At 61.7% G+C, this 57,671-nt stretch carries 46 protein-coding genes, 2 tRNA genes and 1 pseudogene (1 of these 49 running past the window's edge); 23 read left to right on the forward strand and 26 right to left on the reverse strand.

Annotation, left to right across the window (positions count from 1 at the left end):
* Window positions 1-10: 10 nt before the first annotated feature.
* Window positions 11-271 (reverse strand): annotated as a pseudogene (locus tag BR24_RS10750) (transposase); the annotation flags it as partial.
* 732 nt (window positions 272-1,003) lie between these two features.
* Between BR24_RS10750 and BR24_RS10755 the strand changes: the two are divergent.
* Together BR24_RS10755 and BR24_RS10760 are read left to right on the forward strand one after the other, a co-directional pair.
* Window positions 1,004-1,366 carry a hypothetical protein gene (locus tag BR24_RS10755; RefSeq protein ID WP_496541488.1) on the forward strand — a complete coding sequence of 121 codons (363 nt, stop codon included), beginning with the start codon at window positions 1,004-1,006 and terminating at the stop codon, window positions 1,364-1,366.
* Window positions 1,367-1,414: 48 nt separating this feature from the next.
* Window positions 1,415-2,380 carry an integrase domain-containing protein gene (locus BR24_RS10760; protein ID WP_496541489.1) on the forward strand — a complete coding sequence of 322 codons (966 nt, stop codon included), beginning with the start codon at window positions 1,415-1,417 and terminating at the stop codon, window positions 2,378-2,380.
* Between the two features lie 195 nt (window positions 2,381-2,575).
* On the opposite strand, the gene BR24_RS10765 is transcribed toward BR24_RS10760, so the two are convergent.
* On the reverse strand, window positions 2,576-2,737 hold the full coding sequence (locus BR24_RS10765; protein ID WP_496541733.1) for a hypothetical protein: 162 nt from the start codon (window positions 2,735-2,737) through the stop codon (window positions 2,576-2,578).
* Here BR24_RS10765 and BR24_RS10770 point away from each other — a divergent pair.
* From BR24_RS10770 to BR24_RS10780, 3 genes are read left to right on the forward strand one after another with little or no spacing between them, the layout of a single operon-like run.
* Window positions 2,663-2,857, forward strand: coding sequence for a hypothetical protein (locus tag BR24_RS10770; RefSeq protein ID WP_496541729.1), 195 nt, complete (start codon window positions 2,663-2,665; stop codon window positions 2,855-2,857). The genes BR24_RS10765 and BR24_RS10770 overlap by 75 nt on opposite strands.
* Window positions 2,858-2,901: 44 nt before the next feature.
* On the forward strand, window positions 2,902-3,483 hold the full coding sequence (locus BR24_RS10775; protein WP_496541490.1) for a hypothetical protein: 582 nt from the start codon (window positions 2,902-2,904) through the stop codon (window positions 3,481-3,483).
* Window positions 3,474-3,989 (forward strand): site-specific integrase, encoded by a 516-nt coding sequence (locus BR24_RS10780; RefSeq protein WP_496541491.1) that lies wholly within the window; start codon window positions 3,474-3,476, stop codon window positions 3,987-3,989. Before BR24_RS10775 ends, BR24_RS10780 begins: the two co-directional genes overlap by 10 nt.
* Window positions 3,990-4,117: 128 nt before the next feature.
* On the opposite strand, the gene BR24_RS10785 is transcribed toward BR24_RS10780, so the two are convergent.
* Both BR24_RS10785 and BR24_RS10790 read right to left on the reverse strand, forming a co-directional pair.
* Window positions 4,118-4,194 (reverse strand) — tRNA-Asp (locus tag BR24_RS10785).
* 41 nt (window positions 4,195-4,235) lie between these two features.
* Window positions 4,236-4,311 (reverse strand) — tRNA-Val (locus tag BR24_RS10790).
* A gap of 206 nt (window positions 4,312-4,517) precedes the next feature.
* Between BR24_RS10790 and BR24_RS10795 the strand changes: the two genes are divergently transcribed.
* The 11 genes from BR24_RS10795 to BR24_RS10845 all read left to right on the forward strand — a co-directional run bounded on the left by BR24_RS10795 (window position 4,518) and on the right by BR24_RS10845 (window position 16,753).
* Window positions 4,518-5,612 carry a BMP family ABC transporter substrate-binding protein gene (locus BR24_RS10795; RefSeq protein WP_496541492.1) on the forward strand — a complete coding sequence of 365 codons (1,095 nt, stop codon included), beginning with the start codon at window positions 4,518-4,520 and terminating at the stop codon, window positions 5,610-5,612.
* Window positions 5,613-5,670: 58 nt separating this feature from the next.
* Window positions 5,671-6,312 (forward strand): phosphoribosyltransferase family protein, encoded by a 642-nt coding sequence (locus BR24_RS10800; RefSeq protein ID WP_496541493.1) that lies wholly within the window; start codon window positions 5,671-5,673, stop codon window positions 6,310-6,312.
* Window positions 6,313-6,314: 2 nt separating this feature from the next.
* Complete coding sequence (locus BR24_RS10805) at window positions 6,315-7,847, forward strand: ABC transporter ATP-binding protein (protein ID WP_496541494.1); 1,533 nt, start codon at window positions 6,315-6,317, stop codon at window positions 7,845-7,847.
* Window positions 7,838-8,905 carry an ABC transporter permease gene (locus tag BR24_RS10810; protein ID WP_496541495.1) on the forward strand — a complete coding sequence of 356 codons (1,068 nt, stop codon included), beginning with the start codon at window positions 7,838-7,840 and terminating at the stop codon, window positions 8,903-8,905. The genes BR24_RS10805 and BR24_RS10810 overlap by 10 nt, the downstream gene beginning before the upstream one ends.
* Window positions 8,898-9,821, forward strand: a complete 924-nt coding sequence (locus tag BR24_RS10815) for an ABC transporter permease (RefSeq protein WP_496541496.1) — start codon at window positions 8,898-8,900, stop codon at window positions 9,819-9,821. Before BR24_RS10810 ends, BR24_RS10815 begins: the two co-directional genes overlap by 8 nt.
* 127 nt (window positions 9,822-9,948) lie before the next feature.
* Entirely contained in the window at window positions 9,949-10,269 is a 321-nt protein-coding gene (locus BR24_RS10820; RefSeq protein WP_496541497.1) for a hypothetical protein, read from the forward strand.
* Window positions 10,270-10,439: 170 nt separating this feature from the next.
* Window positions 10,440-11,168, forward strand: a complete 729-nt coding sequence (gene hutC / locus BR24_RS10825; RefSeq protein WP_496541498.1) for a histidine utilization transcriptional repressor HutC — start codon at window positions 10,440-10,442, stop codon at window positions 11,166-11,168.
* A 23-nt stretch (window positions 11,169-11,191) separates the two neighbouring features.
* Window positions 11,192-12,865, forward strand: a complete 1,674-nt coding sequence (hutU, locus tag BR24_RS10830) for a urocanate hydratase (RefSeq protein ID WP_496541499.1) — start codon at window positions 11,192-11,194, stop codon at window positions 12,863-12,865.
* Window positions 12,866-12,877: 12 nt separating this feature from the next.
* Window positions 12,878-14,095 (forward strand): imidazolonepropionase, encoded by a 1,218-nt coding sequence (hutI, locus tag BR24_RS10835; protein WP_496541500.1) that lies wholly within the window; start codon window positions 12,878-12,880, stop codon window positions 14,093-14,095.
* Window positions 14,082-15,011: a formimidoylglutamase gene (locus tag BR24_RS10840; protein ID WP_496541501.1), complete on the forward strand. Its 930-nt coding sequence runs from the start codon at window positions 14,082-14,084 to the stop codon at window positions 15,009-15,011. Before hutI ends, BR24_RS10840 begins: the two co-directional genes overlap by 14 nt.
* Before the next feature lie 11 nt (window positions 15,012-15,022).
* Window positions 15,023-16,753: an HAL/PAL/TAL family ammonia-lyase gene (locus BR24_RS10845; protein ID WP_496541502.1), complete on the forward strand. Its 1,731-nt coding sequence runs from the start codon at window positions 15,023-15,025 to the stop codon at window positions 16,751-16,753.
* Here the strand turns inward: BR24_RS10845 and BR24_RS10850 are convergent.
* Window positions 16,747-17,520 carry a substrate-binding periplasmic protein gene (locus tag BR24_RS10850; RefSeq protein ID WP_496541503.1) on the reverse strand — a complete coding sequence of 258 codons (774 nt, stop codon included), beginning with the start codon at window positions 17,518-17,520 and terminating at the stop codon, window positions 16,747-16,749. The genes BR24_RS10845 and BR24_RS10850 overlap by 7 nt on opposite strands.
* A 158-nt stretch (window positions 17,521-17,678) precedes the next feature.
* Here BR24_RS10850 and BR24_RS10855 point away from each other — a divergent pair, with 158 nt between their 5' ends.
* The gene (locus BR24_RS10855) at window positions 17,679-19,025 is read left to right on the forward strand and encodes a cyclic 2,3-diphosphoglycerate synthase (RefSeq protein WP_496541504.1); all 1,347 of its coding nucleotides are present in this window, start codon (window positions 17,679-17,681) and stop codon (window positions 19,023-19,025) included.
* Between the two features lie 25 nt (window positions 19,026-19,050).
* Here the strand turns inward: BR24_RS10855 and BR24_RS10860 are convergent, their stop codons facing one another.
* From BR24_RS10860 to BR24_RS10935, 16 genes are all read right to left on the reverse strand, one after another.
* A complete protein-coding gene (locus BR24_RS10860) occupies window positions 19,051-20,631 on the reverse strand; it encodes an HD domain-containing phosphohydrolase (RefSeq protein WP_496541505.1) in 1,581 nt (526 codons plus the stop codon).
* A complete protein-coding gene (locus BR24_RS10865; protein WP_496541506.1) occupies window positions 20,628-21,800 on the reverse strand; it encodes an ATP-binding protein in 1,173 nt (390 codons plus the stop codon). Before BR24_RS10865 ends, BR24_RS10860 begins: the two co-directional genes overlap by 4 nt.
* A 328-nt stretch (window positions 21,801-22,128) precedes the next feature.
* A complete protein-coding gene (locus tag BR24_RS10870; protein ID WP_496541507.1) occupies window positions 22,129-22,494 on the reverse strand; it encodes a hypothetical protein in 366 nt (121 codons plus the stop codon).
* Between the two features lie 81 nt (window positions 22,495-22,575).
* Window positions 22,576-22,878 (reverse strand): Dabb family protein, encoded by a 303-nt coding sequence (locus BR24_RS10875; protein WP_496541508.1) that lies wholly within the window; start codon window positions 22,876-22,878, stop codon window positions 22,576-22,578.
* Window positions 22,879-23,115: 237 nt separating this feature from the next.
* A complete protein-coding gene (locus BR24_RS10880) occupies window positions 23,116-23,298 on the reverse strand; it encodes a hypothetical protein (RefSeq protein WP_496541509.1) in 183 nt (60 codons plus the stop codon).
* 20 nt (window positions 23,299-23,318) lie between these two features.
* On the reverse strand, window positions 23,319-24,881 hold the full coding sequence (locus BR24_RS10885; protein WP_496541510.1) for a methyl-accepting chemotaxis protein: 1,563 nt from the start codon (window positions 24,879-24,881) through the stop codon (window positions 23,319-23,321).
* 209 nt (window positions 24,882-25,090) lie between these two features.
* A complete protein-coding gene (gene ldhH / locus BR24_RS10890) occupies window positions 25,091-27,247 on the reverse strand; it encodes an L-lactate dehydrogenase (quinone) large subunit LdhH (protein ID WP_496541511.1) in 2,157 nt (718 codons plus the stop codon).
* 4 nt (window positions 27,248-27,251) lie between these two features.
* Window positions 27,252-27,887 carry a LutC/YkgG family protein gene (locus tag BR24_RS10895; RefSeq protein WP_496541512.1) on the reverse strand — a complete coding sequence of 212 codons (636 nt, stop codon included), beginning with the start codon at window positions 27,885-27,887 and terminating at the stop codon, window positions 27,252-27,254.
* Between the two features lie 21 nt (window positions 27,888-27,908).
* A complete protein-coding gene (locus BR24_RS10900; RefSeq protein WP_496541513.1) occupies window positions 27,909-29,114 on the reverse strand; it encodes an acetate kinase in 1,206 nt (401 codons plus the stop codon).
* A gap of 5 nt (window positions 29,115-29,119) precedes the next feature.
* Complete coding sequence (pta, locus tag BR24_RS10905; RefSeq protein WP_496541514.1) at window positions 29,120-31,237, reverse strand: phosphate acetyltransferase; 2,118 nt, start codon at window positions 31,235-31,237, stop codon at window positions 29,120-29,122.
* A 26-nt stretch (window positions 31,238-31,263) separates the two neighbouring features.
* Complete coding sequence (locus BR24_RS10910; protein WP_496541515.1) at window positions 31,264-32,550, reverse strand: (Fe-S)-binding protein; 1,287 nt, start codon at window positions 32,548-32,550, stop codon at window positions 31,264-31,266.
* Window positions 32,551-32,559: 9 nt separating this feature from the next.
* A complete protein-coding gene (locus BR24_RS10915) occupies window positions 32,560-33,939 on the reverse strand; it encodes an FAD-binding oxidoreductase (protein ID WP_496541516.1) in 1,380 nt (459 codons plus the stop codon).
* A gap of 121 nt (window positions 33,940-34,060) precedes the next feature.
* Window positions 34,061-35,770: an L-lactate permease gene (locus BR24_RS10920; protein WP_496541517.1), complete on the reverse strand. Its 1,710-nt coding sequence runs from the start codon at window positions 35,768-35,770 to the stop codon at window positions 34,061-34,063.
* A 127-nt stretch (window positions 35,771-35,897) separates the two neighbouring features.
* Window positions 35,898-39,533: a pyruvate:ferredoxin (flavodoxin) oxidoreductase gene (gene nifJ / locus BR24_RS10925; RefSeq protein WP_496541518.1), complete on the reverse strand. Its 3,636-nt coding sequence runs from the start codon at window positions 39,531-39,533 to the stop codon at window positions 35,898-35,900.
* 328 nt (window positions 39,534-39,861) lie between these two features.
* Complete coding sequence (locus BR24_RS10930; protein WP_496541519.1) at window positions 39,862-41,286, reverse strand: sigma-54-dependent transcriptional regulator; 1,425 nt, start codon at window positions 41,284-41,286, stop codon at window positions 39,862-39,864.
* Complete coding sequence (locus tag BR24_RS10935; protein WP_496541520.1) at window positions 41,271-43,922, reverse strand: ABC transporter substrate binding protein; 2,652 nt, start codon at window positions 43,920-43,922, stop codon at window positions 41,271-41,273. The genes BR24_RS10930 and BR24_RS10935 overlap by 16 nt, the downstream gene beginning before the upstream one ends.
* A gap of 165 nt (window positions 43,923-44,087) precedes the next feature.
* Between BR24_RS10935 and BR24_RS10940 the strand changes: the two genes are divergently transcribed.
* Window positions 44,088-44,528 carry an RT0821/Lpp0805 family surface protein gene (locus tag BR24_RS10940; protein WP_496541521.1) on the forward strand — a complete coding sequence of 147 codons (441 nt, stop codon included), beginning with the start codon at window positions 44,088-44,090 and terminating at the stop codon, window positions 44,526-44,528.
* A gap of 92 nt (window positions 44,529-44,620) precedes the next feature.
* On the forward strand, window positions 44,621-45,403 hold the full coding sequence (locus BR24_RS10945; RefSeq protein ID WP_496541522.1) for a substrate-binding periplasmic protein: 783 nt from the start codon (window positions 44,621-44,623) through the stop codon (window positions 45,401-45,403).
* A gap of 68 nt (window positions 45,404-45,471) precedes the next feature.
* Here BR24_RS10945 and BR24_RS10950 read toward each other — a convergent pair whose 3' ends face one another.
* The 3 genes from BR24_RS10950 to BR24_RS10960 form a co-directional block, all read right to left on the reverse strand.
* On the reverse strand, window positions 45,472-46,242 hold the full coding sequence (locus tag BR24_RS10950; protein WP_496541523.1) for a septal ring lytic transglycosylase RlpA family protein: 771 nt from the start codon (window positions 46,240-46,242) through the stop codon (window positions 45,472-45,474).
* Between the two features lie 145 nt (window positions 46,243-46,387).
* A complete protein-coding gene (gene aspA / locus BR24_RS10955; RefSeq protein WP_496541524.1) occupies window positions 46,388-47,800 on the reverse strand; it encodes an aspartate ammonia-lyase in 1,413 nt (470 codons plus the stop codon).
* A gap of 25 nt (window positions 47,801-47,825) precedes the next feature.
* Window positions 47,826-49,055, reverse strand: coding sequence for an aromatic amino acid transport family protein (locus BR24_RS10960; protein ID WP_496541525.1), 1,230 nt, complete (start codon window positions 49,053-49,055; stop codon window positions 47,826-47,828).
* A 259-nt stretch (window positions 49,056-49,314) separates the two neighbouring features.
* On the opposite strand from BR24_RS10960, the gene typA reads away from it, so the two are divergent.
* The 3 genes from typA to BR24_RS10975 all read left to right on the forward strand — a co-directional run bounded on the left by typA (window position 49,315) and on the right by BR24_RS10975 (window position 53,314).
* On the forward strand, window positions 49,315-51,156 hold the full coding sequence (gene typA, locus BR24_RS10965; protein WP_496541526.1) for a translational GTPase TypA: 1,842 nt from the start codon (window positions 49,315-49,317) through the stop codon (window positions 51,154-51,156).
* 145 nt (window positions 51,157-51,301) lie between these two features.
* Window positions 51,302-51,652: a hypothetical protein gene (locus BR24_RS10970; RefSeq protein ID WP_496541527.1), complete on the forward strand. Its 351-nt coding sequence runs from the start codon at window positions 51,302-51,304 to the stop codon at window positions 51,650-51,652.
* 12 nt (window positions 51,653-51,664) lie between these two features.
* Window positions 51,665-53,314 (forward strand): FAD-dependent oxidoreductase, encoded by a 1,650-nt coding sequence (locus BR24_RS10975; RefSeq protein WP_496541528.1) that lies wholly within the window; start codon window positions 51,665-51,667, stop codon window positions 53,312-53,314.
* Window positions 53,315-53,374: 60 nt separating this feature from the next.
* Here BR24_RS10975 and BR24_RS10980 read toward each other — a convergent pair whose 3' ends face one another.
* Both BR24_RS10980 and BR24_RS10985 read right to left on the reverse strand, forming a co-directional pair.
* Window positions 53,375-55,771 carry a PAS domain S-box protein gene (locus tag BR24_RS10980; protein WP_496541529.1) on the reverse strand — a complete coding sequence of 799 codons (2,397 nt, stop codon included), beginning with the start codon at window positions 55,769-55,771 and terminating at the stop codon, window positions 53,375-53,377.
* 222 nt (window positions 55,772-55,993) lie between these two features.
* Window positions 55,994-56,812: a nitroreductase family protein gene (locus BR24_RS10985; protein ID WP_496541530.1), complete on the reverse strand. Its 819-nt coding sequence runs from the start codon at window positions 56,810-56,812 to the stop codon at window positions 55,994-55,996.
* A 176-nt stretch (window positions 56,813-56,988) separates the two neighbouring features.
* Between BR24_RS10985 and BR24_RS10990 the strand changes: the two genes are divergently transcribed.
* Window positions 56,989-57,671, forward strand: the beginning of a protein-coding gene (locus tag BR24_RS10990; RefSeq protein WP_496541531.1) for a glutamine--tRNA ligase/YqeY domain fusion protein. The gene runs 1,081 nt beyond the window's last position; only the first 683 of its 1,764 coding nucleotides appear in the window; it begins with the start codon at window positions 56,989-56,991; the stop codon falls past the right edge of the window.

Here is a 57,671-nt window from a genome sequence, read left to right on the forward strand (position 1 = left end):
GGCTTCAGAGCTTTTTTTCGATGATGTCCTTGAGCGCAGTGTTTTCCAGGCTGAGGTCAGCGAACATCTGCTTGAGTTTGCGATTTTCGGCTTCGAGATCCTTCATCCTCTGGATGTCGGATGCCTCCATGCCTCCGTATTTAGATTTCCACTTGTAGTAGGTGGCGTTGCTGATGCCGTTTTCACGGCATACGTCCTTGACGGTCCGTCCGCCTTCCACAGACTTGAGGATCCTGACGATCTGGTGCTCAGTGAATTTTGATTTGCGCATACGAAACTCCTGGGCGCAGTTTGAGCCAGAAGTCTCTACTTGGCAATGGCCCTACTTTACGGGGACTTTACAAGACGACGGGCGGCAATAAGAAATCTTCAGAAAGTCGGGCCTCCGAGTGGAAATCTGCAAAAGTGCCGTGGTATGGAAAACCATAAACCTAGACAGAAGGAGGCACTACCAACGACCTGGTCGTCATAAGTTCGTGATGAAATCCGAACTGATGACGACGTACGAAGCCTAGGGCTTCAACGCTTACCGCCGTTTTTCCGAAACAAACGGCACCCTTTCCGAAACCAACGCCGGTTAAACGCATCAAACTTTGCCAGATGAACGACAGGACTACGCACCTGCCGCTGTCAGCGTCCCCGAAGGTCACTTTCTGCTTGTTGCAGGCTTAAGACATATGCACTTATGCGTGACATCCACTATTAAATGGACAGTTGAAAAGAGATCTCTTTTCACTGGGAACAGGGCATTCTTCATCCCGTATTTTGTTTGTGTGCGACTTTCGCCATAGGTTGCCCTATTTGGGCGGCTTGGCCCTCCTTACTCTGAAGCGGTAGTGCCTTTCCAGAGTGAGGGATTGAAAGCAGATCTCCTTGTGTCCGTTCGGCGTTCCGGCCCTGTGCCGATTGTTTTATTTATCGTAATTTCAGGCGTCCCGGACAGGGACGACCGATTCTGAGTACACACCTTGCCCCGAGCATGGTCGCGTCCTGTCATTTATCCATGAAAAAAGAAGCCCCTTCAGGGGGCTTTTGTCGTTTCCGCGCCATGAGCCTGTCAGACAAAGGGGGCGTCTTGCCGCCCCCTTCAAGTTGGGCTTTCGGAATTTTTTCGGCGCCTTCGGCATCGAGAAAAATCTCGAAAGTCCAACTTTTCAGCCCCCACGTGCGCGGTTTTGGCCGCGCCCGCCAGCGTCATTTGTCCCGATGTGCGGCTGTTTGCTTCCGGCAAGCCGTTCAGCAAACAGCCGCACACGCACCAAATGACAAGGTGGTTATAAAAAGAAACCCGGAAAGAAGAAAAACACAGAATGATGCATTTTCCATGTCTGCGCCCTTGATTTTTCGACTTTGCACATGGTTATGATGATGGGTTGGCCCTATCCCGAGTCACCCAATAACCATGGGGACATCCATGAAGAAAAACACAAAGGGCCTTCATTTTGCGGTCAACCGAGCAAGCCTGTCTGGGCCAAAATCGAAGCAGTATCGAATTCGAAACAATGCAAAGGCGTTTGCAACTGAGCTTCAGAGAGTAGGACTGGGCGTGAGAAAATGGGAAAATCTGACCAATAAGCACTTTCAACGTGCGGCGGATTCGATGAAAGCCCGAGGGATTGGAGATGGGCGCATCGCTGAGGTCTTCTCTGCAGCACGTCACGTATGTAATGCATATGGAAACGACGGTATTGCACGCGAAAACAAAGAGTTCGGTGTTGAACGTGGGCGGATTGCCAACAACAATTCACGGGCCGCCGATCCTGAAAGAGTTGTCCAAATCATCAAGGAGTTGCGTAACGATGACAATTACAGGCATTCCGCCCGATGCGCTGCACAGATTGAGCTTCAATATGAATTAGGTCTTCGCCGAGAAGAGTCCGCAAAGGTCGATTTGGTGAATGACTGGGACCGGGAGCGACAGACCCTATTGGTTCACAATGGAACCAAGGGAGGACGGCCTCGTACCCTTCACTTGTCGGAGCAACAAGAAGCTGCGTTGGAACGTGCGGAAGAGTTCATTTCGCCATCAAACCGAAAAGGGGGTTTCAATTTGATGCCCCTGGGAATGGGTGACTCCTGGCTGAATCGCCTAGACTACGCGGCACGAAAAAGTGGTCTGACGAAGAAGGACTTGGGCTACACGCTCCATGGAAACCGGCACGAGCGTTTCAGGCAGGTTTACGTGGAACACACAGGCTTCCAGCCACCAAACCAGCACCGATCTCATGAAGACTTTGTACAAGAAGCGCAAAAAAGCGCTGGACCGAATTGGCCGTCACTGGACAGCGAGGCCCGGGACCAGATCGAGGGCATGGCTGGCCATTCCCCGGGCCGGCGAGACATCTCTGATGCCTACCTTGGGTCAAGCAAGACCAGATGACAGAAGCCCCCGCAAGGGGGCTTTTCAGTTTTTTCCCTAACGAGTCAGGAGAAGGTCCGGATGAGCATAAAAGCATCTTTCAAAACGATCTTTTTTGACGATTTTCATAACTCTATGATTTGAATGAATATAAATTTTCAAAAAACCTACCCCTGAACCTAGAGATTTTCGTTTCGTACGTTGTAAGCAGGCGGGTTAACCAACAATCAGGATGGTCGTTTGGTGCCCGAAGTGTTGAAAGTCAAAGACGTAGCGAAGATGCTGAATTGCTCCGAAAGCCTTGTGCGGCGTGCGGACATGAAGCAGCTTCTTGGTGCGTTCACGGTGGGAAAGCGAGGGATTCGCTTTCATCGTCAAGCTGTGGAGGCGTACATGCGTCAGGGGTGCGTAAATGTTTCCGAGCGTGAGGTTTCAAGGGGTTGTGACGCTCCTCGCCAGCGCAAGCGGAAATTGACGTCTTTACATGATCTTTGGTAATATCTTCAGGTAAATAAGCGGCTTTCCGAGAAGAGGATGCCTACATGCCTTACAAGGAAGGAAAAAAGTGGCGGGGCGCAGTGCGTTTTACCCCGTCGGCTGGAAAGCAACTTCGACGCACAAAGCTCTTTGACAGAAAGCGAGAAGCCGAAGCGTGGGAACGTGAAACCATCAAGGCGCTTGAACTGGCCGATCGTCAAAAGCGCAAGGACATGGACACTGTCGGCAGACTCCTTGTTGCCGGGGAATGGGCCGAGCGGTATTTGGATTACGCCAAGGCAACTTGGTCGGAAAAGACGTATGATTCAAAACGTCGGGCCTTCAAGCGGCTGTTTAGGGACAGCATCAGGCCGGAAATGCCGGTTGGCGAGATAAGCCCCGCCGTTGCGCTGGATCATCTGAGCAAGCTGAACCGGCGAAAGAACGGCAATACGGCAAACAAGGACCGCAAGAATCTCGTCGCCGCGTGGAACTGGGGAGCCAAATACCACAACATGAATCGGGTCAGCCCGTTTCAGCTTGTCGACAAGTTCCCTGAAAAGCGCACCCCCGCTATGTTCCGCCGTTTGCGGATTTCAAAACGGTGCTGGACACTGCTGACGAATATGAACGGTTCGTGCTCCTGACCACCTTCTTCACGGCTGGCCGGAAGTCGGAAATCTTCCGCATCAAGTGGAGCGAGGTGGATTTCGACAAAGGCACTGTCGGCTTGTGGACGCAAAAGCGCCGTGGCGGAAACTGGGAATTTGATGAGATTCCCATGGCTGACGCTCTCCGGGCAGAGCTTGCCAAGCGCAAGCTACGAGCCGGAAAAACGGAATTTGTGTTTGACCAGTCGCTTTGGGTGGTCCGGGACAGCCATAATCGGTGGCTGAGCAAGCTGTGTGACAAAGCCGGGGTCAGGCAATTCGGGTTTCACGGCATCCGCCACCTGTCGGCAAGCATCGGCATGGAGACCGGAGCAAATATTCTGGACATCCAGCAGTTGCTTCGCCACACCTCCACACGCACGACGGAACGGTACATCCACCGCACCACCAGAAACAACCGGGCTGTGAGCGCTTTGGACAAGGCTATGCGGACGCCGTCGAGCGAACACGGTTTGTGGGACAAGGCAGAGGGCGAAAGCTGATGAGGTACAGCCAAGTTGAGAAAAGTGCCGAAAAAGCTGTGTGCCACCTGAAGCCACGAAGACGAGCCACAAAACGCGAAAACGGCACAAAAAAAGGGTCACACTTTCGTGTAACCCTTTGATTTTAATGGCGGAGCCGAAGGGACTCGAACCCTCGGCCTCCGGCGTGACAGGCCGGCGTTATAACCAGCTTAACTACGGCTCCGCTTTATTGGGCAAGCGCGTTAAGCAGCGCTTTGCTCTCTGTGGTGGGCGGTGCAGGGCTCGAACCTGCGACCCTCGGCTTGTAAGGCCGATGCTCTCCCAACTGAGCTAACCGCCCATGGAGAAGGGAGCTTATATCTGCATGACTCCAGCTTGTCAATCTTCATTTCAATCTTTTCGGAAGATTCCTGAAATCCGGGCAGAACGCCAGTGGCACTTTCCTGCCAAGCCGCTTGACGGACCTGTGAAATTCGGGGCAAACTTTCCCGTCTTTCGGGAATGGAGGTTCCCGCCAACGCTTCACCATCAACGGGAGAATAGAGGATGAAACGCTTCGTGACCCTGTGCGTGTTCGCCATGCTCTGCATGTTGCTTGCCGCACCCGGCGCGGCCATGGCCAAGGAAAAGATCAAAGCCGGGTTCGCCCTGCTCTGGACCATCGACGACCGCGGCTGGACCACCGCACATTACAACGGCATCCAGCACATGAAAGAAAAGCTCGGCGACGACGTCGAGGTCATCTACAAGGAAAAGGTCCTCGGCCCGGATGCCGAGCGCGTTTTCCGCGAATTCGCAGAAGAGGGCTGCGACATCATCTTCGGCACCACCTTCGACCACATGGAGCCCATCCTCCGCGTGGCGCGCGACTATCCCGACATCAAATTCGAACACTGCTCCGGCTACAAGACGGCCTCCAACGTGCGCACCTACATGGTTCGCATCTATCAGGCCGACTATCTCTGCGGATACCTTGCGGGCCTCATGGGATTCAAGGACGTGGGCACCGTCGGCACCCACCCGATCCCGGAGCCGGTCCGCGGCGTGAACGCCTTCACCCTTGGCCTGCAGCGCGGCCTGATGGAAGCCGGCGTGGAGCACGGTGAAACCGTCAACACTGTGGCATGGCTGAATTCCTGGGCCGATCCGGTCAAGGAGACCACCCTCGCCGAGACCCTGATCGCCAAGAATCACGATCTGATCCGCCAGATGGCCGACACTCCCGACAGCTCACTCGCAGCCTGCGCAGCCGGCGTCCCGGCCATGGGTTACGGCACCGACGCCTCCAGCTGGGGCGCGGAATGCGTGCTCTCCAGCGCTCTGCTGAATTGGGGCCCCTACTACGTCAAGGCCATCCGCGACCTCCAAAACGGCACCTGGAAAACCGGCTCCTACTGGAAGGGCTTTGAAGCCAACGGCGTGAAGCTCGCCGAGTTCAACGAGTCCGTCCCTCAGGACGTGCGCGACAAGGTTCTGGCCGCCATGGAAAAGCTCAGAAACGGTCAGGATGACATCTTCACCGGCCCGATCTTCGACCAGAGCGGCAAGAAGGTTCTGGCCGAGGGCGAAAGGTTTGACGACGGGCAGCTCCTGTCCATGCAGATGCTCGTCAAGGGCGTGCAGGGCAAGCTCGCACGATAAGCACATCAACACGGCGCGGCGCCCCGAGCGGGCGCCGCGCTATTTACGGAGCAGCACCATGAACGTTCTCGGCGCTCCCGAGTCCGGAGAAAAATACCGCCTCTCGGTGGACGGACTGCCCTACGACGTGGAGATCCCTTACGTCACGCTCAAGTCGCAGGACGGCCCGGTTTCCATCGCCTCGTTCAACCTCGTTGGCCAGATCCGGCTCAACGAGGACCTCGGCAGGCTCATGGCCCGCCAGATCCGCGAAACCGTGGGCGACCTCGAAGGGCTCGCCATCCTGACCGTCGTGGAGAAAGCGCTGCAGCTCACGCAGGTCGCCGCCTACGATCTGGGGCTGGAAGCAGTGGCCGTGGCCTACAACCGCGTCAAGCCGCACATGGAGGCCGAGCGCAGGCCCTTCATCCAGGTGGGCAGCGACTCCATCACCAGCGGCAGCAAGTTTCTCGCCGTGTACGAGCGCGACCTGAACCTGCTGGCGCAGGCCAAAAAGGTCATCCTCATCGACGACGTTGTCTCCTCCGGCGGCACCATCCTCGGGCTTGCCGACCTGATGGACGAAATCGGCAGGCAGCGCGGCATCGAGCCACCCGAGATCGCGGGGATCTACTGCGTGGCGCAGGAAGGGGAAAAACACCCGCTGCTGCCCGCCCCGCTGCACTCCCTCGCCACCCTGCCCAAACCGATCCGCCGATAGCGATGTCCGAAAACGCACCGCTGCTCTCCTGCCGGGGGGTAACCAAACGCTTCGGCGAGGTCGTGGCCAACCGCGACATCACCTTTGATGTCCGTGCCGGTCAGGTGCAGGCCCTGCTCGGCGAGAACGGCGCGGGCAAGTCCACGCTCATGTCGGTCATTGCCGGCCGTTTCCGGCCGGACGCCGGAGAGATTCGCGTACGCGGCGAGCTCGTGCAGTTTTCGCGCCCGGCGGACGCCATGCGCATGGGCATCGGCATGGTCTACCAACGGTTCATGCTGGTGGAACGCCTCACCGTGGCCGAAAACATCCGGCTCTCCGCACATTCCTGCGGCATCGGCTCCCGCGATGCCGACAGACGCATGGCCGACCTTTCCGACCGCTATGGCCTCGGAGTCGACCCTTCGCGCACCGTAGGCTCGCTCTCAATGGGCGAACGTCAGCGAGCCGAGATTCTCAAGCTGCTGGTGCAAAACGCCAACATTCTCATTTTCGACGAGCCCACCGCCGTCCTGAGCCAGCCCGAGGCGGAAGGCCTCTTCAAGATTTTCGACAGGCTGCGCGAGAACGGCTGCGGCGTGGTCTTCATCACCCACAAGTTGGAAGAGGTCATGGCCGCCGCCGACCATATCTCCATCCTCAGGCGCGGCCGAATAATCGCCTCCGTGGCGCCGGGAGAAATCGAAAGCAAGCGGGAGCTGGCCCGGCTCATGGTGGGGCGCGAGTTCGTGCTCGCCGTGGACAAGCCCGAGATGGAGCCAGGTGAGACCGTGCTGGAGCTGCAGGGTTTTGCAGGCAGCGGCGCCTCCGGGCGCAGCGGCTTCGAGGATGTGACCCTCTCGGTGCGCCGGGGGGAGATTCTCGCGATCATCGGCGTGGCGGGCAACGGTCAGTCGGCGCTTGCCGCCGCCGTTACCGGAAACACGGACGCGGGCCGGGCCGAATCCGGCCATGTAACTTTCCGCGGCGAGACCGTGAACGCCGACGACTGGGAAGGGCACCGCGGCATCGCCCACGTTCCCGAGGACAGGCACACCACCGGCAGCGTGCACGACATGACGCTGGCCGAGAACTACGCCCTGACGCGCCTCGACGCGGCGGGGGACGGACCGTGGTTCGACCTCTCGCGCATAGCGAAGAAAACGCAAAAGGCCATTGAGAACTATTCCATCCGCGCCACGGGCCCGAATGACATGGCCGGCAGCCTGTCCGGAGGAAACCTGCAAAAGCTCATCCTCGCACGGGAACTGGCGCGCAAGCCGGCCCTGTTCGTTGCCGAGCAACCCACGCAGGGGCTGGACATCGCCTCCACCGAGGAAATATGGGACGCGCTCATTCGCCAGCGCAAGCATTCCGGCATCCTGCTTTTTTCCGGCGACCTCAAGGAAGTGCTGACACTGGCTGACCGCATCGCGGTCATGTTCCGGGGCCGTATCCTCGAAGTGCTGGACGCCCTCGACGCCGACGCCGTGGCCCGCATCGGGCTGCTCATGGCGGGCGGCGAAACCGCCGAGGGGGATTCGCAATGCGCATAGTCAGACGGACGCGCCCCATTCGCTACAAGGCGCTCGTCACCGCCCTTCTGGCAGTCGGCTTCGCGCTGGTCGCCGGTGCGCTGGTCTTTGCCGGGCAGGGCGTGAATCCCCTTGAAGCCTATGCCGTCATGGTTTCCGGTGCCCTCGGCAGCCTCAACGGGCTTGCGGAGGTCGCAGTAAAGGCCGTGCCGCTGACTCTGACCGGGCTTTCCGTGGCAGTGGCCGCCACCATGCTTCTGTGGAACATCGGCGCCGAAGGGCAGTTCGTCTGGGGCGCCATCGGCGCAGGCTGGGCCGCCCTTTACCTTTCACCCTTCCTCCCCACCGCGCTGGTCATTCCGGCCTGCCTGCTCTGCGGAGCGCTGGCAGGGGCGCTTTGGGCCATGATTCCCGCGGCGCTGCGGGTCCGATACGGGGTCAGCGAAATCCTGACCACGCTCCTGCTGAACTACGTGGCCATCATTTTCATGGAGCATCTCTATTTCGGCCCGTGGCGCGACCCCATGGCCTTCGGCTTTCCGGGAACGCCCACCTTTCCCGAGGCTTCGTGGCTGCCGAGACTCGGCAAGACCCGCCTGCACCTCGGTGCGCTGGTTGCCGTGCTTGCGGCGGCGGGCCTGCATCTGCTGCTGGCAAAGACCAAGTGGGGCTATCGCATCCGGGTCACCGGCCGCAGCGGTCAGGCCGCACGGTACGCGGGCATGAACACCTCGCGCCAGACCTATGCCGTCATGGCCACGGCTGGCGCGCTGGCCGGCCTCGCGGGCATGGGCGAAGTCTGCGGCATCCACTATCTTATCCGCGAAGGCATCAACCCCGGTTACGGCTATGACGGCATCATCGTGGCCTGCCTTGCCGGGCTTCGGCCCGCGCTGGTTCCGGTCTACGCCGTGGTCCTCGGCACCTTCCTGATCGGCGCGGACCGGCTGCAGTCGGCGATGCAGCTCCCCTCATCCATCGGACTGGTGCTCGAAGGCGCGCTTCTGCTGGGCCTTCTGGCGGCGGAGGCCGTGACGCGCTTCAGAATCGCCTCGGGCAAGGGGGACGACAATGTTTGAGGACATCATCTTCATCGCCACCATCGCAATCAAATCGTCCATAGCCGTGCTCTTTGCGGCGGTTGGAGAGGTCTTCGCCGAACGAAGCGGCGTCCTGAACCTCGGCGTGGAGGGCATGATGCTCACCGGCGCCATGGTGGGCGCGGCCGCGGGCATAGCATGGGGCGACCCGTGGATTGCCGCCGGATGCGGCATGCTGGCAGGGGCGGCCCTTGCGGCGGTGCACGCGTTTTTCGCTATCAATCTCAAGGCCGACCAGACGCTCTCCGGGCTGGCCATCGCCATCTTCGGCGGCGGGCTGGCGGGGTTCCTCGGGCGTGCCATCATCGGTGAACGGGGCGTGCGCTTCGGCATCGAGGCGCTGCCCGTGCTGTCCGACATCCCGGTTCTCGGGGGCATACTCTTCAAACAGAACGCGCTGGCCTACGTCGCCTACCTCCTCGTCCCCCTCACCGCGTGGGCGCTCTTCCGCACCCGCCTCGGCCTCAAGATACGCGCGGTGGGCGAAGACGCTCCGGCAGCAGACGCCATGGGCGTGAACGTGACGCTCGTCCGCTGGGGATGCGTGCTCTTCGGCGGCCTGCTGGCGGGCCTCGGCGGCTGCTATCTGTCCCTTGCCTACACGCCGGGCTGGAAAGACGGCATGACCATGGGGCAAGGCTGGATCGCCATCGCCATGGTCATCTTCTCGGGCTGGCGTCCGGGACGCGCCGCGCTTGGCGCCCTGCTCTTCGGCGCGCTCGCCGCGCTGCAGTGGAACTTCGAGGCAAACGGCTCGGAGCTGATTCCGGCCTGGATCCTCAAGATGCTGCCCTACGTGCTGACCATCGTGGTGCTGGTTCTGGTCAAGCGCTTCGGCACATCCGGCCGCGGGAACGCCCCGTCGGCGCTTGGAATCCCGTTCCAGCGCATGTAGCGCCTCTCAGAAAGGGATTTTCCGCTTTTTTCCGGGAGAATCCCCTATTTCACTTCAGGTCCTATTGACCGGATTTCATTTTCCCTTCTACACGGGCTGTAGTGTTTGTTTTAGAGGGGGAAAAATCATGCAAGAGCATTTTCTTGACGACAACGAACTGCACGAGGAACTGGAGAGTATCTCCAGAACCATAGACACCATCGCGGAAACCAAGGAGTTGCCGCTCAGTACGCTCTTTCCGGACCCGTTCGTCCGGAAATACACACAGTACGACACCATCCGCGAGCTGCTGGACGCCAGCGGACACGAAATCAGCTGTCAGAGCGACCTTGAAGCCTGCCGCCCCAAAGGGTTCGACGAGTTCATCTGCCTGAGGACTGAATTCCAGAACTGGGACACCATGCTCGAAATGGCTGTCTGCGAGTGGATCAAGGTCAAGCTCGGCTAACGGCGAACGAGACTCCGCCCACCCTTTTCGGCCCGGTGGCCGCCACAATCCTTTTCCGAAAAGCGAACAGGACGCAGTGACGTTGCGCCATTCTCCTCTCCTGCACCCTTGACCTGACCCACTTTAAATGTATATACATAGTCAAAATTTGTATATACAGGAGAGCCTCAATGGCACGCAAGGGACTCGGGTCACGCATTCGCGACCATATAGTTGAGAGAATCGAAAACGGGGCGTGGAAGCCCGGCGACCGCATCCCGGCGGAGTCCGAGCTGATGGAGACGTTCTCCGCGAGCCGCATGACCGTGCACCGGGCCATCAAGGAGCTTGCCACCGAAGGCATGGTCTTTCGCGAGCGGGGCCGCGGGACGTTCGTGGCCCGGCGCATTCCCAGAAGCGACCTTTTGGTGGTGGCCGACATCGCCGAGCAGATTCGCGAGCGCGGCGGCGACTACTTCAGCGACCTCAAATATCTGGCCGCCGAGCCCATGACCGCGCTCACGGCCCATGTCTTCGGCGAAGGCGCGGACGCAAGCCTCGCCCGCTCCAAGGTGGTTCACTGCGAGAACGGCCAGCCCATCCAGCTCGAAGACCGCTGGGTGGACCTGCGCATGGCCCCTGATTATCTCGGGCTGGATTTCTCGAAAACCACCGCACACCGCTATCTGATGCGGGCCGCGCCGCTCATGAAGGCCGAGCACGAGCTCACGGCCGTGCTCCCCGGCACGGAGCAGCAATACTTTCTGGACATCCCCGAAAACGAGCCCTGCCTGCTGCTGCGCCGCAAGACGTGGTCCGGCGACAGGCTCGTCTCCTACGCGGAACTGTACTACCCCGCCAGCCGCTTCACCTTCGGCGGCACGTTCACCCCGAACGGCACCGGCGGACAATCTTCATAACGACAGGCATTGGAGAAAGCGACATGACCACACGCCACGACACGCGAACCGTCAAGGCTCCCACCGGCACCGAGATCAGCGCCAAGAGCTGGCAGACCGAGGCACCGCTGCGCATGATCCAGAACAACCTCGACCCCATGGTGGCCGAGCGGCCCGAAGACCTCATCGTGTACGGCGGCATCGGCCGCGCCGCGCGCAACTGGGAGTGCTTCGACAAGATTTGCGAGACCCTGCGCACGCTCGAAGAGGACGAGACCCTGCTGGTGCAGTCCGGAAAGCCCGTGGGCGTGTTCCGCACGCATCCGGGCGCACCGCGCGTGCTCATCGCCAACTCCAACCTCGTGCCGCACTGGGCCAACTGGGAGCACTTCAACGAGCTGGACCGCAAGGGGCTGATGATGTTCGGCCAGATGACGGCCGGGTCATGGATATACATCGGCTCGCAGGGTATCGTGCAGGGCACGTATGAAACCTTCGTGAGCATGGCAAAGAAGCATTTCGACGGCGACCTTTCCGGCAGATGGATTCTCACCGCGGGGCTCGGCGGCATGGGCGGAGCGCAGCCGCTGGCAGCCAAATTCGCGGGAGCCTCCATGCTGGCCGTGGAGTGCCGCGAGGAGCGCATCCGAAAGCGGCTCGACACCGGGTATCTGGACATGCGTGCCGACAGCCTCGAGCACGCGCTGGAGCTCATCCGTAAATCCTGCGAAGAGAAGAAGCCGGTCACCGTTGGCGTGCTCGGAAACGCTGCTGAAGTCTATCCCCGACTCGTGGAGATGGGCGTGAAGCCAGACGCGGTGACGGACCAGACCAGCGCCCACGACCCGCTCAACGGCTACCTGCCTGCAGGCTGGAGCGTGGAGCAGTGGGAATCCGCCCAGCAGAGCGACCCCGACGGCGTGATGCAGGCCGCGCGAGAATCCATGGTGCCTCACGTGCAGGCCATGCTCGACTTCCAGAAGATGAGCATCCCCACCTTCGACTACGGCAACAACATCCGGCAGGAAGCCTACAACATGGGCCTCGAAAACGCCTTCGACTTCCCCGGATTCGTGCCCGCATACATCCGCGACCTGTTCTGCTCCGGCAAAGGACCTTTCCGCTGGGCCGCGCTCTCCGGTGACCCCGATGACATCTACAAGACCGACGAGAAGGTCAAGGAACTCATCCCGGACGACAAGCACCTGCACAACTGGCTGGACATGGCCCGGGAACAGATTCATTTTCAGGGACTGCCTTCGCGCATCTGCTGGGTGGGCCTCGGCGACCGGCACCGTCTCGGGCTGGCCTTCAACGAGATGGTCCGAAACGGCGAACTCAAGGCCCCGGTGGTCATCGGCCGCGACCACCTCGACTCCGGCTCCGTGGCCAGCCCCAACCGCGAGACCGAGGCCATGAAGGACGGCTCCGACGCGGTCTCCGACTGGCCCATCCTCAACTGCCTGCTCAACTGCGCCTCCGGCGCCACATGGGTCAGCTTCCACCACGGCGGCGGCGTGGGCATGGGCTACGCCCAGCACGCCGGGCTGGTCATGCTCTGCGACGGCACCGAGGAGGCGGATGAGAAAATATCCCGCGTGCTCTGGAACGACCCGGCCACCGGCGTCATGCGCCACGCGGATGCGGGCTACGACATTGCCGTGGACTGCGCCAGAGACAAAGGCCTCGCCCTGCCCATGGTGGACTTCGACAAATAGCAAGGAGCATTCATGGCCCTGATCATCGAAAATCCGGCGCGCATCGTCACGCCCCGCCCCGGTGACCAACGGGGCGCGGGCCTCGGCGGTCTCGAGGTTTTTACCGGCATGTCCGTACTCTGTCGCGACGGCCTTATCGAACGCATCGCCCCGCTCGACGAACTTCTTGCCGAAGCGCCCGGTGCGCAGCGGTATGACGCATCCGGCCAAACACTGATTCCGGGCCTCGTGGACAGCCACTGCCACCCGGTCTTCGCCGGCGACCGAGCCGACGAATTCGCCATGCGCACCGCCGGAGCCGGGTACGAGGAAATCGCCGCATCCGGCGGGGGTATCGCCCGCACCGTGGCGGCCACGCAGCAGGCGTCCAAGGATGCGCTCAAGGAGCTGGCCCGCAAGCGTCTGGACCGCGCCATGGCCCACGGCGTCACCACCCTTGAGGCCAAGACCGGCTACGGGCTGACACCGGAGAGCGAGCTCAAGATGCTGGACGTGATCCGCGAACTGGACGCCGAGCATCCGATCGATCTGGTGCCGACATTCCTCGGCGCGCACGCGGTCCCCAAGGGCATGGGCAAGGACGACTACCTCGCGGCCATGCGCGAGTTGCTTCCCGAAGCCGCCAAAACTGCACGGTTCTGCGACGTCTTCTGCGAGCAGGGATACTTCACGCCTGCCGAATCGGTTTCGCTACTGGAGGCGGCCCGCGAATGCGGCATGCTGCCCAAGATGCACGCGGACCAGTTCCATTCCATCGGCTGCATCGAGGCTGCCGTGGAGCTGGGGGCGGTGTCCGTGGATCATCTGGAAGCCATGCGGCCCGAGGATGCCGTCAAGCTGGCCGGGACCGACGTGGTGGGCCTTGCCCTGCCGGGCGTATCCCTCTTTCTGGACATCCCCTACGCGCCAGTGCGAAGACTCATCGACGCAGGGTGCGCCGTGGCCGTGGCCACGGACTTCAACCCCGGCTCCAACATGACCATGAACCTGCCGCTGATGATGTCGCTTTTGTGCATGAAAACCGGTGTCAGCACGGACGAGGCCCTGATCATGGCCACCCGCGGCGGCGCCCACGCCCTGCGCATGAACGACCGCGGCCGCATCGCCGAAGGACTCCGGGCAGACATGGCCGTGCTGGATGCGGACAAATACGAAGAATTGGTCTACTTCTACGGGGAACGGCACGTCAGCGCCGTCATCAAGGGAGGCACCGTCCATGAGTTCCGATAATCCGCTGAAGATACTCAAACCGCTCGAAGCCCGCTTCAAGTGCCATGACGCCAACGACGTCTTCATGAAGGACATCACTTCCTTCGGCATGAAAGGCTACGCGGAGGCCACGCACGTCATCATCGGCTGCCCGCAGGATCAGGGTGTGCGCCGCAACTGCGGAAGGGTCGGGGCCGCCGGCGCTCCCACCGCCATCCGCAAGGCGCTCTACCGCTGCAAGGCTCCGGTGGATCATGCCGGGGTGAAGCTCTGCGACATGGGTGACGTGGATGTGCTGGGTGAACTTGAGACCATTCACGAGCGTCAGCGCCGCGTGGTGCGCCGCATCCTTGAGGACGGCAAGCGCGTACTGGTCCTCGGCGGCGGCAACGACATATCCTATCCTGACGCCCGCGCTCTGGCCGAAGCGGAAGGCGAAATCGCCGCCGTGAACGTGGACGCGCATCTGGACATGCGCAAGGCCTCCGAGCCGCACTCCGGCACTCCCTACCGGCAGCTTTTGGAAGACGGCTTCCTGAAACCGGAGGCTTTTCACGAGGTAGGCATTCAGCCCCACGCCAACTCTCCTGAATACCTGAAACAGGCGCAGGACATGGGCGTAAACATCTGCACGCTGGCCATGGTTCGCCGCCATGGATGGATGGCCGTGCTGGAGACGCTGCTGCCCGCGCTGGAGCAGAAACCCTATTTCGCCGGGCTGGACATGGACGCCATACGCGCCTCGGATGCCCCAGGCGTCAGCGCGCTCGCCCCCGTGGGGCTGACCGGGTGGGAGGCCATGGAGTTCGCTTCCGGCTGTCGCCACGGCGCGAGGATATTCGAGATTTCCGAAACCAACCCCGAGCACGACATTGACGGGCGCACCGTGCGGCTTGCCGCAAACGTGGCCCTGTCGTGGTTTTACGGCCTTTCCTGAACGGAGTACGCATGAGCGTCGTCATAGATCACACCAAGCCCCTGACCCTCGAAGACGTGGCCGCCGTGGCCGAGCGCGGCGAGCGCGTGGAGCTGGCCGAACACACATCCGAAATGCTCGACGAACGACGTCGGCAGGTGGAGGATTTCGTCCAGTCCCAGGACGTTCCGGCCTACGGCTTCAACCGCGGGTTCGGCCACAACGTGGACCAGACCGTGGAGCGCGAGGGGCTAAAGGACCTTCAGCGCAACCTGATCCTCTCCCACGCCGTCGGTCAGGGCGATAATACCCCGGATGATGTGGTGCGCGCGGCGATGCTGCTTCGCGCCGTGTCGCTTTCGCAAGGGCACAGCGGGGTACGATCCGTGCTGCCGCGCACGCTGGTGCAGATGCTCAACGCGGGCATTGTGCCGCTGGTACCGGAGCTGGGCTCCGTGGGCGCGTCCGGGGATCTGGCCCCGCTCTCACACATCGCCATGGCCATGATCGGCGAGGGGGAAGTGCGGGTGGACGGCAGAGTCATGCCCGCCGCCAAAGCGCTCCGCGACGTAGGCATCGAGCCCGTGGAGCTTCGCATGAAGGAAGGGTTGGCCCTGAACAACGGCGTGCAATTCATGGCCGGGCTCGCGGCGCTGGCCTGCCTGCGGCTCAAGGACCTGCTCCGGACCGCCGCCGTGAACACGGCCCTCACCGCGCAGGTCATGCTTGCCCCGGACACGTATTTCCGCCCGGACTTCCACGCCGTGCGCCCGCATCCGGGCGCGGTGCGCGTGGCGGACTGGATATGGCGGCTCATGCAGGATTCGCCCATCCGCAACTCCCACAAGGACTTCAAGGTGGACGGTCAGGTGCAGGACCCCTACAACATCCGCTGCGCCGCACAGGTGCTCGGCTCCTGCCACGACCTCATCTCGCAGGCCGAATCCGCCCTGCTGGTGGAGATAAACAGCGCCACCGACAACCCCATCCTGCTCCCGGACGCCGACGGCCTCTACACGGACATCGTCTCCGGCGGCCACTTTCACGGCATGCCGGTGGCGGTGCAGGCGTACAACCTCATGCAGGCGCTCTCCATCATGACCAGCCTGTCGCACACGCGCTCGGTGCGCTTCGTGGACCCGGCCCGCAACAAGGGGCTGGGGCGCGACCTGAAGTGGCCCGGACTCTCCGGCGAAGAGCGCGCCGTCTCCAGCGGCATGATGATGCTTGAATACGCCTCCGCCTCCATGACCAACGACATCTGGGGAAAGGCCGCTCCGAGCCACCTGTTCAACATTTCCACCAACTCGGGACAGGAGGACCACGTCAGCATGGGGACCGCGCTGGCAGTTCGCCTGTACGACTGCCTGCCGGAGGCTGCCTCGGTGCTGTCCATCGAGTTGGCCTACGTTCTTCAGGCCGTGGCCGTGCGCAGACGGCTGGACGCCATCCCTACGGAAGCCGAGCTGCCCGAATGGGTCGCGACGGAACTTGCGAGACTCAAGGAACGGATGAACGGCACGGGAAGAGGTGTGCGCTTCGAGGCCACGGTGACGCGCGAATATCCGCTTGATGACGAAGAGAAGAAACTGAGCCCGGTTTCGGAAGCGATAATGCACGAGATCGAGCAGCGCGAGCTGTTCCCGACCGTGACGCGCGACAGGTATCTGGCCGAAGATGTCCGCAGGCTCTCGGAGCATCTGCTCTCCGGCGCACTGGCTCGAACCGCGGAAACAATCGTGCGGCTCGACTGGGATCAGTAGCGCCAGTCGCCCAGCGCGTTCTCGATGTACTTGTCCTGAATGGCGCGGTAGTCGATGCGTGACAGCCCCTCATTGAAGAGGTCACGCAGACGGCGCCCCTCGGGAGTCTTGCGGAAGCAGGCAAAAAGCCCGTTGTTGGCGAGCAGCTTGGGACCGAAACGCACGAGGTAGCGCTCACGCCGGATCGCGTCATCGGTGTCCGCCAGATAGAGAAAGACGTTTCGGTCCATCACCGCCCCGTCTATGCGTGCGCCCTGAACCTTTCTGATGTTGGTGGCGTCGTCCGTCACCCCTTCAACGTCCAGCACGCCGCGATCCATCAGCTCGTCGAAACGCGCGGTGTTGACATATCCGTCCACCACGCCCAGCGTGTACACTGCAAGGTCCTCGACCGTCTCCCACTCCAGCGGTTCATCCACACGCTCCACAAGCCCCAGCGGGCTGTCGCCCATGCGGTCCGAGAGGTAGCAGACCATGTCCAGCCGGTCGGCGTCGTATTCGGGGAGATATCCGAGATACCCCTGCATGTGCAGGCCTTGGTCCACGGCGCGCTTCCACGGGTAGAAAGTGACCTCGAGCTGTATATCCACAGCCGCAAAGGCCTTTTTCGCAACCACGACGCTGGCCCCCTGCCCCGGGAGGTGCTCCCCGGCATAAGGAGGCCATTCCAGCGTGGCAAAACGTACGGTCTCGGCGGCCAGCAGGATGTTCGGCGATGCCAGTGCAGTCAATGCAGCCAGAAAGAACAGCATAATGACGCGTTTCATTTCCACTCCGTCCAGATTGAAGCGTCCATCTTTACGCTAGCCCAGTCCCGGCACTTCCACAAGGGACAATTCGGAAACGCCCCGCGCCTTTCCTTTGTCCGCTCCGTGAGGTATCTTTGTCGCCCACTGTACCCCACTCAGCGACTCCGGAGGCTATCGTGTCGAAAACGGTCATCATCATGGGCGCGGCAGGCAGGGACTTTCACAATTTCAACACGCTCTACAGAGGCTCGGACGAATACCGCGTTGTCGCCTTCACCGCCGCGCAGATCGACGGCATCGACGACCGGAACTACCCGCCGGCGCTGGCCGGACCGGGATACCCCGACGGCATTCCCATCCGGCCGGAGGCCGAACTTGAGGAGCTCATCGCCGCCCACGAGGCGGACACGGTGCTCTTCGCCTACTCGGACGTGACGCATGAACACGTCATGCACCGCGCTTCCAGAGTCCAGGCCTGCGGGGCGGACTTTCTGCTCGCGGGCGCACGCTCGACCATGCTGCTATCAAGGCTTCCCGTTGTGGCGGTCTGCGCGGTCCGCACCGGCTGCGGAAAATCCCAGACCACGAGGGCCCTCGTGGAAGCGCTGCGGGCTGAGGGGCTGCGGCCCGCAGTGGTCCGCCACCCCATGCCCTACGGCGATCTCGCTTCACAGGCGGTGCAACGCTTTGACAGCCACGCGGATTTCGATGCCCACAATTGCACGCTGGAAGAACGGGAGGAGTACGAACCGCTGGTGGACATGGGCGCCACGGTCTGGTCCGGCGTGGACTACGAGGCGATTCTGCGGCAGGCGGAACAGGCCGCGGACATCATACTTTGGGACGGCGGCAACAACGACACGCCGTTTTTCTTTCCTGAGGTGCACGTCACGCTGCTCGACCCGCACAGGCCGGGACACGAACACACCTACTATCCCGGCGAAACAAATCTGCTGATGGCGGATGTGGCGGTCATCGCCAAGACCGACACCGCCTCAGCCGACGGTGTCGCGCGCGTTGAAGAGAGCATCCGCGAAAGAAGCCCCCGTGCAACGGTGGTTCGCGCCGCCTCTCCCGTGACACTGGAGACTGACGGTGACGTCCGCGGGAAACGGGTTCTCGTCGTTGAGGACGGCCCCACCCTCACGCACGGAGAGATGCCCGACGGAGCCGGGGCGGTCGCCGCCCGCAAAGCCGGAGCCTCGGAACTGGTGGACCCTCGGGGCTGCGCCAGAGGATCCATACGCGAAGTGTTGGACAGGCATCCGCACATCGGTCCGGTGCTTCCCGCAATGGGCTACGGAAAGCCTCAGCTCGCCGACCTTGAAGCAACCATCGACGCCTGCGAGTGCGATGCCGTGGTGCTGGGGACGCCTGCGGACCTGCGGCGCGTGCTTTCCGTAAAGAAGCCGGTGGTCAGAGCGACATATGCCTATGCCGATTCAGGGGAGCCGACGCTTCGCACCGCCGTTCTGGCACTGATGGATGAACGAAGGCCGGGCTGGCGGACCGCCCGGAACTGAAATCCGGTGTGCCGCGCAACCGGCATCAGGTGTCCGGGTACTGGCGCTGAATATCCTGAAAGTCGTGAAGATTATCCCGGAACAGCTCCACGAGGCGCGGGTCGAACATCACACCCCGGTTTTTGAGGATGTGCGCCACCGCGTCCTCCATGCTCCATGCAGAGGCGTAGACCCGGTCGTGCAGCAGCGTATCGAAAACATCGCACAGCGCCACGATCCTTGCGAAGATATGTATAACCTCTCCGCTCAGGCCGTCGGGATAGCCGCTGCCGTCCCAGTTTTCATGGTGTTGCCCGGCAATTATCGCGGCGTCGCCCTGCAGTGAACCGTCCCTGCCGCCGAGCAGGTTGTAGCCGATGAGGCTGTGCCGCTGCGCCTGCGCGCGCTCCTGTTCAGTGAGCGGCCCCGGCTTGCCGAGGATGCTGTCCGGCACACCGACTTTTCCCACGTCATGCATGGGAGCCGCGAGCCTGAGCCGTTCCACCTCCGCTTCGCCCATACCCGCCAGCCTGCCGAGCAGTGCGGCCATCTCGGAGACGCGACTCACATGGCATCCCGTACGTCGCTCGCGCCGCTCAAGCGCTTCGCCCAGACGCTGGACCACGTCCTGCTTGGTCTGCACCAGCTCGTCGTTCAGGCGGACATTGCTCACCGCCACCGAGACGTTGCGGGAAAACATGCCGACAAGCCGTTCGTCCATACTCGCCCTGCACCCGCCTCTGCATTCGAGATACACCATGTTCAGCACGTCCCCTTCCGACGGGAACACGCCGACGTAGACATCGCCTCGCATGACGCTCCTGCGACGCTCAAGGGCCTCGTTGACGATATCGGCCATGCCGTGCTCGAGGCAGATGGACCGCTCCTCCAGATTATCCGTGCAGGGAGCGAATTTCCCGGTCCCCGCCACGATGGAGTACGCGGCGTCCGCGTGTGAGTCGTCCGTCATGCTCGCCTGCAGAAAGAGGGCATCGCCTCCCATTCCGAGCGTCCCGGTGAGCTGATTGAGCACGCCCATGGCGAGCTGGCGGATTGAGCGCATGCCGAAGAGGTCGTGAGATGCCTCGATGACCTGCTGCAAACCCAGACGGTTTCGATCCAGAACGAGCATGTCCCGGTGCGTGCGAAGCGCCACGATCATGGAGGTGAACAGCCGCTGCGCGGTCAGCTCGGACTTCTCCTTGTAGTCGTTGATATCGTACTCGACGATGACCGACTGTTCGGGTGCCTGTCCCGGCTGTCCGGTACGCAGGATGATGCGCACAAGGCGGTTGCCCAGCTCGTGGCGAACCCTTCTGACCATCTCCAGCCCGGCGTCAGAGGTTTCCATGACCACGTCGAGCAGAATGACGGCCGTGTCCGGGTTATCCTTCAGCTTGAGCAGCCCCTCCTCGGCGCTCATGGCGTAATGAAATTCGATCCCGCGTCCGTCGAACTCGAAGTCTTCGAAAACCAGCCGCGTGGCGTGGTGCACTTCCTCCTCGTCATCCACCACGAGCACCTTCCACGGTTCCGTAGTAGACACCTCGCTCTCAGCCGGCCACTCCTCGGGGGCAAAGAGATCACCATCCTCCTGGAAAAGAAGCTCGTCGCCGGCGGAGGTCATGACACCTCCTCCACTCTGGGGATGACGTATCCCGCCCGGACTCCGCCCCCCGGCCTGTTCGACAGGATCACGTCCCACCCATGCTCGAGGCCCACCTTGCGCATCATGCAAAGCCCCATGCCCACGCCGTCCGGCTTGGTGGAAAACAACGGGTCGAAGATATGCGGCATGTGCTGATCGGCGATGCCGGGTCCACGGTCGAGCACCTCCAGCACGGTCCCGTGGGAATCGGCTTGCAGGAGCACCACGACCTCTCCGCCTTCAACGAAGTCCAGAACGTTGTCGAACAGCGCGTCCAGCGCCATGGAGAGCATCTTCCCGTCCGCCATGCCGACCGCCGGGGAAGTACGCATGTCCAGCGCATATTCCGTGCCTCGACGTCCTGCAGCGGCCACGAAGCGTTCCACAGCGTTTTCCAGCGCCGGAAGCAACTGTATCCGGGAGAAATCGGGAGGACCGCACGTGGAATAGGCATTGACGGCCCCTACCACTTCCTCGAGGCGGCCGGACTCCTCGACGATGGACTCGAGATATTTGCTCCCGCCGTTTCCGGACGAGGCATTTCGCTTGAGAATGTTGGCGAACCCGGCGATGGCCATGGTTCTGTTTCGGATCTGATGGGCCACGGACATGGCCAGCAGGTTCATGCTGCGGCGGGCCTCGTCCACCGCGAGCAGGTCGCGATAGGAACGGATGGCAGTGGTGATGGTGGTGAACAGCTTGGTGGAGGTGAGTTCGGTCTTCTGCTTGTAGTCGTTGATATCGTAATCCGTGATGACCTCGCGCTCGGGCGCCTGCCCGGGCTGTCCGGTCCGCAGGACGATCCGCACCAGCCGGTTCTGTGCGTCGTGACGGATGTAGCGGGCGACCTCCAGCCCGGCCCTCGCGTCCTCCATGACAACGTCAAGCAGCACCAGCGCGGTGTCTTCGTTTTCGTCGATGAGGCTCTTGGCCTCATCGCCGGTGTATGCGCTCAGAAATTCCAGACGTCGGCCAGCAAATTCGTAGTCGGAGAGAACGAGCCTCGTCGCCTGATGAACCTCCTCTTCGTCATCGACCACCAGCACTTTCCACGGATGCGGCTCAAAGGCCCCGGCGGCGCCCTGATCCTCCTCGTCCGCAAAAAGCAGTTCGTCGGTCCGAATGTCTTCTTCTGCCCCGGTCCTCACGTTTCCCCCGTAGGTTGCAGTTCACACCTTTTTGCAGCTTACATTTTCACTGAAAGGGCGACAGTATTTTTTCTCGTTGACGTTTTTGTCAGCGGCAAGACCGATGCGAGGCATATTTTTTCCATTTTTGCACATCGGATCGTGAAGTGACTCCATAATATGCCTGCTGGCCGCCATTTTTCACTTTGGCATTGCTATTGCTTTATTTCAAGCAGCCATACCTTCATCCTCCCCCCTAAAGACAAGGCCCCCCCGGACGTTCCGGGAGGGCCTTGTTTTTCGGCAACTCTTCGCGTCACCCACCGGGGGAGCGCGAGATTGTCGGCTGCTACGCGTCCACCTTGGGGGAGGCGTGCTGGTGCCGCTTGCACAGCCAGATGATGTTCTGGCCGTTAACGTCGAAGTGAGGATTGACGCTCTCTTCCGATCCGCAGACGCTGCACTTGTAGCCGTCCTGACTGGGGAAGAAGTTCATTTTCCTCAGTTTGTTATTGAAGAGCGAAATGTGGCGGTACATGGGATGACCCTGATGCCGCCTCGTGTCCTTGGCATTGAGTTTGCCGGTTTCGCTCACTTTCACGCTTATGGCGCGCGATCTTTTTATGGTACCTTCACGCTTGTTCATGACGATGCGGGTCGGTTCCTCCCAGCGGCAGATGATTCGCCGCCTGTCCTGATCATACCGTAAGGTCATGGCGGTTCTCCTTACGCCCCCGCCCGGGGGTCTGGAATTGAACACTAGGGAGGAGCTGGCAAACCGCAGGTCTTTCAGACGCTACAGCTCGCAGTCCACCACCCGGCGCTCGCTGACGACCTTCTTCACGAAGTCCACGCAGGCCACGTGCAGCGGATGCGTCTGATACGCGTCCAAGGCCTCGCGGCTCTCATGCTCGGAGAAGAGCACCACATCGGTCTCCGGTGCGGAAAGGAAGACGTCGGTGGAAACGCTCAGGCTCAACAGGCCGTCGATTCGACCCTGAAGGTCCTCGAGCATTTCCTTCATCTTGGCGGCGTTCGTCTTGGCGTCCGCGCCTTCGGCCTCTTCCTTGAGTTTCCACATTACTACGTGTCTGACCACTTTGGGTGCTCCTTCGTCGTGCGATTGCCGGTCCTCTGTCTCGGCGGAAGCCGTCCTTCCGCCTCGGTCCGTGCTTGCGCAGGGACCGTCCCACATCCTGTATTGCGTCGGGCCGTCCGAATCGGCCCTGCCACCGTCAGCCCCACCACCCAGCGGAGCCGATCATTACATATGTAAGTTTTTATTTCCGGTTGTAAAGCGCCGGGGCGGGAGCTCCCGCCCCGGCCGTATACAGACTTATTCGCCCATGAAGGGGCAGCGGCCCTTGGCCACGGCGCGGTTCGCGGATTCGTTATCCAGAACCACGGCCGGGTTGCCGCAGGCGCCGGCTTCAGCGGCAGCAACGCCTTCGATTTCCTTGGCTGCCAGGCAGCAGGGATCACCCTTCATCATGGGGCAGGGGCGGATTGCTTTGGTCATTATTCTACCTCCGTCCGCTGTTATTTCTTTTCAGCGGACTCTTCAGTTTTCATCTGGTTGATCAGTCCCACAAGTGATGACGCAAGCTCCGACAGCTCCTGAACGGAGTATGCGGAGTGCTCCATCGCCTCGTCCACTTTGCCGGCGATCTCGCTGACTTCCAGTGTGGCGCGATTGATCTGCTCGCTCGCGGCGGACTGCTGTTCTGCGGCCGTCGCGATGCTCCTCACACGGTCGGCCGTCTGTTCGCACTCCGTCACGATGCGCTCGAGCGCCTGCCCGGAATCGTTCGCCAGTTCCGTGCTCCTCAACACGGAAGCGGCGGCCTTTTCCGTGGCGCCCACGTTCTGCTTCGCACCATCCTGAATGGCGACGATCGCCTCGCCGACTTCCTTGGTGGCCTGCATGGTCTTCTCCGCCAGCTTGCGCACCTCGTCGGCAACCACCGCGAAACCGCGTCCAGCCTCTCCGGCGCGGGCGGCTTCAATGGCGGCGTTCAGTGCCAGCAGGTTGGTCTGGTCGGCAATGTCCTCGATGACGACAAGGACCTTGCCGATGTCCTCGGCCTGAGTACCGAGGACGACCATGGACTCCTTGAGCGTGTCGGCATTGGACTGGACTTCGTGGATGGCCGATACAACCTCGGCCACGATGCCGGACCCGCTCTGAGCCTGCTGTTGCGCCTCGTCGGCGGATTCGGCCGCAGCATTGGCGTGCTGCGCGACCTCGCCGACAGTGGCATTCATCTCCTCCATCGCCGTCGCGGTTTCGGAGGTCCGTTCCCTCTGCTCCGCCGCGCCCTCCTGGGCGCTTGCCACAGCTCGGGAAAGCTGTTCGGCGGCGGCAGCCAGACGGTCGGAAATATCACGCGCCTCGAACGCTGCGGTCCCGAGACATTCGTTCTGCTCGGTTATCTGCCGCTCGCGCTCGCGCATCTCGGTCATGTCAAGATACAGACACATTCCGCCGACGATCTTTCCGTCAAGATCGGTCAACGGACAGAGGTTCGCCAGAACGGGGACGTCGCGTCCGTCGTCCGCTCTGAAGGTGGCCTCCACGTTGTGCCACTTTTCGCCGGTGGTCATGCACTTCTTGATGAGCGCGTCGCGATCGTCCTTGTAGAATACCTGCGAGAGGTTTCTGCCGTGGTACTCGGACGGATCCCTGTCGAGGGACATCATCTGAAGGCATTCGCGATTGAGAAAGGTGATGTTCTGGTCCGTGTCCACGGTGGCACAGGGGATCGGGAGCCCGTTCAGGACACCCTGAAGGTATCCCTTGTTGTGCTTGAGCTGATCCACGACATCCTTCAGATGCTCGGCGAAGCGGCCGGCGCTGCCTCCCATTTCGGGAGCCGCCTCCCCGAAATCGCCCGTTGCCACCTTCGTGGCCCAGTTGTCAAGCCTTTCCATGGGCCTCACAAGAAAACGATGATACGCCCAACCGACCCCGCCTGCCAGCGCGGCCAGGGCGCCAAGCAGGATTCCGATGATTACGGTGTCCTCGGCAATGACAATCGCGGCGGTGCCGCATGCAATGAAGCCAAGGGTATAGATAAGGGTCAATTTGGTTTCGGTCTTCATTACGTCAAGTCCCCTTGATGTCTCCCGGAGGTGCGGTCAGACGACCGGCTCTCCGGTTCGATCATCCCGGCCAGGGGTCGGGAAATTTGGTGGGTTCCCCGCGGGGGCGCGGGGAACCCGACACAGGCCCTCATCGGAGGAAGCGTGGCGTTGCTTCGAGGGATTGCGGTCCAACCGTTCGGGCCTGGTGCCATATTCGTTGTTCGCGGCTACTTTTTCTTGCTGGCGTCGGCCAGAGCCTCGGCCACGTGCCGCACCTTGATGTCGGATCCGCGCTTCTTCAGGCCGCCGCGAAGCTGCATGATGCAGCCCGGGCAGTCGGTCAGCAGGACGCCGGCACCGGTCTTCTCAACGTTGTTCAGCTTGTTCTTGAGCAGCTGCTCGGACAGCTCGGGGAACTTCACGGAGAAGGTTCCGCCGAAGCCGCAGCAGACTTCCTCTTCGTCGCACTCCACGTATTCCAGGCCCGCCTTGCTGATGAGCTCACGCGGAGCTTCGTGCACGTCCAGGCCGCGGCACAGGTGACACGGCGCGTGGTAGGTGGCCTTGCCGGTGGAGCCGGTGAAGTCGGCAGCGTCGACCTTGAGCACGTCGTTCATGAAGGTGCTGAAGTCGATGATCTTCTCACCGAACTTGTCAGCCTGCATGGACAGACGCGGGTTCTTGCCGACCAGCTTCTTGTAGTTGTGCTTCAGGTGCGCGGCGCAGGAGGCGCACATGGTGATGATGTAGTCGTACTGTCCGCCTTCGAAGGCGCGCATGTTCTGCACGGCCACATCTTCGGCGGTCTTCTTTTCGCCCATCATCATCAGCGGCAGACCGCAACAGGACTGCTCCATGGGGAAGTCGACTTCCACGCTGTTCTGTCCGAGGAGCTCGGTGCAGGCTTCCATCTGCTCGGGGTAGACGAAGTCCTGAACACAGCCGGAGAACAGGGCGACGCGGTATTTGGGCGCGTTGACCTGCGGCTTGAGTTCCTTCCAGCGGTCGCGGAAGGCGTGGTCGGCAACGGACGGCAGCGCGCGGAAGCCCTGGTCCTTGGCGAACATCATGGGCAGGTGGCGCAGGTAGCCGTCGTTGTCGGACACGGCCGGGCGGGCGAACTTGGCGGCCTTGAGCAGACCGTGGAACAGCCTGCGGTTCTTCATGACCTTGCCGAGCAGCACGCTGGGCAGGGCGTGGCCGTCTTCGTCCTGAATCCGGGCGTGGATTTCCTTGATCAGGCCCGGGAGATCAATGCCGCCGGCGCAGATGTCCTTGCAGGCTTCGCAGTTGATGCAGTTCTGGACGAGGTTCTTGGCCTTTTCCTTCCCATGGAAGAAGTACGTCAGGATGAGGCCGATGGCGCCGATGTAGATGTGACCCATCTTGTGGCCGCCGACGATGCGGTAGACCGGGCACACGTTGGCGCAGGCGCCACAGCGGACGCAGCGCAGAACCTGACCGAAGACGGGGTCCTTGGCCATTTCCAGACGACCGTTGTCCAGGAAGACGAAGTGGATTTCCTTCTTCTCGTCTTCGGCGGAGGCGCACTCGTTGCGGCCGGTGATCCAGGTCACGTAGGACGTGATGGCCTGCCCGGTGGCGTTGCGGGGCAGGACCTTGAGGACCTTCAGCGCGTCGTCGAGGGTGGGCACCAGCTTGTCCACACCCATCAGGGCGACGTGAACGCGCGGCAGGGTGCTCACGAGGCGGGCGTTGCCTTCGTTGGTCACCAGACCGATGGTACCGGTCTCGGCGATGGCGAAGTTGCCGCCGGTGACGCCCATGTCGGCTTCGACGTACTTGCGGCGAAGTTCACGACGGGCGACCTTGACCAGCTTCTGAATCTCGGCGTCCTGTTCCTTGCCCGTGACCTTGGTGAAGAGGTCCTTCACCTGATGGCGGGAAAGGTGGATGGCGGGCATGACCATGTGGGTCGGGCCCTCGTGACGCAGCTGGATGATCCATTCGCCGAGGTCGGTCTCGGTGACTTCGAGGCCTTCGTCCTCAAGCACATGGTTCAGCAGGGTTTCCTCTGCGGTCATGGACTTGGACTTGACGATCTTCTTGGACTTCGTCTTCTTGGCGATGTCCGCGATGATGCGGTTGGCCTCGTCGGCGTCCTTGGCCAGATGCACGTGGGCACCGGCCGCTTCGGCGACCTTCTTGAACTCTTCGTAGAGTTCGGGGATACGAGCTGCGGCGCTGTCCTTGGAACATGCGACGTCTTCGACCAGCTGGTCCACGTCGAAGTCCTTGAATGCGTTGGCGCGGCCGGCCTTGTATGCGATTGCGAAGTTGTCGAGCGTGGTGCGCAGGAATTCGTTTTCCAGCGCTTCCTGCATGTCTTCGCGGTACTCTTTCAGATCTTTGGCATGCTGCATGGTCTTAACCCTCCAGGAGCAGAATGTGGAGTTCCAGAGGTCCGTGCACGCCCATGGCCAGCACCCGCTCGATGTCCGCGGTGCGGCTCGCGCCGGTGATGAAGGCGTGGTAATCGGCATCCTTCTTCATTTCCTTCTTCAGGTAGTCCTGAGCGGCGAAGGCGTCGGGAAGAATGTCGGACTTCTTGAGGATAGCCACGTGGATTTCGGCCAGCATGGAGGCGATACGGACTTCCTCCCTGCAGGAATCGAGCACGAGGGATCCGGTCTCGGCGATGCCGTGATTGATCCGGGTCACTCCGATGTCGATGCCGCCGAGGTTCTCGCGCATGCCCTTGTCGATACAGTTGAAGCCCTTCTCGTCGGCCAGCTTCTTGAGCTTGCCGTACTGGGCCTTGGGCAGCTCGGGCGCGCAGATGGTCTTCTGTGCGATGGTCTCGCAGAGACCTTCCGCTCCGTCAGACAGATTCTCCCCGCAACCAGAGAGCAGCAGCTGACATGCGTCCTTGCTTTCGCAGAGCTCCACAACGTACTGTAGAGCCTCGTCCATACCGGACAAGTCCTTGACGGTGGCGGAGACGAGTTCCGCTTTGGTGCGGAACTGTTCCACCAGTTCGGTGTTCTGTTCTTTCTTAGCCATTTTCCCCCCTGTCTTGGGCAGTTAGGACTTGACTACCGCGAGCGTGTCGCGAGCGATGGCGAGCTCTTCGTTGGTGGGAACCACCCAGAGCTGCACAGCGCTGTCTTCGGTGCTGATCTTCACGGGTTCGGAAGCGCGGCGGTCGTTCAGTTCCTTGTCTATCTTGACGCCGAGAGCCTCCAGCCCTTCGACAGACTTCTCGCGCACGATCGGGTCGTTTTCGCCAATGCCCGCAGTAAAAACAATGGCGTCGACATGACCGAGAACGGCCATGAAGGATCCGATGTACTTCTTGGTGCGATAGGTCTGGACGGCCAGAGCCATTTCGGCGCGCTCATTACCATTTTCAACGGCTTCATGGATGTCGCGCATGTCGTTCATGCCGCACATTCCCTTGAGGCCGGACTCCTTGTTCAGGAGCGTATCCACTTCTTCCAGGCCCATGCCCTTGTTGCGGCCCAGCAGGGCGTGCAGCGCGGGGTCCACGTCACCGGAGCGGGTGCCCATCACGAGACCTTCCAGCGGGGTGATGCCCATGGAGGTGTCCACGGCCCTGCCCTTCTCGGTGGCGGTCATGGAGCAGCCGTTGCCGAGGTGCACGGTGATGATGTTGCACTCTTCCACCGGCTTGCCCAGAATCTTGGCGGTTTCACGCGCCACGAACTTGTGGGAAGTGCCGTGAAAACCGTAGCGGCGGATGCGCATTTCTTCGTACAGCTCGTACGGCAGCGCATACATGTATGCCTTTTCGGGCAGGGTCTGGTGATAGGCGGTGTCCATGACGACCACCTGCGGAACATCCGGGAAGAGGTCGGTGGTGACGCGCATGCCGGCGAGGTGGCCGGGGTTGTGCAGCGGCGCCAGAGGCACGACCTTTTCCAGTTCCTTGAAGACATTCTCGTTGACGAGAGTGGGCTCGGTGAAGGCTTCACCGCCGTGAACGATGCGGTGGCCGATGGCGTCGATCTCGGACTTGTCCTGAACCACGCCGTTGTCGCCGCAGATCAGGTCGATGGCGAGGTTCATGCCCACTTCATGGTCAGGGATCGGCTGCTCGACGGTGACCTTTTCGGCCTTGTCGGTGTCCGGGGCGATCTTGTGGTTCAGAACGCCTTCCTTTTCACCAATGCGCTCAACGACGCCGGAACAGAGGACGGATTCGTCCGCCATGTCGAAGAGCTGGTACTTGATGGAAGAGCTGCCGGAGTTGATTACGAGAGTTTTCATGATGCTTAGTTTCCTTTCTCGGCCTGCGCCTGAACGGCGGTGATGGCCACGGTGTTCACGATGTCGGCCACGGTGCAGCCACGGGACAGGTCATTGACGGGCTTGTTCAGGCCCTGCAGGACAGGGCCGATGGCCACTGCGTCCGCGGCGCGCTGGACTGCCTTGTAGGTGTTGTTGCCCGCGTTCAGGTCGGGGAAGACGAACACGGTGGCGCGACCGGCGACGGCGCTGTCAGGCAGCTTGGTGCGAGCGACGTTGGGGTCGATGGCGGCGTCGTACTGCAGCGGGCCTTCGAGCGGAAGATCCAGCCCGCGCTCGGCGACGAGCCCCTTGGCGATGTCGGTGGCTTCAATGACCTTTTCCACGTCCGCGCCGGAACCGGAGGAGCCGGTGGAGTAGCTGAGCATGGCCACACGCGGGTCCACGCCGAAGATGCGTGCGGTTTCCGCGGAGGAAAGCGCAATCTCCGCCAGCTGCTGTGCGGTGGGATTCGGGTTCACGGCGCAGTCGCCGAAGACAAGCACGCGGTCCTTGAGGCACATCAGGAATACGGAAGAGACGATGGACGCGCCGGGCTTGGTCTTGATGAATTCGAATGCCGGACGGATGGTGTGGGCCGTGGTGTTCACGGAGCCGGAGACCATGCCGTCGGCGACGCCCTTGTAGACCATCATGGTGGCGTAATAGGTCGGGTCAGCCATGCGGTCTCGGGCGATGTCCTCGGTGATGCCCTTGTGCTTCCTCAGGTCCATGTAGGTGTCGACATAGCCGCGGAAGGCATCGGACTCGGCAGGGTCGATGATTTCAGCGCCGTCGAGGTGCACGCCGAGATCGGAGGCCTTGGCCTGAATCTCGTCCACATTGCCCAGCAGCACCAGGTCGGCGACGCCGCGACGCAGCAGGATGTCGGAAGCGCGCATGACCCGTTCGCCGGAGCCTTCCGGAAGGACGATGCGTTGCTTGTTGGAGGAAGCGCGGTCAACGAGGTTGTACTCGAACATCTTGGGCGTGACCTTGCTGGAACGACTGGAGACCACGCGGTCGCGCAGCTCTCGGACGTTCACATGGCTCTCGAAGGAGCCGAGCGCGGAGGCGATCTTCTTCATGTCGCCCGGCTCGATGCGGCCGTAAAGTTCGCTCAGCTTCTGGGTCACCTGATAGGTATGGCCCTTCACGGAGAGAACGGGCAGCGGCACGCCGGTCCATCCTTCGATGAGGCGGTGCACGCTGGAAGACGGCTTCAGGTCGCCGGTGAGCACGATGCCCGAGATGTCGGGGTACGACGAGGACAGCCTGGAGGCGAGGCTGGACAGGATGATGTCGGAGCGGTCGCCCGGAGTAATGATCAGGCTGCCCTCGTCGATGTAGTTCAGGAAGTTGCCGATGTGCATGGCGGCGATCACGTAGTTGTCCACGAGAGTATCGAGTCGTCCGTGACCGTACAGCACTTCGGCGTCAAGCCAGTTACACACGTCGTTGATGGACGGGTTGCCGAGGGATTCGTCCTCGGGGATCACGTAGACCAGCAGGGGCTGCTCGCACCGCACGCCGCAGGAGATCCTGCCGGCGACGGCCTCGGGGTCTTCGACCTGAGCCCTGTTGACCACGGAACAGACCACGTCCAGTCCCTTTTCTTCCAGCGCGTCGATGGTGGACTGGGTGATGCCCACCACTTCGTCCTCGTCCTTCTTGCGTCCGGAGGAAACCACCAGCACCGGTGCGCCAATGTTGGCCGCGATTTCCGCATTGGTGTCGAATTCGAACGCCGGGTCCTTGCCCTGGAAGTCGGTCCCTTCACAGAGCACGAAGTCGTATTCGGACTCCAGCTTCTTGTACTTCTTGAGGATGTTTTCCAGCATCATCGCCTGCTGACCGTTGTTGATCAGCTCGCGAGCTTCGCTGAGGGTGTACGCGTAGGTATCCTCGTACGGCACCTCAAGGTTGAATTCATTCAGGATCAGCTTGATGTCGTGATCCTGCACCCCTTCCGGCCAGTCGTTGATGACCGGACGGAAGATGGCGGGCCTGCGGACGTGGCGCAGAAGCATCTGCATGACGCCGAGCACGATGGCCGACTTGCCGCTGCGCTCTTCTGTGGCACTGATGTAAAGGTTCTTGGACATGCGGTAACTATACCTTGTCGTTTGGGTTATCGGGGCAGTCCGTCCGCGTACAGCTCGATCACGTGCTTCACGCCCACCCCGGCCTGACGCTGGGACAGCATGTCGGTGATCTGAAGCATGCAGGCGGGACAGCTGGTAGCCACTGTCTTGGCGCCCGAAGCCTGGATGTTGTCGGCCTTGCGATTGCCGATCTGCTGCGACAGCTCATAGTGGTTGAGGTTGAAGCTGCCGCCGCAACCGCAACACGAAGCCGCTTCGGGCATTTCCTTGAGCGAGCATCCCTTGGACGCCTTGAGCAGGGTCCGGGGCTGCGCGGTTATCTTGAGGGAGTTCCGCAGGTGGCAGGGATCGTGATAGGTCACGTCGCCGCCGTTGACCTCGGAAGGTTCCACTCCCATGACGTCAACCAGGAACTGGCTGATGTCCATGGTCTTTTCTGCGATGCGCTCGATGTCGAGCTTGTCACCCGCGTATCCGCCGTACATGTCGGACCACAGTTCCTTGATGGTGGCCGTGCAGGTGGCACAGGAGGTAAGCAGGTAGTCGAACTCGGCGTTCTTGTAGACTTCGAGGTTGCTGCGGACCAGCTTGTCGAAGGTCTCGCGATCGCCGGAGGAGATCACGGGGATTCCGCAGCAGGCCTGCCCCTTGGGCAGGAAGATGCCGCAGCCGTGATGCTGAAGCGCCTTGACGGCGGCCTCGCCCACGCTCGGGAAGATCTTGTCGATGGCGCAGCCGGTGAAGATGGCGACACGGGGTGCGTCGCCGCGCGGCTGGGTGTCCATCTCCGGGATGATCTTGTGGAACGGCTTCTTGGCAAGGCCCTTGAAGTGCCTGTCGCCGATGACCGGAGCGTTGAACCGGGCGCAGGAGCTGCCCAGCAGAGCGTCGGCTTCCTTGGTGAACAGGCCCTGGAACTTGGAACCGAAGGACAGCAGGGTGTCGAACAGCTTCGGGTTGGCGAGCATTCCCTTGAAGATGGCCTTCTTCACCGGAGACAGGCCGAGGTAGCCCGTCATGATGGCGCGACCCTTCAGGAAGATGTCGGAGACCTTCACGCCGCTGGGGCAGTTGGCGGCACAGGTGCCGCACAGCAGGCAGCGGTTCAGGCGTTCGTTGACGCCGTCCGGGTCCTTGATCATTTCGGATGCAAGGCCGTCGAGCAGTGCCAGTTTCCCGCGTGCCACGTCGAACTCGCGTCCGGTCTCCTTGAAGAGAGGGCACACCGCCTGACACATGCCGCAGCGCATGCAGTTCACGAGCTGGTCGTCCAGCTCCTTGAGCATTTGAGCAAGTTTGTTGATATCTGCCATTTCAGCCCCCTACCCGATGATCTTGCCGGGGTTGAGGATGCCCTTGGGATCGAGCACGGACTTCATGCGACGTGCGTATTCGAGGGTTCCCTTGGAGGTCTCGTCGATCATGAACTTGGACTTGGCCATGCCGATGCCGTGTTCGCCGGAGAGGGTTCCACCCATGGCGAGGGCGCGCTCGAAGATGGCTTCGATGGCTTCCTCGACGCGCTCCCATTCCTTTTCGTTGCGCTTGTCGGTCAGAATGGTCGGGTGCAGGTTGCCGTCTCCGGCGTGACCGAAGGTACCGATGGTGAGATCGTACTTGTTGCTGATGTCTTCCAGCGCGGCGATCATGTTGGGGATCTGGGAACGGGGCACGGTGGCGTCCTCGAGCACGCAGGTCGGCTTGAGGTTGGCCAGCGCGGGCAGTGCGTCGCGGCGGGCCTGCCACACGGCGTCGCGCTCGGCGGCGTCGTTGGCGACCTTGATTTCGGTGCAGCCGTTCTGCTTGCAGATGTCTTCCACCTTGGCGGCGTCGTCCTCGACCTGTGCCGGGTGGCCGTCCACTTCGATGAGCAGCAGCGCGGCGGCGTCGGTGGGCAGGCCGGCCTTGCGGAAGTTGTCCACGGTGCGGATGGTGAAGTTATCCATCATTTCGAGGGTCGCGGGCACGATCTTGTTGGCGATGATGGCGGCGACGGTCTCGGACGCTGCCTTCATGGACGGGAAGATGGCCATCATGGACTTGGCTGCCTGCGGCGGCGGAACGAGCTTCAGGATGATCTTGTCGAACACGCCGAGGGTGCCTTCGGAGGCGACCATCAGGCCGGCCAGATTGTAGCCGGTGACGCATTTGACGGTGCGGGAGCCGGACTTGATCAGTTCGCCGTTGACGTCCCAGAAGTCCACGCCCATGACGTAGTCCTTGGTGACGCCATACTTCAGGCCGCGGAGTCCGCCGGCGTTCTCGGCGACGTTGCCGCCGATGGTGGAGACGGTCTGGCTGCCCGGATCCGGGGGATAGAAAAGGCCCTTGGCGGCCACGGCGGTGGCGAGCTTGGAGGTGATGACGCCGGGTTCGACGACGGCGTACATGTCTTCCTCGTTGATCTCGAGGATGTTGCTCATGCCGTTGGTGAGCACGACGACGCCGCCGGGGTGCGGAATGGTTCCGCCGGAAAGGTTGGTGCCGGCCCCGCGAACGGTAAGCGGCAGGCCATTCTCGTTGCAGAGCGCAGTGACCTTGCCCAGCTGTTCGCTGGTGGTGGGACGGACCACGAGAGCCGGCATGACCGAATCAAGCACGGCCGCATCGTAAGAGTAGGTGTGGCGGTCGGTTTCACTGGTCAGGACATTATCAGCGCCGACAATGGCCTCGAATTCCTTGGTCAAAGCTTCCTTGGTCATGATTTCTCCTGAATCGGCGTCGTCCCGTTTGCCCTGAGGCGCGGACGCGCTCGTGATGAATGGTAAATGTTTATCATGTCGGGGGCGGGCCGTAACCCGCCCCCGGGTGATTATTTTGTGTCTAGAAGAGGTGCGGCAGGAACACGAAGCTCATGAGGGTGGTCACGAGACCAACCACGAGTCCGTAGACCAGCAGGGGCCACACGGTCTTCTTCAGGATGGTACCTTCCATGCCGGAGAGGCCGACAACGGCGCAGACCGCAACGATGTTGTGGATGCAGACCATGTTGCCCATGCCGCCGCCGACAGCCTGAGCGGCCACGATCAGCTGACGCGGAAGGTCGAGCTGTGCGGCGACGCCCCACTGGAATTCGGCGAACAGGAGGTCGGACACGGTGTTGGAGCCGGTGATGAAGGAACCGAGACCGCCCACGAATGCGGCGAACATGGGCCAGGCGTTACCGGTGATTTCGGCAACGGTCTTGGCCATGGCCAGCGGCATGGACGGGTAGTTGTTCGGGTTCAGGGCGACGTCGGCGATGCCGGAGCCGCGGAAGATGGACACGAGGCCCACTGCGAAGAACAGCGCGATGGCCGGGTTCTTCATCTTGGCGATGGATTCGCCCCATGCCTTCTTGACATCCGAGCCGCGCATTCCGTGCAGGAAGATGGTCAGCACTGCGACCAGCATGAACGGAATGGTACCGGGCAGGTACAGGTACTTGATGGCGCCGTTGACGCTTTCGAAGCCGAGGATGTTGCTGAAGGTGATGGCCTGGGAGGCAAGGAAGCCCTTGAGGCCGAGTTCGGGGATACGGGTGACCACGAGGATGCCGCCGATGAGCATGTACGGCAGCCATGCCTTGAACTGGCTCATGTGGCACTTGAATTCGCAGGAATCGCTACCCTTGATGGAGCCGGTCCATTCGGGGTCCCACTTGTCGACCGGACCGAAGTCCCATGCCTTTTCGGGCATGCAGAATCCGGCCTTGGCACCGGCCACGATCACGCCGAGACCGACGAGACCACCGATGAGGGACGGGAATTCCGGACCGACGAGCCATGCGAAGGCCAGGTACGGGATGGTGAAGGAAACAGCTGCGAAGATGCAGAATTTCCAAGCGCCGAAACCGGGCTTCCAGCTACGTTCGGGGCCGAAGAAGCGGGTGATGAAGCCGAGCATGAAGATCGGCAGGATGAAGATCATGGGCAGGTGCATGATGGTGGCCCACTGGCCGACGACCATGTTGAAGCCGCCCATGGAGGCGAAGTTCAGACCCGGGACGGTTGCCACGGCGGAATCGACGAGCGGGTTCAGGAACTTCAGTCCGAGAACGACCGGCGTACCGACGGCACCGAAGGTAACCGGGAAGGAGTTGAAGACAAGACAGATGACTGCTGCGGCCAGCGGCGGGAAGCCGAGGGTGAGCAGCAGCGGCGCGGCAAGGGCTGCGGGAGTACCGAAGCCTGCGGCGCCTTCAATGAAGGCGGCGAACATGTAGCCGATGATGATCGCCTGGATGCGGCGGTCGGCGGTGATGTTCTGCATGCCGTACTGGATGGTTTCCATACCGCCGGAATACTGCAGCGTGTACAGAATGATGATCGCCCCGAAGACGATGATCAGGATGCCGATGGCGGTGATGAAGCCCTGAAGCGTCAGTGCCGCAACATACGACGCGGGCAGCTGCCAGGCCAGAACGGCGCCGGCGGCACAGGTGAGCCATGCAACAGGCATGGCTTTGGTGGCAGGCCAGCGCATACCGACCATCAGAACGAGAGCCACCAGAATCGGCAGCAGGGCTACGAGAGCCAACAGTTCGAGAGACATTCCTCACTCCTCTCTTTAAAAATCAAACACTACGTCAACCTTAGCCTGAATATCCAAATCCGCCGGGGAGGCCGGCCAGGTTTCCCTGTCCGCATCCGACTCTCCCCGACGGAGACTTGGGCTTTACTTATTTACCGGCTCTGCCGTCGTCGCAGGCTTCGCCGCTGTCGGGGCGGGCCTGTTCCGGGGTGTCCATGGTGGTGCAGGCTTCGCCCGCTTCACCAGCTTCGGCCGGATCATGCGCTGCGGGGGTGAAGTAATCGGCCTCGGCCATGTACTTCAGCGCCTCGTAACGCTCGTTGTAGTCTTCTTCGATCTGCTTGCGCAGTTCCTTGGAATCCTCGGGGTGCATGCGCTCGAGCAGTGCGTAACGGTTTTCGCCCGCCAGGAACTCCTGCATGGATCCGTCGGGAGCCTTGGAATCCAGAATGAACGGATTCTTGCCCTCGTCGGCCAGTTCGGGGTTGTAGCGGTACAGCGGCCAGTAGCCGGAATCCACCGCGAGCTTCTGCTCGTACTGGGTCTTGCCCATGCCCTTGCGGATGCCCTGGTTGATGCAGGGAGCGTAGCAGATGATGACGGACGGTCCGGGGTAGGCTTCCGCCTCCTGGATGGCCTTCATGGTCTGCTGCTTGTCGGCGCCCATGGCGATGGAAGCCACGTAGACGTATCCGTAGGTCATGGCCATGCGGCCCAGATCCTTCTTGCCGGTGCGCTTGCCCGAGGCCGCGAACTTGGCGATGGAGCCGAGCGGAGTAGCCTTGGAGGACTGTCCGCCGGTGTTGGAGTAGACTTCGGTGTCCATGACGAAGATGTTGATGTCTTCGCCGGAGGCGAGCACGTGGTCCACGCCGCCGAAACCGATGTCGTAGGCCCAGCCGTCGCCGCCGAAGATCCACATGGACTTCTTGGTCAGCAGGTCGGCGTCCTTGGCGATTTCGCCCAGCAGGCCGCCCTTGGCTTCCAGCAGGCCCTTGAGCTTGTCGCCGGCTTCGCGGGACTTGGCAGCGAAGTCCTTGCCTTCCAGCCATTCGTTCATGGCGGCGGCGACTTCGGCGTCAACGCCTTCGTCCAGAGCCTTGCGGACCTTGGAGGCCAGCAGCTCGCGGCGCTGATCGATGGCCATGCCCATGCCGTAACCGAATTCCGCGGCGTCTTCGAACAGGGAGTTGCCCCAGGCCGGACCGTGTCCGTCCTTGTTCACGCAGTACGGGGTGGTCGGTGCGGATGCGCCCCAGATGGAGGAGCAGCCGGTGGCGTTGGCGATGATCATGCGCTCGCCGAACATCTGGGTGATGGCCTTGACGTACGGGGTTTCGCCGCAACCGGAGCAGGCGCCGGAGAATTCCATCAGGGACTGCTGGAACTGGCTGCCCTTCACCGTGGTGCGCGGCATGAGATCGTCCTTGAAGGAAACGGTCTCGGAGAAGTCGAAGTTGGGCACTTCGGCTTCGGTCTGGGTGTGCAGCGGCTTCATGACCAGCGCGGATTCCTTGGCCGGGCAGATGTCGGCGCAGTTGCCGCATCCGAGGCAGTCGAGGGTGCTGACCTGCATACGGTACTTGAGGCCCTTGATCTGCTTGCCCTTGGCGTCCAGCGTCTTGAAGGTTTCCGGAGCGGAAGCCATTTCTTCTTCGGTGGCCAGCACCGGGCGCAGGGCGCTGTGCGGGCAGACGAAGGAGCACTGGTTACACTGAATGCAGTTGTCGGCGATCCACTCGGGAACGTTGATGGCCACGCCGCGCTTTTCGTATTTGGAAGTGGCGACCGGGAACAGGCCGTCCGCGCTGAATGCGGAGACCGGCAGGTCGTCACCCTTCTGAGCCAGGATCGGGCGAACCACGTCGGAGATGAACGCGGGCTCGTCGGACTTGGCGGCGGGAGCGTCTTCGGCGTTCTTCCAGGATTCGGGAACCTGAATTTCCACCAGAGCAGCTTCGGCGTTGTCCACCGCGGCGATGTTCATGTTGACGATCTTTTCGCCCTTCTTGCCGTAAGCGGTGTGGATGCCGTCCTTGAGCAGCTTGACAGCCTGCTCGAACGGGATCACGTCGGCCAGCTTGAAGAACGCGGTCTGCATCACCATGTTGATGCGGTTGCCCAGTCCCACTTCACCGGCGATCTTGACGGCATCGATGTTGTAGAACTTCAGGCCCTTCTCGGCGATGGTGCGCTTCATGGCGGCGGGCAGGTGCTCGTCCATTTCCTCCACGGTGTTCCAGGAGGAGTTCATGACGAAGGTGCCGCCGTCCTTGATGCCGTCGAGCAGGTCGTACTGGTTCACGTAGCTGGCCTTGTGGCAGGCGATGTAGTCGGCTGCGGAGACCAGGTAGGTGGACTGGATGGGCTCTGCACCGAAGCGCAGGTGAGACACGGTGATGCCGCCGGACTTCTTGGAGTCGTATGCGAAGTATCCCTGTGCGTACAGGTCGGTGTTGTCGCCGATGATCTTGATCGCCTGCTTGTTGGCGCCGACGGTGCCGTCGGAACCAAGACCCCAGAATTTACACTGCACGGTACCCTTGGGGGTGGTGTCCAGAGCGCCTTCGACGGGCAGGGAGGTATTGGTGACGTCGTCTTCGATGCCCACCACGAAGTGGTTCTTGGGGGCGTCCACGGACATGTTGTCGAAGACGGACTTGACCATTGCGGGGTCGAATTCCTTGGAACCCAGTCCGTAACGGCCCGGGATGACTTCGGGAGCGCCGCCCTTTTCGGCGAACACGGTGCACACGTCTTCGTACAGCGGATCGCCGATGGAGCCGGGCTCCTTGGTGCGGTCCAGCACGGTCAGGCGTGCGACGGATTCCGGAAGAACGGACATGAAGTGTTCGGCGGAGAACGGGCGGTACAGGCGGACCTTGATCAGGCCGACCTTCTCGCCGTTGGCGTTGAGGTGGTTGACCACTTCCTCGATGGTCTCGCAGGAGGAGCCCATGGAAACGATCACGCGGTCGGCATCGGGTGCGCCCACGTAGTCGAACGGCTTGTAGGAGCGGCCGGTGAGCTTGGAGACCTTGTCCATCTCGGCCACCACGACGTCGGTCAGACGATCGTAGTACGGGTTGGCGGCTTCACGGCCCTGGAAGTAGATGTCCGGGTTCTGTGCGGTGCCGCGCAGCTGCGGGTGCTCGGGGTTCATGGAACGCTGACGGAACTCGTCCACCTTTTCCATGTTCACCAGCTTGGCCATGTCTTCGTAGTCGATGACTTCGACCTTCTGGATTTCATGGGAGGTGCGGAAGCCGTCGAAGTAGTGCATGAACGGCACGCTGGATTCGATGGAGGCCAGATGCGAGACCAGCGCCAGGTCCATGGCTTCCTGGACGGAAGCGGAAGCGACCATGGCGAATCCGGTCTGACGGCAGGCCATGACGTCCTGATGGTCACCGAAGATGGACAGGGCGTGGGCGGCGATGGCGCGGGCGGACACGTGGAACACGCCCGGCAGCAGCTCGCCGGAAATCTTGTACATGTTCGGGATCATGAGCAGCAGGCCCTGCGACGCGGTAAAGGTCGAGGTCAGGGCTCCGGCGGCCAGACAGCCGTGTGCGGCGCCTGCGGCGCCCGCTTCGGACTGCAGCTGGCGGACCATCACTTTCTGTCCGAAAATGTTGGTGCGACCTTGCGCGGCCCACTCATCGGCGATCTCGCCCATGGTGGAAGACGGGGTGATCGGGTAGATCGCCGCACATTCGCTCATGGCATACGCCACGTGCGTGGTGGCGGTATTGCCGTCCATGGTTTTCATTTTTTTAGCCATTCAACTCTCCTTGCGCCCGTTTCGGGCGATGGGTTTACAAACGGTGTCATCACACTTCGGATGTGGGTGGCCTTCACCCATTACCAAGAACCATGCCAAACTTCCTCAACATCTAATAATGCAGAAAAATCGAATGAGTAGCATTATAATCACCTCCCGCAGCCATCATCTATAACCCTCCGAGTCCGAAAATTCGGACACGTTCCGGGCCCTTGACTGTGTGAAAAAGAAGACAAAGGTCACAAGACGGAAAACAAAACTTGCAAAACACTGAAATGCAAGAATTAATTGTGTCCGAATTTTCGGACAGAGGCTTTTTTCGACGGATTTAGAGTGACAGGCCGTACTTCTTCAGCAGCGCATAGAAATGCGAGCGCGACAGGCCGGACACGGAGAGCGTTTTCGGGACATCACCCTCGCACTGGCGAATGAGCTCCTCAAGGTAGGCCTTCTCGGCCATTGACTTGAATTCACGCAGAGCCGGGAGCTGCTGTTCGAATATCTCCTCGAAAATGTCCTGCCCCAGCTTGCGCCCGGGCTGAACGTCGTCCGAAGAGTCTGAGCCGGTCATCTTGTGGATCTGCGCGCGGGCGACCTTGATGCGCAGTTCCCTCGGCAGGTGCATGGAGTAAAGCGTCTTCTCTTCGCCTGCTCCGACCACGGTCTGCTCCATGATGTTCAGCAGTTCCCGTATGTTGCCCGGCCACTCGTAGCTCTCCAGCGTGGGCAGGAAGTCGGAGCCGAACCCCTTCTCGGCAACGCCGTAACGGCGACAGATGCGCTCGGTCTGCCACTGGGCGAGAATGCGCACGTCCTCGGGACGCATACGCAGCGGCGGCAGGTGAATCTGCATGGTCTTGAGGCGGAACAACAGGTCACTGCGGAACTCGCCCTGCTCCACGAGTTTCTCGAGGTCCTGATTGGTGGCGGAAAGCAGGCGGAAGTCACTCTGCAGCTCGGACGTGCCGCCCACGGGCCGGAACGTACGCTCCTGAAGGACACGCAGAAACGATTTCTGGATGGAAAGGGGCATCTCCCCCACTTCGTCGAGAAAGAGCGTCCCCCCGTCGGCCAGCTTCACGAGACCGGTGCGGTCGGAGTGGGCTCCGGTGAACGCTCCTTTCTTGTGCCCGAACAAAGTGCTCTCCACGAGCGACTCGGTGAGCGAGGCACAGTCGACCACCACAAAGCTGCCGCCCTTGCGCCCGCTGTTGCGGTGAATGGTGCGGGCGAACAGCTCCTTGCCGGTGCCGGTCTCGCCGGTGACCAGCACGTTCGAGTCCGCACGCGCCGCTTCCGCCAGCTGGCGAAGGGTGCTTTTGAACGACGGACTCTCGCCGATTACCCCGCTCAGGTCCAGATTCTCCAGCGCGGACTTGGCGAGCTTCTGGTCGCGATATTTGAGGGCGCGGCCCAGAGTGAGGGTGATTTCGCGTACGGAGCTCGGCTTGAGCAGGTAGTCCCAGACGCCCTGCTGGATGGCAAGCTCTGCCCCGTCCGGATCGCCGCGGCCCGTGAGGATGATGACCTCCGGGGCCTCGGGGAGCGACACGATCTCCGGCAGGATGTCCAGCCCGTTTCCGTCGGGCAGGCGGACATCGAGAAACACCACGTCGATCCCTCCCTGCCGCACTCGGCGCAGCCCTTCGTCGAGGGTCAGCGCCTTGGACGGCTTGTGCGCCATCCGGGTGGAGAGACTTTCAATGGTGCCGCAGACTTGCGGATCGTCGTCTATGATCAGGATTCGGGCCACGTATCACCTCGTTTCGCATCGCTTAAAACGGTAGCCACCGCCTCGGCGATGATGTTTTTGTCGTAGGGCTTGATAACAACGCGCCTTATGTTTGGCAAACCCGAAGCGGCCCCCACGGCATCTTCGCGACCGGAAACCAGCAGCAGCGGGAGTCCCGGCACTATGTCCGCAAGCGTCTCGGCCAGGTCGACGCCGTTGGCGCCGGGCATGTCGAAGTCGGTGATGACGAGGTCGAAGTCTTCCTCGGCCTGCGCCACCAGCTCCAGCGCCCGCATCACGTCCGCCGCGGCGCTCACGCTGTAGCCGAGGCTCTCCAGCAGCCGGGGCGTGGTCTCCAGCTGATCCGGGTCGTCCTCCACGAAAAGGATTCGTCCGTCGCCCTGCACCAGCCCCTCCACGAGCGCCATGGGTGCGTCCTGCCCCTCGTCCAGCAGCGGGAGGTAAATCTCGAAGGCGGTCTGCTTCCCCGCGGAACTGCTCACGCGGATGCCGCCGTTGTGGCCCTTGACGATGCCGTGCACCACCGCGAGGCCGAGGCCGGTGCCCTCCGCCTTGCCCTTGGTGGTGAAGAACGGGTCGAATATCTTGTCCAGAATTTCTGCCGGAATGCCGGGACCGTTGTCGATGATCGCCAGACGCAGGTAATGTCCGGGATCGAGGTTGACCGTGCGCGCGTCTTCCTCGTCAAGGTCGGCTCCACCGAGCTCCACACGCAGGATGCCCCCGGTTTCGCGCAGCGCCTGAAAGGAGTTTGTGCACAGGTTCAGCACCACCTGATGCAACTGGGTGGGGTCGGCCCAGGTGGCCGGAACGTTGCTCTCTATGTCCGCGCTGATCTGAATGTTGCCGGGCATCGAAGCCTTGACCAGCCCGAGCACCTCCTCGACCACCTCGCCGATGTCGGTTGGCCGGAACCCTTCCTGCGAAGGGCGGCTGAAGGCCAGTATCTGCTTGACCACGTGCCCGCCGCGCCGGGCCGCCTTGAGAACGCGGTCCAGATCCTTGCCCGCCAGCGAGTCCGGGTCCACGTCGAGCATGGCCAGCTCGGTGGAGTTGATGATGGAGGTAAGGATATTGTTGAAGTCGTGCGCGATACCGCCCGCGAGCGTACCGATGGCCTCCATCTTCTGGGACTGGATGAGCTGCTTCTCGAGGTCGCGCTCCTTGGTGATGTTCTCCGCGGTGGAGAGCGTTCCCACGGCCTTGCCGTTCTGGTCGAAAAGCGGGACCTTGTTCAGTTCGAGCCACGCCTCGCGCCCCTGCCCGTTCTGCACGTTGCGCCGAATCTTGCGCAAGGCCTTGCGGGTACGCACGACCTGCCGGTCAAGCGCCCCCGCCCATTCCGCAAAATCGCGCTGCGGCAGGGATTCGGCGTCGGTGCGGCCCATGAGCGCCTGCGGATCGGCGAGGCCGAAGAACTCGGTGAACGCACGGTTTGCGCCCAGATACCGCTGCTGGCTGTCCTTCCAGCTCACCAGCTGCGGGATGGTGTCCATGAGGATTTCCTGAAAGGAGAGCTGCTCCTTGATGCGCTTCTCGACCCTTCTGCGCTCCACGATGGTATAGGTGAGAAAGACCAGCACGATCACCAGCACGAGGATGAAGATCATGATGGTCCAGAAAAGCTGCTTGGGCAGCTCGTAGAACGCCTTGGGCATGTTCACGACCCGGCTGCCCTCGGGCAGCTGGCTTTCCTCTATGCCCAGCTTTTTCATGACGTTGTAGTCGAAAAAGTAATCACCCTGAGGGCGCTGGATGATGGGGACATCGTCGGCGCTTTCCCCTCGCAGGATACGCAGGGCGAGCATGGCGGCTAGCCGCCCGTGCTCGTATCCGCTTATCAGGCTGCCGCCGAGCGCGCCGTGGCCGATGAGGAACTCCCACGCCGTGAAGATGGGAACGTTGCTGCTGTTGAATATGGCCTGCACCACCTCCTCGGAAGTGTAGGAGCGGCCGTCGAGGGTCACGTAATACGGAATGAAGAAGAGGAAAGCGTTTGGCGGCAGATTCTCGGTGCGTTCGAGGACCTGCCTCAGGGTCAGGTCGGACCAGTATTCGAACTCGAGGCGCCCTTCGAAGAACGGCATCACGGACTCGACCTGCCTTCGGATGGTCCTGCCGGCAGTGGAGCGGTCCCCCACAACGATCACCCTGTCCATGGTCGGTTTGAGTTCGAGGGCCATGTCCAGCGTATCCGCCACCGGAAAATTCTCCACCACCCCGGTGACGTTCTCCAGATCCTCGAGGCTGAAGTCGTTCACGCCGCAGAACACGATCGGCACGCCCGGAAAGAGCTCATCGCGATGATCGAGAGCAAAGGTGAAGGCGTCGTTGTCCGAGACGATGACAACGTCGAAGCTGTCCTTGCGAAACTTGTCGCGGAAAAGAGGCAGCAGCCTCTCGGCGGAGAATTCGTACTCGTACTTCTTGGTGTCCATGTACTCGACCTGCAGGTCGATCTTGAACTCGCTCTGCTCCAGCGCATCGCGGATGCCTTCGAAGATGCTGTCCGACCAGCGATATCCGTGGTGGTACGAGTTGATGTAGAGAACGCTCTTCTTGACCTTCTCCAGCTGGGCGTGGGCGCAGACGGCAGTCATCAGCACGATGGCCATCGCAAGGTAAATCTTCTTCATCCTCATACTCCGGTGGGTGGACCGTACCCGGAACGGGCCGAACCGTAAGGATGGTGTTCCACGAGTTTTTTGTCAATGCGAGGAAGCCGTTTCATCTTCAGGATGACAGGTTGGTGGTGATTGGCTATGATATATCAAAATACCAAACAACACGCAGGAGAACGTATGCGCAAAGCACTGGTAATCATCATGCTCCTCACGTTTCTGGCCGCAGGCTACGGCTGTGCGAACAAGGCGCAGTCAGGAGCCGGACTCGGCGCGATGGCCGGGGCGACCATCGGCGCCCTGACCTTCAAGAACAAGGTTTCCGGAGCCGCCATCGGTGCGGGCGTCGGGTTGCTGATGGGGTACATCGTCGGCAACGAGTGGGACAAGCACGACGAGCAGCAGGTCCAGCAGACGCTGGAGAGCGGCAAATCCCACCAGACCCACAGCTGGGTCAATCCCGACACGGGCGCGCAGTACTCCGCGACCCCCTCCCCGCCGTACATGGAGAACGACCGGGTTTACCGCGATGTAGTCATCAGCGAGAGCGGCCCGGACGGCGACAAGGTCATGGCCAAGGCCTACCGCGACTCCAACGGCGAGTGGCGGCTCAAGCAGTAGAGTCACCGGCCGGACTCGTCCATTGACGGGTCCGGCCTTCGCGACAACGGCCCGTTTCGCAGCAACCACCAAGCAGGGAGCCTGCCGCCGTCATGGGGACACTCGCCTCCGCCCGGTCTTTCCGGACCGCCTCCTTTCTTTTCCTGCTGCTGGCCGCGATGCTGACCGCCGGCGCAGCCGCGGCATCAGACGACACCATCGAATTCTTCATCCCGGACACGGACTGGCCGCCCTACATCACGGGCACGCCCAACTCGACAGGGCGCGGCGTCCTCGTGGACATCCTCGTCGAAGCGGTGGAACCCATGGGCCTGGACATCGCAGTGCGCCAGTTGCCGGACAAGCGCGGCTGGATCATGCTGCGAAGCGGTGAAGTGGACGCTCACGCCAAAGCCGTCGAGTGGACGCACGATCCGGAAAACTATCTCTGGACCGACCCCTTCCTTGAGTCGGTAGACGTCATTCTGACGTACAAGAATAAAGACTTCGAATACAATGGCCCGGAAGACCTGATCGGCAAGCGCGTCGCCGTCATAGAGAGTTTCGTGTACCCCGAGCTGGAGCCGCTTTTCCGGCAGGATCTGGTGCGGCGGGTGAACGCCTCGCATCCCATGCAGATGCTCGATCTCGTGATGGAAGGCCGCGCCGACGCAGCTGTGGTCAACTACCGCGAGACCCTGTGGATGTTCAAACAGGACCCGGCACTCGGCAACGAGCCGTTCAGGATTTACTCCGAGCCCGTCGGGAGCGCATGGTACCGGTACCTCTTCCATCGCAGCGAACGCTGGGAGCCAGTGGTGAAATGCATCAACAAGGAACTCGACGCCATGCGGAAGGACGGAAGGCTCAAGGCTATCCTCCGGCGTTACCGGTAACCGCCCGCATAAAAAAAAACGGCCGGATTGTCGTCCGGCCGCGTCTTCATTGATTTCCGTCAAAGTCTTCAGCTGGTTATATAGCTGGAAGGGAACTGTCTCTGCAGCTTGCGCAGCACCCGCTCGGCCTGCCTGCGATCCGAATAGGTCCCGGCCTGCACCACGTGCAGCGTGCGGCCCTTGTTTCGGATGGTGGCGATGCGGGCGTCGCGGTGTCCGCTGCGTCGCAGCTCACGGTGCGTTCGCACGGCGTTGTTGCGGTTGGCGAACGCACCCACGCGGACTTGATAGGCCTTTCGGGAAGAGGCCATGGTGACGGTGGGCGACGGGGCGGTGCCAATGGCCTTCACACGGACCTTGGCGGTTCCCTGCTCGACGATGTCCAGCCGTCTGGCAGCCCCGTAGGAAAGGTCGATGATGCGTCCGCGCACGAACGGGCCCCGGTCGTTGACGACCAGCACCACGTCGCGACCGTTCTCGAGGTTGGTCACGTGGACCCTTGTTCCGAGAGGAAGCGTCTTGTGTGCGGCGGAAACGCCGTACATGTCGTAAATCTCGCCATTGGCGGTCTTGCGGCCGTGAAAGTCGCTGCCGTACCACGAAGCCGTTCCGACGGTGTCGTAGCCTGCCGCGCTCTTGAGGGGATAATACCTCTTTCCGGCGATGGTGTACGGCCTGGTCTTGCCGCTGCGGTCCACCGTGCCGCTCTTGCCGGAGCTGTATCCCCCTCCCGGGGAATAAATGTGCTGCGGGAACGGATTGAGCTTGTTCAGGCTGGCGCAGCCCGAGAGCAGCATCAGCGCGATCATGGTCGAAACGAGAATGGTGAAACGGCGCATCCATGGCCTCCTTTATTCCCTGCCCTTCCCTGGGCCGGGCCGACGGTTTTCCGACGCTTTTTCCAAAAGATGCCCTTTCCTTTCAAGAGCCGTACCACTTTACGAGAGCCATCTCTCACTCCGGTCTCCACCTCTTTCAAATCAACTACTTGCGACAGAAATATCGTGGTTTGGTCATGTTGTCCGGGTGCAGAATATCCTCAAGCTCCTCCTGTGTGAGATATCCCTTTTCCTGCACGATGTCATAAACCGAACGCCCGGATTCCAGCGCCTCCTTGGCGATCTCCGTCGATTTTTCGTACCCGATGAACGGGTTGAGGGCCGTGACCAGCCCGATGGAATGCTCCACCATCTCCCGGCAACGCTCTTCGTTGGCCGTGATGCCCTTGACGCAGCGGTCCGCCAGCGTCAGGCAGGCGCGGCGGAGGATCGAGAGCGACTCGAACAGGCTGTGCCCGAGCACCGGCTCCATGACGTTGAGTTCCAGCTGGCCGCCCTCGGCCGCCATGGTCACGGTCAGGTCGTTGCCGATAACGCGAAACGCCACCTGATTGACCACCTCCGGGATGACCGGATTCACCTTGCCCGGCATGATCGAGGACCCCGGCGCCATGGGCGGCAGGTTGATCTCGTTCAGCCCGCAGCGCGGCCCGCTGGAAAGCAGCCTCAGGTCGTTGCAAATCTTGGAAAGCTTCACCGTCACGCGCTTGAGCACGCCGGAGAGCTGCACGTAGGCCCCGGTGTCCTGCGTGGCCTCCACGAGATTGGCCGAGCAGACCAGCGGCAGCGATGTCAGCGCCGTCAGCTTCTCCAGCACGGTGCGCGCATAGTCGGGATGCGCGTTCAGGCCGGTGCCGATGGCGGTGGCCCCCATGTTGATCTCGTGCACCAGATGCCGCGCCTCGCGCAGCCGCTCGATGTCCTCGCCGATCATGATCGCCCAGGCGTCGAACTCCTGCCCGAGGGTCATGGGTACCGCGTCCTGAAGCTGGGTGCGACCCATTTTCAAGACATGACTGAACTCCTTCCCTTTCCCGGCAAAGGCGTCCTTGAGATAATCCATTGCCTCCATGAGGTCCTGAATCTCGAGGATCAAAGCGAGCCGCAGCGCCGTGGGGTACACGTCGTTGGTGGACTGGGACATGTTCACGTGGTTGTTCGGGTGGACAATGTCGTACCGGCCTCTTTCGTAGCCGAGGATTTCCAGCGCGCGGTTGCAGATGACCTCGTTGGCGTTCATGTTGGTCGAGGTTCCGGCCCCGCCCTGAATCACGTCCACCACGAACTGGTCGTGCAGCTTGCCGCCCACGATCTCCTCCCCGGCCTTGAAGATGGCCCGGGCGATCTGCTCGTCCAGAAGGCCCAGCGAGGCGTTGGCCTCGGCGCAGGCCATCTTGATGTAGGCCAGCGAACGCAACAGGCGCGGATGGTGCGAGATGGGTATGTCGGTGATGGGATAGTTCTGCATGGCCCGCAGCGTCTGGCAACCGTAGTAGGCGTCGCAGGGGACTTCCAGCTGTCCGATGCAGTCGTGTTCCAGGCGGCATTCGTTGGTCATGAGAGGCACTCCTTGCTCTTCGTCGTTACGGTTGTACGTGATGCGCGGTCCAGTATTCCACGCTCGGCGAAATGTTCAGCAGGCCGAACTCCTGCCCGAGTTCGATAATCAGCACGGCGGAGAAGGCCGCCACGAGGAACAGGCCCAGCCGGTGCCTGAAGCTCCCTCTGCCGTAATAACGCACCAACAGGAATCCGGGAAGTATCCCGAACAGCAGATTCTCCCCGAGCCCGCCGGCGATGTTCAGGGCGATCAGAAAAACGTCGGGATAGAAGATGCCCACGGCCAGCGGCGGCAGAAACGCCAGCGGCCAGACCAGCTTCATGCCGGAAACGCCCATATAGGTACTGGTCAGGTCCCGGATGAACGACAGCAGCGCGGTGCCGTTGGCCATGAAGGACGTGGTCATGGCAACCACGGAAAAGACCAGCGCGGCCTGCATGAACACGGGCGAGGCGACCATCTCGGCCAGCGGGATGGTGGCGGGGAGGTTGTTGCGGAAGGCGTAGACCACCGAATCGTCCGCGCCGCCCAGCGGGAGGGCGAGACACACGACCACGACCCAGACGATGTTCATGAAGAGCCCCAGCGAGGTGCCGCTGATGATGGCCGTGCGTATGGCGCCGCGGTCCTGCTTCAGCGTACGGCAGATGGTGGGGATGATGTTGTGGAAGTGAAACGCGGTGATGAGCACCGGCAGTCCAGACGGCAGAAAGCCCCAGTCCGCGAAGCCGAGATTCGCATTGCTCATGGTCGGCACGGTCATGAACACCAGCATGGCGAAGGTGCCCCACATGAGCAGCATGAGCACGGCGTTGCCGCGTGCCATGACCACCGCGCCGAAGCTCGTCATGAGGGTTGCGAAGGCAAAGTAGCCGACCGTGGTCACCCAGCCGGGCAGGTCGATCTGGAAAAGGTGGTTGATGATGGAGGCCACGCCTGCGAGATAGGCCACCAGCACCCCATAGAGAATGATGAGGTTGGCGACGATGCTGACCCACTTCCCCGCCGTGCCCAGTTCGGCGCCGAAGAAGCTCGGCAGGTCCGCGGTTTCGCTCTGCACGAGGCTTTTCTGTTCGGAATAGATGATCGCGGTGGTGGTCATGAGCATCCACATGAACACGATGCCGCAAAGAGCCGGGAGCACGCCCGCCGGTCCAAGATTCACCGGCAGCGCGAGGATGCCCGCGCCGACCATGTTTCCCGTCACCACCAGCGCACTGGTCACCACCGCCTGTCGACTTGCAACCGCCATGACTCCCCCCTTTTTTACGGCAGGCTCCGCCCCCCGACGGGACCTGCGCCCCCTCTACCATTTTTGCAAACAAAAAGCGAAACCTGCGGGCGCGGAATGTGCGCAGCGGCCCGCGCTTGCGGCAGACCGCATCGTCACGGAGGCAATCCGTCACGCGAAGGACATGAACAATATATTTACAATGTCTCCGATATGCCGTACCTCCAACACGCCGCCGTCCGGCGGACCAATATCTCACATCTCAGAGGCAGGAAGGCACATGAAGGACCTCGTGCGCAACGACAATTTAAGGAATATCGCCATCATCGCCCACGTCGACCACGGCAAGACCACGCTGGTCGACGGCATGTTCAGGCAGTCCGGACTGTTCCGCGAAGGACAGGAAGTGGACGAACGCATCATGGACAGCATGGACCTCGAACGCGAGCGCGGCATCACCATCGCCGCCAAGAACTGTTCGGTCCATTGGAAAGACACCAAGATCAACATCATTGACACCCCCGGCCACGCCGACTTCGGCGGCGAGGTGGAACGCAGCCTGTCCATGGCCGACGGCGCCATTCTGCTCGTGGACGCATCCGAAGGCCCCCTGCCCCAGACCCGTTTCGTGCTCAAGAAGGCGCTGGACCGCGGCCTGAACATCATCGTGGTCATCAACAAGGTGGACCGGCAGGACGCCCGCCCCGAGGAAGTGGTCAACGAAATCTACGACCTGTTCATCGACCTCGACGCCACCGAGGAGCAGCTGGAATTTCCGCTGCTCTACGCCATCGGCCGCGACGGCATCGCCATGGAATCCCCGGAAGAGCGCGGCGAGAACCTGCACATCCTGCTGGACCTGATCCTCGACGAGATTCCCGGCCCGGCCCACGACGAAGACGAGCCGTTCCAGATGCTCGTCTCCGATCTTTCCTACTCCGATTATCTCGGCCGTCTCGCGGTGGGCAAGGTCCACCACGGCTCGGTCAAGGCCAACGACACGCTAGCCTGCATCGGCGAAGACGGCACCCCGGCGCGCCTCAAGGTCTCCAAGCTCCAGACCTATGAAGGCCCCAAGGTCATGCCCGCGGAGAAGATCATGCCCGGCGACATCATCGTGCTCGCAGGCATCGAGGACGTGCGCATCGGCGATACCATCTGCCATGTGGAAAGCCCCAAGGCGCTCGAGCGCATCACCGTGGACGAACCCACCGTGTCCATGCGCTTCAGCATCAACACCTCTCCGCTGGCCGGAACCGAAGGCAAGCTCGTGCAGGGCACCAAGATCCGCGAACGCCTGCACCGCGAAACGCTGCTGAACGTGGCCATCCAGGTGGAGGACGCGGACGGCCGCGACGCCTTCATCGTCAAGGGTCGCGGCGAATTCCAGATGGCCATCCTCGTGGAGACCATGCGCCGCGAAGGCTTCGAACTTTCCGTCGGTCGTCCCGAGGTCATCTTCAAGAAGGTGGACGGCCAGCTTCAGGAACCCATCGAGCGCCTTTTCGTGGACTGCGACGAGGAATTCACCGGCGTGGTCACCGAAAAGCTCTCCGCCCGCAAGGCGCGCATGACCAATATGGTCAACCACGGCACCGGCCGCGTGCGCATGGAGTTCTCCGTGCCGTCGCGCTCCCTCATCGGCTACCGCGACGAGTTCCTGACCGACACCAAGGGCACCGGCATCATGAACTCCTACCTCGAGGGATACGACGACTACCGAGGCGAGTTCCCGTCCCGCCGCACCGGCTCCATCGTGAGCGACCGCTCCGGCAAGGGCGTGGCCTACGCCCTGTTCAACCTCGAGCCGCGCGGCCAGCTGTTCATCACCGCGGGCGAGTCCGTTTACGAAGGCATGATCGTCGGCGAACGCAACCGCTCCGGCGACATCAACGTGAACCCCTGCAAGGAAAAGAAGCTCACCAACGTCCGCGCCTCCGGCAAGGACGACGCCGTGGTGCTGACGCCGGTCAAACCCATGAACCTTGAGCGCGCCCTCAACTTCATCACCGAGGACGAGCTGGTGGAAGTCACTCCCCAGAACATCCGCCTGCGCAAGATCACCCTCTCGGGCACCGAGCGCCACCGCATGGAAGGCCGCAAGAAGAAGGAAACCGAATAGGCTTTCTTCAAAGAGAATCCGCAAGGCTCCTCCCGAATCCGGGGGGAGCCTTTTTTTCGGCAATCAATTTACGTCCCGCCTCTTTCCCTGATCGCGCTTTTGTGCAACAATCTCCGAAAATCCGGACTTTTGCACGGAGGTCGCCATGTCCAGACTCAAAGCCATATTCGACGAATGCTCCTGGAGCAACAAGGTGGAAGGTTCGCTGCCGCAGGGAGAGGAAGTGCTCTACAGCTGGCACGAAAGGCAGTCCGCTTTCGCGGAATCCTTTTTCGGCAACTCAGGGCGACAGCTGCTCACCGAGGAGGACTCGGTGGTCACCAGAACGCTCTGGTACGCCATGGACGAAAAGGGAAGGCCCACGCTCGTGGTCACCCAGAAGGAAAAAAAGATCGATGTGGAGCAGGCGGCCAAGGACTTCGCCGAACTCATGAACCCGGAGAAGGTTCAGGAGTCTCTGGAGCGCGTCATGGGGTATCGATACAAGAAACCGTAGCGGAGAAAATGGATGTCCCTTTTTAAAAGCAATAAGACCAAAGACGAGGAGGAGTGGTTCCTCCCGGAAGACTCGCGCAAGCACCTCACCGATCATTTCTCCAAGATGCCCGGCAACGTGCACTTCGAAGTCTTCACCAGCGAGGAGATCAACGCCCCGTTCAACGAGTACCTGCTGAAGTTCGTAAAGGACCTCGACAGGTTGAGCGACAAAATTTCCTACGAGGAGTTTTCCCTCGACTCGGATCAGGCCCGCCAGCGCGAAGTGGATGCATCACCCACCCTGCTGGTTAACCCGGATGATTACGACATCCGTTTTCTCGGTGCGCCGCTGGGTGAGGAGGGGCAGTCCTTCATTACGGCCATCATGCTGGCATCCTTCGGGCAGAGCGGGCTTTCCGAAGAATCCAGAAACCTGTTGGCGGAACTGGACGAGCCGCGCAGCGTGGACGTCTTCGTCAGCCCAACCTGCCCCTACTGCCCGGGACAGGTGATCAACGCCATCAAGTGCGCCATCGAAAAGCCGGGGCTGGTCCGCGCCCGCTGCGTGGAAACCGGAGAAAACGAGGAGCTCTCGCGCAGCCACAACGTCGGGTCCGTGCCACTTACCGTGGTGGACGACGGCGAACACCGCATGGACGGGCTCTTTCCCGAACAGCGGTTCGTGGTGGAGCTGGTGACAAAGCAGAGCGCGGAGAACTTCACGCACAGCCACGGCGCGGGAGACATGCAGAACGCCGAAGAAGTGGACCTCGTGATCATCGGCGGCGGCCCGGCAGGACTCACGGCGGGCATCTATGCCGAACGCGCCGGACTCACCGCGGTGGTGCTGGAGAAGAACCTCGTGGGCGGGCAGATCGCGACCACCCCCACGGTCGAGAACTATCCCGGCTTTCCCTCGGTTCCGGGAATGCAGCTGGTGGACATCATGGCCCGGCACGCCCGGGAGTACACCACCGTGCGCGAAGGCGAGGAAGCCGTCGAGATCAAGGTGGGGCGCAACATCGAGGTCATCAGCAACATGCGCCACTACGTGGCCCGCGCGCTCGTGCTGTCCACCGGGGCGGTCTACCGCAGGCTGGGCGTCCCCGGCGAGGACGAGTACTGGGGCAAGGGCGTCAGCTTCTGCGCCTCATGCGACGCCTTCCTGTACAAGGGAAAGAAGGCCGCGGTGGTCGGCGGCGGCAACACGGCACTGACCGACGCCCTGCACCTCAAGAGCCTCGGCGTGGACGTGACAATCATCCACCGGCGCGACAGCTTCCGTGCGCAGCAGGCCCTTGTTGATTCGGTGCAGGAGCAGGGAATCCCCGTGCTCTGGAACACAGTGGTGGAGAGCATCGAAGGCGAAAGCGAGGAACTCACCCACCTGCGAGTGCGAAACGTGGCGGACGACTCGCAAACCGACATCCCGGTGAACGCCGTGTTCATGGCCATAGGACAGGTTCCGGGAAACGACCTCGCCAGAATGATCGGCCTGAAGACCGACGACGCGGGATTCGTGGAAGTGGATTCGCGCATGCGCACGAGCATTCCGAGGATTTACGCGGCCGGGGACATCGTGGGCGGATTGCAGCAGATCGTCACGGCCATAGGGGAAGGGTCGGTGGCCGCCATGAGCGCCTTCGAGGATCTGTCCTCGCCGTACTGGAAAAAAGGCTGACCCCACGGAGTCTCGGCCTTTACAACGCATTTGCAGCCCTCGCCTCCTGTCAGGCGGGGGCTACTTCAGTTTGACGGCATCCACTGTCCTGAGCAGCTCCATGGCTCCGACGGGCTTGGAGATGTAATCGCTCATGCCCTCGCCGATCAGTCGCTCCCGGTCTCCGGCCATGGCGTGGGCCGTCAGCGCGATGACAGGGATCTCCGGGGAAGCGGCCGTGCGTCCCTCGCGGATTCGACGCAGCGCCTCAACGCCGTCCATCACGGGCATCTGGATGTCCATGAGCACGCAGTCCACGTCCGGGGTGCCGTTGAGAACCTCCAGCGCTTCCCTGCCGTTCTCGGCGCAGAGAACCGAATGCCCTTCTTTTTCGAGCATCCTTTTGGCGGTGATTCGGTTCACCCGCTCATCCTCCACCAAAAGAACCGTCATCGCGGTGTGTTCACCTTTGCTCCTGCGTCCGTTTTCGCCTTTGCTGTCGGCCTCGTCCTCATCAGGCTTCAGGCGCACCGTAAAGGCAATCGTCGTGCCGTTGCCTTCCTCGGTGTCCACCGTGAGCGTACCGTCCATGAGCTGCACAAGCCTTCTGACAATACTCAGCCCCAGCCCGCTGCCCTGATACGTCCGGGTAATCGACCCGTCGGCCTGCGTAAAGGTTTCGAAGACCCTCGGAACCTCCCACGGGCGCATTCCGATCCCGCTGTCCCTGATGCAGACCCACAGCAGCGGCCCCTTTGCGTCCTTCACCAGCCCGGCTTCAACCGAAACGCCGCCCACATGAGTGAACTTTACCGCGTTGCCGATGAGATTGAACAATATCTGGCGCAGGCGCACCTCGTCTCCGAGCACCCACTCGGGAAGCGGCCCGCTCTGTCGGAAACGCAGGGTGAGATTCTTCTCTCGGGCTTCGCGCCGGAACAGGTCGGTGGAGCTCTGAACCAGTTCGCGCGGGTTGAAGCGGTTGCTCTCCACGCTCATGCGCCCAGCCTCCACCTTGCACAGGTCGAGAATGTCGGAGATCAGCCGCAGGAGGTTGCGCCCGGAATCCAGCGCCGTGTCCACGTACTCTTTCTCCTCTGCCCTGCGGACCGTCTGCCGCAAGAGCTGGAGCATGCCCAGCACGCCGTTGAGCGGGGTGCGTATCTCATGGCTCATGTTGGCCAGGAACTCGCTCTTGGCACGGTTGGCCTGTACAGCCTCGTTTCTGGCCCGCTTGAGCTCCTCTTCGGCCCGCCGCTCTTCGGTCATGTCGATGACAATGGAATACAGCAGCCGCTTTCCCAGCACGTTCACCGGCCCCGAGAACACATCCACATCGCGGATTTCCCCGTTTGCGAGCCGATGCTGGAAATGAAAACGCCGCTTCTGCTCGGAAGCTGCCTGAGAAATGCGCTCGCCCAGAGTGTCCTCCGAGAGCATGTTGATCTCGCCGATGGGCTTTCCTATGAGTTCGTTTCTGCTGTACCCGTAAAAGCGGCACGCAGCGGCGTTCGGCCTGACGATGGTGCCGGTGTCGGGATCGATGAGCATCATGACGGACGAACTGCTCAGAAACAGCGAGCGGAACATGTCCTCGCTGCTGCGGGCCCGCGCTGCCCGACGGTAATCATCGGAGACGTCGCGCACGAAGCCGTGCATCCAGACGCTCTTCTCATCCGTGTCCTGCTCCACCAGCGCCCGGACGTGGACATGCCGCTCCACGCCGTCATGTCCGGTGATGCCGAACCGGACATCCATTCCGCGCCCATCCTTGATGCACTCCAGAAAACTCTTCTCCACCATGACCCGGTCCTGTTCCCGGACCAGCCGCATCAGCTCGTCCCGACCCACGGGCCCGGTCCCCTTCTCGAAGCCGGTTATGCTGTAGACTTCATCGGACCAGTACTTCTCGCCCGTCTGAAGGTTGACGCTCCAGCTGCCTATGCCTCCGAGTTCCCGGGCCGTATCGAACTGCGCCTCGCGGCGGCGCAATTCCAGATCCTTCTGGGCGAGGTCCTCGTTGAGCTCCTCCAGTTCGCGCACGCCGGAGCAGATTCGCTCGCGCCGCCGATCCGACTCCTCGGACGGGACATAATCCTCGCGCGGCTGCATCCCGGCCACCACAAAACGCCCGTCCTCCGATTCGATCAGCCCGGCCCGGACCTCCACGGCCACCCGTGCCCCGGACGCGGTCTGGTGAATCGTTTCAAATGATCTGGAAGACGCCGCTCGGAACCGAGTGGACAGCGGCGGAACGGCAGGACGAACTTCCGGAGCGTCAAGGTCCTTGACCGTCATGTTGTTCAGTGCGTCAAGGGAGTACCCGTACTTTTCGTAAAATGCCTGATTGACGACCTCTATGCGCCCCCTGCTCCCGTCAGGACGCACCCTGTAACAGAGCATGGGCGTCAGGCTGATGAAAAAGGCGCTCCCCAACAGCGGTTCCCACGCCACACGCTTTTCGGCCAATATATCCATTCGCGCCACTCCCGGATATTCATTATTTGAATTCACTTTAGCGGCTACGGAGGAATTGGCGAATGATTTTTCCATTTATAATGAAGGGTGTTCGAACGAAATCCGTTACGCGCAGGCCGAATGACACGCCCGCTCCGTCATGGGGAAAAGGGTTTGCGAACAAAAAAACGGGCCACCCGTAAAGAGTAGCCCGCTTTTTTCACTCGTGAGGCATCCGATGCGCTACAGCCAGCGCACCGAAGCGGGGCGTCTCGGCGGTACGGCACCATAGCGGACCCTGGGCTTGCCGAGCATCAGCACGCCGTGCACGGCATGATCTTCGGGCACGCCCAGCAGTTCGCGAAGCGGCGCATGCGAGTCGCAGGCGAACTTGACCAGCCCGCCCCAACAGGCACCGAGGCCGTGGGCATGGGCAGCCAGCTCCAGATAGGTCAGCGCCACCACGGCGTCCTCCTGCGGCGTGGGACCGTTCAGGGGCGCATGACAGACAGCCAGGGCCGGAGCACCGCGACATATGAGGTCGCGCCCCCTGCGCCAGTAACGCAGGATGCCGGGGAGAAAGTACTCCCGGGACTTTTCGGAACGCGCCTTGACCTCGATGTCCATCCACTCGGCCACGGACTCGCAGACGGCCTCGACCTTGGCGCGGCTTTCGGCCACGCTCCACCCGACAGGCCGGGCGTTGTGACCGGAGGGCGCATATTCGGTCACGTTCAGCAGGTGCGAAAGCAGCTCCCGGTCCACGGGCTTGTCCGAGTACTCGCGTACGGAGCGACGGGTCTGCATCAACAGCTCGGCCTGCTCAGGCGAGGGCAGCTCCTTCTTGGCATACCGCCGCGCCGTCCCCTCGAACCCGGTAAGCTGAAGCGCCCCCTTGGGGCAGACGGCCATGCAGTGCCCGCAGGCGATGCAGCGAGAGGCGGTCCGGCCGTTCTCCACGGGCAGCCCGCCTTTTTCCCAGTCGATGCACGACACGGGACATTCCCTTGCGCACAGGCCGTCGCGCGCGCAAAGCGATTCATCTATGACGAAAAGCGACATGTGTTGTCTCCTTGCAATTTGATCGGTGCACCCCCTACCTCTTTCGTCCGCGCTTCGCAACCCGCATGATCATTGACCAACAGGGGGTTTTCCCGTATCCGTGTTCCAACGGAATCACCCGGCCGCGCAGCGGTTTCTCAAGATATTTCCAGTGCACGCACAGCTTAGGAGAGCGCATGAGCAACAAGCCCGAAGCACCTGAGAAAGGCAAGGACTTCGTCCGCCAGATCATCGACAAGGACCTCGAAAACGGCAAATACGGCGACCGGGTCGTTACCCGCTTCCCGCCGGAGCCGAACGGCTACCTTCACATTGGGCACGCCAAATCCATCTGCCTCAATTTCGGCATCGCCCGCGACTACGACGGGCAGTGCAACCTGCGCTTCGACGACACCAACCCGGTGAAGGAAGACACGGAATACGTGGACTCCATCAAGGAAGACGTGCGCTGGCTCGGCTTCGACTGGGGCGAAAACCAGTTCTACGCGTCCGACTACTTCGAGCGGTTCTACGCAGTGGCCGAACTCTTCATCCGCTCCGGCAGGGCCTACGTGGACGACCTCTCCGCCGAGGAAATCCGCGAGTACCGCGGCACCCTCAAGGAGCCCGGCAAGGAGTCGCCCTACCGCGACCGCCCCGTCGAGGAAAACCTCGACCTCTTGCGCCGCATGAGAAAAGGCGAGTTCGGCGACGGCGAACGGGTGCTGCGCGCCAAGATCGACATGGCCTCGCCCAACGTGGTCCTGCGCGACCCGACGCTCTACCGCATCAAGCACGCCGACCATCACCGCACCGGCGACGCATGGTGCATCTACCCCATGTACGACTTCGCCCACTGCCTGTCCGACTATTTCGAGGG

It is taken from the genome of Pseudodesulfovibrio halophilus DSM 5663, from assembly GCF_059568665.1.

Coding starts and splice junctions, on each gene's coding strand:
- BR24_RS10900 (WP_496541513.1), bottom strand. CDS start 29,114: ATGAAAACTCTCGTAATCAACTCCGGCAGCTCTTCCATCAAGTACCAG.
- BR24_RS10775 (WP_496541490.1), top strand. CDS start 2,902: ATGCCTTACAAGGAAGGAAAAAAGTGGCGGGGCGCAGTGCGTTTTACC.
- aspA (WP_496541524.1), bottom strand. CDS start 47,800: ATGACCAACGAATGCCGCCTGGAACACGACTGCATCGGACAGCTGGAA.
- BR24_RS10805 (WP_496541494.1), top strand. CDS start 6,315: ATGTCCGAAAACGCACCGCTGCTCTCCTGCCGGGGGGTAACCAAACGC.
- BR24_RS10950 (WP_496541523.1), bottom strand. CDS start 46,242: ATGCGCCGTTTCACCATTCTCGTTTCGACCATGATCGCGCTGATGCTG.
- BR24_RS10920 (WP_496541517.1), bottom strand. CDS start 35,770: ATGTCTCTCGAACTGTTGGCTCTCGTAGCCCTGCTGCCGATTCTGGTG.
- BR24_RS10815 (WP_496541496.1), top strand. CDS start 8,898: ATGTTTGAGGACATCATCTTCATCGCCACCATCGCAATCAAATCGTCC.
- BR24_RS10945 (WP_496541522.1), top strand. CDS start 44,621: ATGGGGACACTCGCCTCCGCCCGGTCTTTCCGGACCGCCTCCTTTCTT.
- BR24_RS10960 (WP_496541525.1), bottom strand. CDS start 49,055: ATGGCGGTTGCAAGTCGACAGGCGGTGGTGACCAGTGCGCTGGTGGTG.
- nifJ (WP_496541518.1), bottom strand. CDS start 39,533: ATGGCTAAAAAAATGAAAACCATGGACGGCAATACCGCCACCACGCAC.
- BR24_RS10870 (WP_496541507.1), bottom strand. CDS start 22,494: ATGACCTTACGGTATGATCAGGACAGGCGGCGAATCATCTGCCGCTGG.
- ldhH (WP_496541511.1), bottom strand. CDS start 27,247: ATGCAGCATGCCAAAGATCTGAAAGAGTACCGCGAAGACATGCAGGAA.
- BR24_RS10985 (WP_496541530.1), bottom strand. CDS start 56,812: ATGTCGCTTTTCGTCATAGATGAATCGCTTTGCGCGCGCGACGGCCTG.
- pta (WP_496541514.1), bottom strand. CDS start 31,237: ATGTCCAAGAACCTTTACATCAGTGCCACAGAAGAGCGCAGCGGCAAG.
- BR24_RS10885 (WP_496541510.1), bottom strand. CDS start 24,881: ATGAAGACCGAAACCAAATTGACCCTTATCTATACCCTTGGCTTCATT.
- BR24_RS10810 (WP_496541495.1), top strand. CDS start 7,838: ATGCGCATAGTCAGACGGACGCGCCCCATTCGCTACAAGGCGCTCGTC.
- BR24_RS10975 (WP_496541528.1), top strand. CDS start 51,665: ATGTCCCTTTTTAAAAGCAATAAGACCAAAGACGAGGAGGAGTGGTTC.
- BR24_RS10940 (WP_496541521.1), top strand. CDS start 44,088: ATGCGCAAAGCACTGGTAATCATCATGCTCCTCACGTTTCTGGCCGCA.
- hutU (WP_496541499.1), top strand. CDS start 11,192: ATGACCACACGCCACGACACGCGAACCGTCAAGGCTCCCACCGGCACC.
- hutC (WP_496541498.1), top strand. CDS start 10,440: ATGGCACGCAAGGGACTCGGGTCACGCATTCGCGACCATATAGTTGAG.
- BR24_RS10795 (WP_496541492.1), top strand. CDS start 4,518: ATGAAACGCTTCGTGACCCTGTGCGTGTTCGCCATGCTCTGCATGTTG.
- BR24_RS10860 (WP_496541505.1), bottom strand. CDS start 20,631: ATGACCTCCGCCGGCGACGAGCTTCTTTTCCAGGAGGATGGTGATCTC.
- BR24_RS10910 (WP_496541515.1), bottom strand. CDS start 32,550: ATGGCAGATATCAACAAACTTGCTCAAATGCTCAAGGAGCTGGACGAC.
- BR24_RS10760 (WP_496541489.1), top strand. CDS start 1,415: ATGAAGAAAAACACAAAGGGCCTTCATTTTGCGGTCAACCGAGCAAGC.
- BR24_RS10800 (WP_496541493.1), top strand. CDS start 5,671: ATGAACGTTCTCGGCGCTCCCGAGTCCGGAGAAAAATACCGCCTCTCG.
- BR24_RS10755 (WP_496541488.1), top strand. CDS start 1,004: ATGAAAAAAGAAGCCCCTTCAGGGGGCTTTTGTCGTTTCCGCGCCATG.
- hutI (WP_496541500.1), top strand. CDS start 12,878: ATGGCCCTGATCATCGAAAATCCGGCGCGCATCGTCACGCCCCGCCCC.
- BR24_RS10820 (WP_496541497.1), top strand. CDS start 9,949: ATGCAAGAGCATTTTCTTGACGACAACGAACTGCACGAGGAACTGGAG.
- BR24_RS10845 (WP_496541502.1), top strand. CDS start 15,023: ATGAGCGTCGTCATAGATCACACCAAGCCCCTGACCCTCGAAGACGTG.
- BR24_RS10980 (WP_496541529.1), bottom strand. CDS start 55,771: ATGGATATATTGGCCGAAAAGCGTGTGGCGTGGGAACCGCTGTTGGGG.
- BR24_RS10915 (WP_496541516.1), bottom strand. CDS start 33,939: ATGACCAAGGAAGCTTTGACCAAGGAATTCGAGGCCATTGTCGGCGCT.
- BR24_RS10880 (WP_496541509.1), bottom strand. CDS start 23,298: ATGACCAAAGCAATCCGCCCCTGCCCCATGATGAAGGGTGATCCCTGC.
- BR24_RS10935 (WP_496541520.1), bottom strand. CDS start 43,922: ATGAAGAAGATTTACCTTGCGATGGCCATCGTGCTGATGACTGCCGTC.
- BR24_RS10895 (WP_496541512.1), bottom strand. CDS start 27,887: ATGGCTAAGAAAGAACAGAACACCGAACTGGTGGAACAGTTCCGCACC.
- typA (WP_496541526.1), top strand. CDS start 49,315: ATGAAGGACCTCGTGCGCAACGACAATTTAAGGAATATCGCCATCATC.
- BR24_RS10970 (WP_496541527.1), top strand. CDS start 51,302: ATGTCCAGACTCAAAGCCATATTCGACGAATGCTCCTGGAGCAACAAG.
- BR24_RS10850 (WP_496541503.1), bottom strand. CDS start 17,520: ATGAAACGCGTCATTATGCTGTTCTTTCTGGCTGCATTGACTGCACTG.
- BR24_RS10840 (WP_496541501.1), top strand. CDS start 14,082: ATGAGTTCCGATAATCCGCTGAAGATACTCAAACCGCTCGAAGCCCGC.